The following is a 44,699-nucleotide window of genomic DNA, read 5'->3' as shown; positions in this document are numbered from 1 at the left end:
ACCGGACTGAGCACGACCAACAGCAACGTCAGCAGCTTGTCGACGTCTACCTCGAGCGGTCTGAGCACAGCGACCAGCGGTATCTCCAGCCTGTCCACGGGCCTGAGCACGACGAACAGCAACGTCAGCAGCCTGTCGACCTCGACGTCGAGCGGTCTCAGCACGGCTACCAGTGGTATCTCCAGTCTGTCCACGGGTCTCAGCACCGCGACCAGCGGCATCTCCAGCCTGTCCACGGGCTTGAGCACCACGAACAGCAACGTGAGCAGCCTGTCGACTTCGACGTCGAGCGGTCTGAGCACCGCCACGAGCGGCATCGACAGTCTGTCGACGGGTCTCAGCACCGCGACCAGTGGCATCTCCAGCCTGTCCACGGGCCTGAGCACTACAAACAGCAACGTGAGCAGCTTGTCGACTTCGACGTCGTCGGGTCTGAGCACGGCGACCAGCGGCATCTCCAGCCTGTCCACGGGCTTGAGCACCACGAACAGCAACGTGAGTAGCCTGTCGACTTCGACGTCGAGCGGTCTGAGCACGGCGACGAGCAGCATCGACAGCCTGTCGACGGGTCTCAGCACCGCGACCAGTGGCATCTCCAGCCTGTCTACCGGCTTGAGCACCACGAACAGCAACGTGAGCAGCCTGTCGACTTCGACGTCGAGCGGTCTGAGCACGGCGACGAGCAGCATCGACAGTCTGTCGACGGGTCTCAGCACCGCGACCAGCGGAATCTCCAGCCTGTCCACGGGCCTGAGCACGACGAACAGCAATGTGAGCAGCCTGTCGACGTCCACGTCGTCCGGCCTGAGCACCGCCACGAGCGGAATCTCCAGCCTGTCCACGGGCTTGAGCACCACGAACAGCAACGTCAGCAGCCTGTCGACCTCGACGTCGTCGGGTCTGAGCACCGCCACGAGCGGCATCGACAGCCTGTCGACGGGTCTCAGCACCGCGACCAGTGGCATCTCCAGCCTGTCTACGGGCTTGAGCACCACGAACAGCAACGTCAGCAGCCTGTCGACCTCGACGTCGTCGGGTCTGAGCACGGCGACGAGCAGCATCGACAGTCTGTCGACGGGTCTCAGCACCGCGAGCAGTGGCATCTCCAGCCTGTCCACGGGCTTGAGCACCACGAACAGCAACGTGAGCAGCTTGTCGACTTCGACGTCGTCGGGTCTGAGCACGGCGACCAGCGGTATCTCCAGCCTGTCCACGGGTCTGAGCACGACGAACAGCAACCTGGACAGCCTGTCGACATCCACGTCGAGCGGCTTGAGCACTGCAACCAGCGGCATCTCCAGCCTGTCTACCGGACTGAGCACGACCAACAGCAACGTCAGCAGCCTGTCGACGTCTACCTCGAGCGGTCTGAGCACAGCGACCAGTGGTATCTCCAGCCTGTCCACGGGTCTGAGCACGACGAATAGCAACCTGGACAGCCTGTCGACATCCACGTCGAGCGGCTTGAGCACTGCAACCAGCGGCATCTCCAGCCTGTCCACGGGCTTGAGCACCACGAACAGCAACGTGAGCAGCCTGTCGACCTCGACGTCGTCGGGTCTGAGCACCGCCACGAGCGGCATCGACAGCCTGTCGACGGGTCTCAGCACCGCGACCAGTGGCATCTCCAGCCTGTCTACGGGCTTGAGCACCACGAACAGCAACGTGAGTAGCCTGTCGACTTCGACGTCGAGCGGTCTGAGCACCGCCGCGAGCAGCATCGACAGCCTGTCGACGGGTCTCAGTACGGCGACCAGCGGCATCTCCAGCCTGTCCACCGGCTTGAGCACCACGAACAGCAACGTGAGCAGCCTGTCGACGTCGGCGTCGAGCGGCCTGAGCACCGCGACCAGCGGCATCTCGAGCCTCTCGACCGGCCTGAGCACGACCAACAGCACCGTCGGCAGCCTCTCGACCTCCACGTCGTCGGGCCTGAGCACCGCCACGAGCAACATCGACAGCCTCTCGACCGGCCTGAGCACCACGAACAGCAACGTCGACAGCCTCTCGACCTCGACCTCGTCGGGCCTGAGCACCGCCACCAGCAGCATCGACAGCCTGTCCACCGGCCTGAGCACGACGAACAGCAACGTGAGCAGCCTGTCCACCTCGTTCTCGTCCGGCCTGAGCACCGCCACCAGCGGCATCTTCAGCCTGTCGACGGGTCTGAGCACGACGAACAGCAACCTGGGCAGCCTGTCGTCCTCGACCTCGACCGGCCTGAGCACCGCCAACAGCGGCATCGGCAGCCTGTCGAGCGGCCTGAGCACCGCCACCAGCGGTATCTCCAGCCTCTCGACCGGCCTGAGCACGACCAACAGCAATGTCGGCAGCCTGTCGTCGGGCCTGAGCACGGTGGCCAGCAGCGTGGGCAGCCTGTCCACCGGCCTGAGCACGACGAACAGCAACGTCGGCAGCCTGTCGACCGGTCTGAGCACGACGAACAGCAACGTGAGCAGCCTGTCCACGGGCCTGAGCACGACGAACAGCAACGTCGACAGCCTGTCGACCGGCCTGAGCTCGACGAACAGCAACGTGAGCAGCCTGTCCTCGGGCCTGAGCACGACGAACAGCAACGTCGGCAGCCTGTCGACCGGCCTGAGCACGACGAACAGCAACGTGAGCAGCCTGTCTACCGGCCTGAGCACGACCAACAGCAACGTCAGCAGCCTGTCGACCGGCCTGAGCACCACCAACAGCAACCTGGACAGCCTGTCCACCAGCGTGGGCGGCGCGGCCAGCGGCATCGCCAGCCTGTCGACCTCGACGTCGACCGGCCTGAGCACGGCCACCAGCAGCATCAGCAGCCTGAGCACGACGGTCAGCTCGATCTACAACGGGGGCACGAAGTACTTCCACGCCAACTCGACCAACACCGACTCCAAGGCCACCGGTGCGGAAGCGGTGGCGATCGGGCCGCGTTCAGAAGCCAGCGGTGCCAACTCCTTCGCCGCCGGCAACGGCGCGAAGGCCACGGCCGACGGCGCGGTGGCGGTGGGCTTCGGGGCGCAGGCCACGGGCACCAACGCCATCGCCATCGGCACCGGGGCGCTGGCCACGGGCTCGCAGGCGATCGGCGCGAACTCCCGTGCCGGCGGCGGCGGCGTGGCCCTGGGTGACGGTGCGGACGCCGGCGGCACGCCGCTGAGCAAGGCGCAGAACATCGCGCAGGGCACGGCCATCGGCTTCGGCGCGGTGGTCCAGCAGACCGGCGGCGTGGCACTGGGTGCGAACTCGGTGGCCTCGCGGGCGGCGGGCGTGGCTGGCTACGTGCCGGGCAGCGCGAATGCGCAGCAGGAAGCGGCCATCAAGGCCACGACCAGCACGCAGGCGGCGGTGTCGGTGGGCGATGCGGCCAACAACCAGTTCCGCCAGATCACGGGCGTGGCAGCCGGCTCGGCCGACAGCGACGCGACCAACGTGGCGCAGCTGAAGGCGGTCTCGGCGGCTGCGAAGGCCAGCAGCGTGCAGTACGCCACCAACCCCGACGGATCGGTGAACTACAACCAGATCACGCTGGGCACCGAGACTTCGGGTCCCACGCGCATCAGCAACGTGGCACCGGGCATCCTGCCGACCGACGCGGTCAACCTGGGCCAGCTGCAGCAGGTGCAAAAGCAGGTGGGCGACGTGGCGCGCATCGCCTACTCGGGCACGGCGATGGCCTTCGCGATGTCGGGCACCTACCTGCCCACGCTGTACCCGGGCGAGAAGACGGTCGGCGTCGGCCTGGGTTCGTACCAGGGCTACAGCGCCGTGGCGCTGACCTTCAAGGCCTTGTCGGACGACGGCAAGATGTCCTGGGGCGCGGGCCTGACGACCACCGGCAAGGAGTGGGGCGTGAACGCCGGCATCGGCTGGAAGTGGAAGTAAACCGCTGAGCGAGCAAGCGCCCGGCTGACGCCCGGCCCCGGTGGCTCCCGCGCCCTGCGCGCGGGAGCCATTGTTTTTTGGTACACACTTCGCCCATGCGCATCGGTATTTCAGTCCTCTCCCACGCGGGGCAGAACATCTGGGAAAACGGAATGGGACAGAACGTCCTGTTCCTGGCCCGGCTGCTGCAACGCATCGAATTCGTCGAGTCCGTCACGCTCATCGATGCGGGCGACCAGCAGGCCATGCCGCCGCAGGTCGACCTGTCGGCGATGGGCCTCACGCTGGGCCGCGCCCGCGAGCTGACCGACGCGCTCGACGTGGTCATCGAAATGGCGGGCGCCCTCGACCTGCAGTGGCTGGCGTACTTCCGCGCCTGCGGCGGTCGCGTGGCCTTCCATGGCGTGGGGCAGCCCTTCGTGGCGCTGGCCGAGCCGATCATCTTTGCCGACCAGGGGCACTTCGGCGCCACCGACCGTTGCGACGAGATCTGGCTGCTGCCCAAGGACGCGGGCTTTGCGCCCATGATGCGCACGCTGCACCGCTGCCCGGTGCACGAGGTGCCGTACCTCTGGTCGCCGCAGTTCCTGGCGCAGCGCGTGGACGAGGTGCAGGCGCAGGGCTACCGCTTCGGCTACCAGCCGCGCACGGCGGAGCAACCGGGCTTTCGGGTGGCGATCTTCGAGCCGAACATCTCGGTGGTGAAGTCGTGCAGCATCCCGATGCTGATCACCGACGAGGCCTACCGCGCCAACCCGGAGCACGTCGCGGCGATGCACGTGCTCAACACGCTGCACCTGAAAGACCATCCGACGATGCTCTACCTGGCGAACTCGCTGGACATCGTGCGCCAGCACAAGGCCACCTTCCACGGGCGGCATGACTTCGCCGGCTTCATGGTGCAGCATACCGACGCGGTGGTGTCGCACCAGTGGCAGAACGACCAGAACTACAGCTACCTCGACGCGCTGTACGGCAACTACCCGCTGGTGCACAACTCGCCCTGGCTGCGCGACGCCGGCTACTACTACCCCGACTTCGACATCGCCGTCGGCGCCGAGCAGCTGGCCGCGGCCGTGCGCGGCCATGATGCACAGCTCGACGACTACCGCGCGCGCAGCCAGCGCGTGTTCGACGCGATCGATCCGATGAACACGGCCAACATCGACGGCTACGCACAGCGGCTGCTGCACCTGGTCGGTGGCGACCCGGCGTTCCGTGCCGGCAACGCGAAGGTGGCCGCATGAGCGACGTGCAGAACCCCACCGCAGGCCCGCGCGCGGCCGCCACGCCGACCCGCCTGAAGGTCGGTGTCTCCATCTTCATCCGCAAGGGCGAGCAGAGCCTGTGGGAGAACGGCGTCTACCAGAACTGCCTGTTCCTCGTGATGCTGTTGCTGCGCTCGCCCTGCGTCGAGCGCACGGTGCTGGTGGCCGGCGGCGGCGACGGCGGCCCGGCCGACGCCACCAACTTCCTGGCCGATTCGCCGGTGCCGATCATCGACATGGCCACCGCCGCGCAGGAGCTCGACCTCATGATCGAGATGAGCGCGCAGCTCGGCCGCGAGTGGTCGGTGGCGTTCCGTGAGCGCGGCGGCAAGATCGTCTCGATGCGCGTGGGCAACGACTACGTGATCGACATCGAACGCATGACCTTCAACAAGCCGCACGGCATGCTGGTCAGCGGCGCGCCGTACGACGAGGTGTGGACGCTGCCCGAGTACGAAATCTCCTGCAAGCCGTACTTCGCGAGCACCTTCCGCGCGCCCACCAAGCTCATGCCGCACCTGTGGAGCCCGATGGTGGTCGAGAAGGCGATGGCGCGCGGCGCCGAGGGCAAGCGCTTTGCCTACGAGCCGGGGCGCAAGCAGTGGCGCGTGGCCATCTTCGAGCCCAACATCTGCATGGTGAAGACCAGCTTCATCCCGATGCTGGGTTGCGAGTCGGCGCACCGTGCGCAGCCGCGCCTCATCGAGAAGATGTGGGTCTACAACAGCTTCCACCTGAAGGACAAGCCGAACTTCGTCGCCTTTGCGCAGAGCCTCGATCTCGTGCGGCACGGCCTGGCGACTTTTGAAGGGCGCTTTCCGCTGTACCAGGTGCTGCCCGGCGCCATCGATGCGGTCTTTGCGCACCACTGGGAGAACGCTCAGAACTACCTCTACTACGAGGCGCTGTACGGCGGCTGGCCGCTGATCCACAACTCGCACCTGATCGGCGACTGCGGCTACCGCTACCACGGCTTCGACTGCGAGGAGGGCGGGCAGGCGCTGCGGCGCGCGTTCGCCGAGCACGACGCCAACCTGCCGGCCTACCGCGAGCGCGCCCGTGACCTCATCGCCAGGCTCGACCCGGAAGGCGAGGAGAACGTGCGCCTCTACTCGGCGGCCATCGAGAGCCTCTACGCGTGAAGGCGACACCGATGACCGCCTTGGCCCGATTCACCGCTGCCGCCTGTGTGCTCGCGATGGCCGGCAGCGCGCTGGCCCAAGGCGTGCTGGCCCCGCCCGCGCCGCCGCAGGACACGCTCACGCGCGCCGCCGCCAGCGTCGGCGTGCAGCGCTGCCTGCCCGCCATCACGCGGCTGGCGACGCTCACCGTGCAGGGCAGCCGCGCGCACGACGTGCTGCTCGACTGGGACCGCAAGCGCCCCGACGCCGGCCCGGTGTTCTCGCTGATCGGCATCCAGTTCCCGAACGCGGGCGTGGCCGCGTCGATCACCGCCATTCCCGACGACAGCGGTGCCTGCACCGTGTCGGCCGAGCGCATCTCGGTCGCGCCCTACACCTGCGCCAGCGTGGCCGAGCAGGAACTGAAGAACTACAAGCGCACGGCGCTGCTGCCGATCTACACGGTCTACACCGACGACAAGGAGCCGACCTCGTCGGTCTCGCTGATCGATTCGCCGCCGGGCTGCCTCGTGATCCGCCGCTATGTCGAGTACGGCTGGCGCGACCCGACTGCGCCGATGCCTGCCGCCGCGCCAGCGGGGCAGGCGCCCAAGCGCCGCTGATCCAGGCCGATTCAAGGGCGCGCGCGAGCCCGTCTCCGACACGCGCGAACGCCCTTGACCGGCCCCGGCGTGGGCCGGTGCCGTCCAAGAATGGACGCATGCCGCGCGCTCCGGTGCGGCGCAAGGAGATCCCATGCCACTGGCGACCCTGATCGGCCGATGGGCGATGCAGCCTTTCTCCAAGGCCCTGCCGCCGCTGGGCGACACCGAGCGTGCCGCGCTCGAGGCCGGCACGGTCGGGTTCGAGGGCCAGCTCTTTGCCGGGCGCCCCGATTTCGACGCGCTGGCGGCCGCCGGCCCCAACCAGCTCAGCGCGCGCGAAGAAGCCTTCCTGGCGAACGAGGTGCCTGCGCTGTGCCGCATGCTCGACGACCACGCCATCGACCAGGCGCACGACCTGCCGCCCGAGGTGTGGCGCTTCCTGCGCGAGAAGCGCTTCTTCGGAATGATCATTCCCGAGGCCTTCGGCGGCCTGGGTTTCGGCCATTACGCGCATGCCACCGTGGTGGCGCGCATCGCGAGCGTCAACGTGGCAACGGCCGTCACGGTGATGGTGCCCAACTCGCTCGGGCCGGCGGAGCTGCTGCTGCGTTACGGCACCGACGCGCAGAAAGACCACTACCTGCCGCGCCTGGCCGACGGCCGCGAGCTGCCGTGCTTCGGCCTGACCTCGCCCTACGCGGGCTCCGACGCCGCCGCCATTCCTGACCGCGGCGTGCTCGTCGAGCGCGAGTTCCAGGGCCGGCGCACGCGCGGCTTCCTGGTCGATTTCGACAAGCGCTACATCACGCTGGCGCCAGTCGCCACCGTGGTCGGCCTCGCGTTCCATGCCGTCGACGAGAGCCGGCCCGAAGGCCAGCGCGAGCAGGGCATCACCTGCGCGCTGATTCCCGTGCCGCACGAGGGCATGGAGATCGGCCGGCGCCACCGACCGATGGACAGTGCCTTCATGAACGGCCCGATCCACGGCCGGCAGGTGTTCGTGCCGATGGACTGGGTCATCGGCGGCGAGCCGCAGGTGGGGCAGGGCTGGCGCATGCTGATGGAATGCCTGGCCGCGGGCCGCGCCATCTCGCTGCCCGCGCTGGGCTCGGCCCTGCAGCAGACGGCGCTGTACGTGAGCAACGCCTACGGCCAGATCCGCGAGCAGTTCGGCCTGCCGGTGGGCAAGTTCCATGCGGTGGCGGGGCTGGTCGCGCAGATGTCGGCCGAGCTGTACGCGACCGATGCGGCGCGCCGCTTCACCGCCGCCGCGCTCGACGCGGGCGAGCGACCCAGCGTGGCCAGCGCGATCCTCAAGGTGCAGCTCACCGAGGCTGGCCGGCGCGCGGTGAACCGGGGCATGGACATCCTCGGCGGCAAGGGGATCATCTCGGGCCCGTCGAACCTGCTCGGCGTGGCCTACCGGCAGGCGCCGATCGCGATCACGGTGGAGGGCGCGAACATCCTCACGCGCGCGCTCATCGTGTTCGGGCAGGGCGCGGTGCGCTGCCACCCGCACGTGCTCGACGAGATGGCGGCGGTGCAGGCGAAAGATGAAGCCGCGCTCGGCCGGGCGCTCATCGCGCACGGCAGGCATGTGGCGCGCAACCTGTGGCACAGCCTGTTCGGCGCGCCGGTGCGCGGCGATCCGCCCGCGGCGCTGGCGGCCGAAGCGCGCCTCATCGCACGCATGAGCGCCAAGTACGCGCTCACCGCCGACCTGGCCATGGGGCTGCTCGGCGGCAAGCTCAAGCGCATGGAGCTGCTGTCGGCGCGGCTGGGCGACGTGCTGGCCCACCTGTACCTGGCGAGCGCCTGCGTGTGGCGCTACCGCGTCGATGCGGCGCCCGAACTGCTGCCCTTTGCGCAGGCGGCGATCCGGCTGCAGCTGGACGAGGCCGGCAAGATCCTGCGCGACCTGTACGCCAACCTGCCGACACCGGGGCGGCGCCTGCTCGGTGCGCTGGTGCTGCGCCGCACCGCGCACCTGGCGCCGCTGCGCGACGTGCAGCTGATGGCATTGGCCGAGCTGCTGCGCACGCGCCCGGACGTGGTCGCGCGGCTCGTGCCCGATCTGTCGGAACCCGGCCCGGGCGGCCTGCGCGACCTGATGCAGGCGATGGCGCTCGGCGCGCGCCTGGGCGACGAGACGGCCGCGCTCAACAAGGTGCTGCGCCGCACGCGCTCGCTCGACGAGGCCGCGCGCTCGGCCAGCGACCCCGCGCTGGCGCTGGCCTACCTGCAGGCGGCCGACAAGGTCATCCAGGTCGACGACTTCGAAGGGCCGGCGCGCAACGCGGACGGCAGCGCCGGCCTCAGCGCGCCTGCTGCGCCGCCAGTGCCGTCAGCGCCGCCGCCGTCTGCTCGTCCGCCGGAAAGAACGACTCCACCGCGAGTTCCTGCAGCGTGACGTCCACCGGCGTGCCGAAGATCGTGATGGTGCTGATGAAGCTCAGCACGCCGCTGGGCATGACCACCTGGAACGGCACGGCCACCGCCGACAGCGCGGTGTCGAGCAGCGGCGCGTCGTGGCTCACGGCCGGCGGCGGATAGCCCTCCAGCTCGTCGTGCAGCGCCTGCAGCACGGTGTCGCCGGTGGCGGCGATCTGCTGCTGCAGCCGCTCCAGCAGGTGCGTGCGCCACTGTGCGAGGTTTGCGATGCGCGGCGCCACGCCTTCGGGGTGCAGGCTCAGGCGCAGCACGTTGATGGGCGGCTTCAGCAATTCGGCCGAGCAGCCTTCCATGAGCAGTGGCACCAGCGCGTTGTGCGCGACCAGGTTCCAGTGGCGGTCCACGGCCAGCGCGGGGAAGGGCTCGTGGCCCTTCAGCACGAGGTCGATGGCGCGGCGCGCCGAGGCCATGGCCGGATCGTCGAGCGAGCGCTGGCGGTACATGGGCGCGAAGCCGGCGGCCACCAGCAGCGCATTGCGCTCGCGCAGCGGCACATCGAGCCGTTCGGCCAGCCGCAGCACCATTTCGCGGCTGGGCGCGGCGCGGCCGGTTTCTACGTAGCTCAGGTGGCGGGTCGAGACCTCGGCCTCCTGCGCCAGGTCGAGCTGGCTCAGGCGGCGGTGGGTGCGCCAGTGCCGCAGGTGGGCGCCGAACGGATCGCGCGCGCCGGGCAGGCCGGCGGCGGCGGCCTTGGACGAATGGGTGCGGGGGGTGTTCATGGAGCCGCATTCTGGCGCGACGGCGCCGCCGCGCCATGACCTCCCAGGTCATCGACGCGATCCACGCCCGGCGGAATCATCGACCCCAACGCAGCAGGACTGGCCTGCAGCGTACCCACCCAGGAGATTCACATGTCTGTTTTCGCTTCCCCCCGCTTCCTGTCGAACGTGATGTGGGCCGATGCCGCTTCGTGCGCCGCGACCGGCGCGCTGCAGGTGGCGTTCACCGACGTTCTTGCGGCCCTGACCGGCCTGCCGGCCTGGCTGCTCATGGGCACCGGCGTGTTCCTGCTGGCCTATGCGGCCGCCGCCGCCTTCATGGCCAGCCGCGCCACGCCGCCGCGCACGCTGATCGGCCTCGTGATCGTCGGCAACTTCGCCTGGGCGGTGGCCTGCGTGGCCCTCCTGGTGAGCGGCGTGTTCGCGGTCACCGCGCTCGGCATGGCCTGGGTGCTGGCGCAGGCGCTGTGCGTGGTCGTGCTGGCCGAGCTGCAATGGACCGGGCTGCGCCGCACCCGGGGTGCTACCGATATGGCGATGGCCTGAGCGTCTGACCGTCCGCCCCGCGCCCGCCGCACCCCGTGCGGCGGGCGTTTTTGCTATGAGAACGATAGTTCCGGGAGAGCCCGACAAGGAAGACCGACTACAGCCACTGACATTGAACCTCGCTATCCTTGAGGAGCTTCCACGAACACACAGGAGTCTTCTCATGGCCAAAGCCCCGGCGCACGCGTTTGCGTCCACCCTCAAGACCTTCAAGACCGCGTCGGGCAAGTCCGGCAAGTACTGGTCGCTGAAGGAACTGGCCAAGCAGTACCCGACCGTGGAACGCCTGCCGGTGTCGATCCGCATCGTGCTGGAGTCGGTGCTGCGCAACTGCGACGGCCAGAAGGTGTCGGCCAAGCACGTCGAGGAGCTGGCCCACTGGGCGCCCAACGCCGAGCGCACCGACGAAATTCCCTTTGTCGTCACCCGCGTGGTGCTGCAGGACTTCACCGGCGTGCCGCTCTTGGCCGACCTGGCCGCCATGCGCAGCGTGGCCGCCAAGCTGAACAAGTCGCCCAAGACCATCGAGCCGCTGGTGCCCGTCGACCTGGTGGTCGACCACTCGGTGATGGTCGACTACTACGGCACGCCCAAGGCGCTCGACCTGAACATGAAGCTGGAGTTCCAGCGCAACAACGAGCGCTACCAGTTCATGAAGTGGGGCATGCAGGCCTTCGACACCTTCGGCGTCGTGCCGCCGGGCTTCGGCATCGTGCACCAGGTCAACCTCGAGTACTTTGCGCGCGGCGTCTACAAGAGCCCGGCCGACAAGAGCGACACGCCGGTGTACTACCCCGACTCGCTGGTGGGCACCGACAGCCACACCACCATGATCAACGGCATCGGCGTGGTCGGCTGGGGCGTGGGCGGCATCGAGGCCGAGGCCGCCATGCTGGGCCAGCCGGTCTACATGCTCACGCCCGACGTGGTGGGCTTCGAGCTCACCGGCAAGCTGCGCGAAGGCGTCACGGCCACCGACCTGGTGCTGTACGTCACCGCCATCCTGCGCGGTGAAAAGGTGGTGGGCAAGTTCGTCGAGTTCTTCGGCCCCGGTGCCGCGTCCATCGCCGTGCCCGACCGCGCCACCATCGGCAACATGGCGCCCGAGTACGGCGCCACCATGGGCTTCTTCCCGGTCGACGAGATGACCGTGGCCTACTTCGAAGGCACCGGCCGCACCAAGGAAGAAGTGGAGCGCTTCGCCGCCTACTACAAGGCGCAGGGCCTGTTCGGCATGCCCGCGCCGGGCGACATCGACTACACCAAGGTCGTCAAGCTCGACCTGGGCACCGTCTCGCCCAGCCTGGCCGGCCCCAAGCGCCCGCAGGACCGCATCGACCTGGGCCACCTGTCGACCAAGTTCGCCGAGCTGTACAGCAAGCCCAACGACGCCAACGGCTTCAACCAGCCGGCCGAGAAGCTCAAGCAGCGCTACCCACTGGTCAGCGCCGGCCAGGGCGGCGACGAAGAGGCGGCGGCGCCGCCCGCCGGTTCGCCGCGCGAACTGGTCGAGATGGTCGCCAACCGTTCCACCAAAGCCGCGGCCCACACCAGTGCCACGGCACCGCCCGCGCCCAAGGGCCAGATCACGATCGGCAACGGCGACGTGCTGATCGCGGCCATCACCTCGTGCACCAACACCTCCAACCCGAGCGTGATGCTCGCGGCCGGCATCCTGGCCAAGAAGGCGGTGGAAGCGGGCCTGAAGGTGCAGCCGCACATCAAGACCTCGCTGGCCCCGGGCTCGCGCATCGTCACCGAATACCTGGAGAAGGCGGGCCTGCTGCCGTACCTGGAGAAGCTGGGCTTCTACCTCGCGGGCTACGGCTGCACCACCTGCATCGGCAATGCCGGCGACCTCACGCCCGAGATCAACGAAGCCATCACGAAGAACGACCTCATCGGCGCGGCCGTGCTCTCGGGCAACCGCAACTTCGAGGCGCGCATCCACCCGAACCTGAAGGCCAACTTCCTGGCCTCGCCGCCGCTGGTGGTGGCTTTTGCCATCGCGGGCAACGTGATGACCGACCTCATGACCCAGCCCGTGGGCAAGGGCAAGGGCGGCAAGGACGTGTACCTGGGCGACATCTGGCCCACGCCGAAGGAGATCGACGACAACCTGCGCTTCGCGATGAACGCCAAGTCGTTCCGCGCGAACTACGAGAAGGTCAAGAGCGATCCGGGCAAGTTCTGGACGAGCATCAAGGGCACGACCGGCCAGGTCTACGACTGGCCGAAATCGACCTACATCGCCGAGCCGCCGTTCTTCGAAGGCTTCCAGATGCAGCCGCACGCGTCGGACGCGGGCATCCAGGGCGCGCGCATCATGGCGCTGTTCGGCGACTCGATCACCACCGACCACATCTCGCCGGCCGGCTCCATCAAGGAAAGCTCGCCCGCGGGCATCTGGCTCAAGGCGCACGGCGTGCCCAAGGCCGACTTCAACAGCTACGGCTCGCGCCGCGGCAACCACGACGTGATGGTGCGCGGCACCTTCGCCAACGTGCGCATCAAGAACCTGATGATTCCGCCGGACGCCAATGGCACGCAGGAAGAGGGCGGCGTCACGCTGTTCCAGCCCGGCAACCAGAAGATGTTCATCTACGACGCCGCCATGAAATACATGGAAGCGGGCACGCCGACCATCGTGTTCGGCGGCGAGGAGTACGGCACGGGCTCGTCGCGCGACTGGGCCGCCAAGGGCACGCAGCTCCTGGGCATCAAGGCCGTGGTGGCGCGCAGCTTCGAGCGCATCCACCGCGCCAACCTGGTCGGCATGGGCGTGCTGCCGCTGCAGTTCCGCGGCGCCGACTCGTGGCAGACGCTGGGCCTCACGGGCGAGGAAAAGATCGACGTCGTGATCGGCGGCGAACTCAAGCCGCAGATGGACGTGAAGCTGGTCGTGCACCGCGCCGACGGCACGCACCAGGAGGTGACGGTGCGCCTGCGCATCGACACGCCGATCGAGGTCGACTACTACAAGCACGGCGGCATCCTGCCGTTCGTGCTGCGGCAGTTGCTGGCGGCCTGATCGCTTGATCCGCGTCGGGCTCATCTCCGACACCCACGGCCTGCTGCGCCCGCAGGCCGTGGCGGCCTTGCAGGGCAGCGACTTCATCGTGCACGGCGGGGACATCGGCGACGCCGGCATCCTCGACGCACTCGCCGCGATCGCGCCGCTGACGGTGGTGCGCGGCAACAACGACCGCGAGGCGTGGGCCGGGGCCGTTCCAGAGACGGCATTCCTGAAGGTCGGCGACGTGCATGTCTACGCGATCCACGACCTTTCTCAGATCGACATCGACCCCGCCGGTGCCGGCGTGCGTGTCGTGGTCTCCGGCCACTCGCACCAACCCAAGGTGGAAGAACGCGGCGGCGTGCTTTACGTGAATCCGGGCAGCGCCGGCCCGCGCCGATTCAAGCTGCCTATCGCCGTGGCCGAACTGATCGTCGACGGCGACGCCGTCAGCGCGCGCATCGTCGAACTGCCCCTGTGAGCGGGGCGGGGTCGAATACCCCTAATTGAGAATAAATCTTATTTGATGGGGTATCCTCGGGCCGTTCCTTGAGAAATGCACCACATCGGGGCATTTTCAAAGAACGTCCTTCCGTTCCGAGATGCTCATTCCCTTTCTCATCATGCTGCGCGAAGGCATCGAAGCCGCGCTGATCGTCGGCATCGTTGCCAGTTACCTGAAACAAAGCGGTCGCGGCAGGCTGATGCCCGCGGTGTGGGTCGGCGTGCTGTTGGCCACCGCGCTGTCGCTGTTCGCCGGCGCCGGCCTGCAACTGTTGGCGGCGGAGTTTCCGCAGAAGCAGCAGGAGCTGTTCGAAGGCGTGGTGGGGCTCATCGCCGTGGTCATGCTGACCTCGATGGTGTTCTGGATGCGCAAGGCGGCCCGCTCCATCAAGGGCGAGCTGCACGCATCCATCGACAAGGCGCTGGCGCAGCATGCCGACGGGCAGGGCTGGGCGCTGATCGGCATGGTGTTCCTGGCGGTCGCGCGCGAGGGGCTGGAGTCGGTCTTCTTCCTGCTGGCCGTGTTCCAGCAGAGCACCGGCTGGGAGGCGCCGGTGGGCGCGCTCGCGGGCATCGCCGTGTCGGTGGTGGTCGGCTGGGGCATCTATTCGGGCGGCGTGCGGCTCGACCTGCGCCGCTTCTTCCGCTTCACGGGCCTGTTCATCCTGCTGGTCGCGGCCGGGCTGCTGGCGGGCGTGCTGCGCAAGCTGCACGAGGCCGGCGTGTGGAACCAGCTGCAGACCGTGGTGTTCGACATGAGCGAAACCCTGCCGATGGACAGCCCCGTGGGCGCCGTGCTGTCGGGCCTGCTGGGCTACCAGGCCGCGCCCGTGGTGGGCGAGGTGATCGTCTACCTGGCCTTCCTGGCCGTGGCCCTGTTCTTCTTCCTGCGCCCGGCGGCTGCTGCGGCGCCGCGCACGGCGACTGCCGGCTGATCTTTTTCCCCGATGTCTTCTTCCTCTTCTTCGTCATCGACGCTCATGCGCGTCGCCGTGGGCGCCTCGGCGCTGCTGGTCGTCGCCGGCCTGGCGGCCTTCTGGTACGCCTCGAACGAGGCGCGCAAGGCGCCGCCCAAGGCGGTCGACCATGCCGTCACCGTCACGATCCGCGGCAACGCCTGCGATCCGAACGAGATCACCGTGCCCGCGGGGCGCACGACCTTCACCATCGTGAACCAGTCGAACCGCGCGCTCGAGTGGGAAATTCTCGACGGCGTGATGGTGGTGGAAGAGCGCGAGAACATCGCGCCCGGCTTCTCGCAGACCATGACGGTCAAGCTCTCGCCCGGCGACTTCGCCATCACCTGCGGGCTGCTGAGCAACCCGCGCGGCAAGCTGCATGTCACCCCGTCGGCGGCCTCGCTGGCCGAAGAGGCGCGGCCGTCGCTCGTCAACTACGTGGGCGCGCTGGCCGAGTACCAGGTGTTCTTGCGGCTGGAGGCCGCCACGCTCGACGACGCAGTGCGCGCGCTGGCCGACGCCGTCAAGGCCGGCGACCTGGCGCAGGCGCGCGCGCTCTACGCGCCGGCCCACCAGGCCTACAAGCGCATCGAGCCGATGGCCGAGCTGTTCGCCGACCTCGACGCGCGCATCAACGCCCGCGCCGACTACTTCGAGAAGCGCGAGGCCGACCCGGGCTTCAGCGGCTTCCACCGCATCGAGTACGCGCTGTACGGCCAGGGCGACGCGAAGGCGCTGGCCCCGGTTCTCGACCAGCTGCTGGCCGACACCGAGACGCTGCAGGCGCGCCTGCGCGAACTGAGCGTGCCGCCCGAACGGCTCGCCAGCGCCGCCTCGAAGCTGCTGCGCCGCGTGGCCGACAACCTGCCCGCCGGCGGCGAGGACCACTACGGCCATGCCGAGCTGGTGAACCTGCAGGGCAGCTACGAAGGCACGAAGAAGATCGCCGACCTGCTGCAGCCGCTGCTGGTGAAGGCCGCGCCCGCGCAGCAGAAGGCCGTGGACGAACGCTTTGCCGCCTTCGACGCCGCGCTGGCGCCGTACCGCGCCGGCGAAGGCTTCCAGCCCGCGCCGCTGGACGACGCGCAGCGCCAGGCGCTGGCCGTGCCCGTGCGCGCGCTGGCCGAGGAACTGGGCAAGGTGAACGCCGCGCTCGGTCTGGAATGAGTTGAGAGAGAACGACGACCCCATGGAACCGACGAAGAAGAACGACACCGCTCCGGCCTCGCCGCACCGCCGCCGCATGCTCGGCGCCGCAGGCGTGGCCTTTGCCGGGCTCGCCGCCAGCGCGCGCGCCGGCGCGGCCATTCCGGGCCCGCCCGACACCGGCGCGCAGGTCACCGACGCGCCGCAGAGCACCCACACGCAAGACCGCGTGCCCTTCCGCGGCAAGCACCAGGCGGGCGTGGTCACGCCGCGCCCGACGGCCGGCATGATCGCCTCGTTCTACGTGCTGGCCGAGAACCGCGCCGACCTGGCGCGGCTGATGCGCACGCTCACCGAGCGCATCGCCTTCCTCACGCAGGGCGGCCCGCAGACCGACCCCGACCCCAAGTTGCCGCCCGCGGGCTCCGGCATCCTCGGCCCGGTGGTGCAGCCCGACGGGCTCACCGTGACGGTGTCGGTCGGTGCCTCGCTGTTCGACGAGCGCTTCGGCCTCGACAAGAAGAAGCCGCTGCGCCTGAAGCCGATGCAGCGCCATCCGAACGACGCGCTCGACGCCGCGCTGTGCCACGGCGACCTGTCGATCCAGTTCTGCGCCAACACGCCCGACACCAACATCCACGCGCTGCGCGACATCATCAAGAACACGCCCGACCTGCTGGTGCTGCACTGGAAGCAGGAGGGCTCCGTGCCGCCGATCCCGGCCGTGGCGGGCCAGCCCGCGGAGAGCGCGCGCAACTTCCTCGGTTTTCGCGACGGCTCGGCCAACCCCGACTCGGCGGACGACACGCTCATGAACAAGCACGTCTGGGTGCAGCCGAATGGCGACGAGCCCGCCTGGGCCGTGGGCGGCAGCTACCAGGCGGTGCGCATCATCCGCAACTTCGTGGAGCGCTGGGACCGCACGCCGCTGCAGGAGCAGGAGGCCATCATGGGCCGCCTCAAGCCCAGCGGCGCGCCGCTGGACGGCGGCAAGACCGAGCACGACGTGCCCGACTACACGAAGGACCCCGAAGGCAAGGCGACGCCGATGGACGCGCACATCCGCCTGGCGAACCCGCGCACCAAGGCCTCGGACGCCAACCTGATGCTGCGCCGGCCCTTCAACTACTCGAACGGCGTCACCAAGTCGGGCCAGCTCGAGATGGGCCTGCTGTTCATCTGCTACCAGGCCGACCTCGAGAAGGGCTTTGTCGCCGTGCAGACCCGCCTGGACGGTGAGCCGCTCGAGGAATACATCAAGCCCATCGGCGGCGGCTTCTTCTTCACGCTGCCGGGCGTGCAGGGCGCCGACGACTGGCTCGGGCGCAGCCTGCTGGCCGCCTGAGCGCTCCCTTTTTCATCACCACCGCACCGCATCCAAGGAGATCCATGACCGTGCAGTTCCGCCGCCGCTTCCTCGCCGCTTTCGTCGCAGGCTTTGCCGGCCTTTATGCCGTGGGCGCGCAGGCCGCCGTGTCGCCACTCGAGCTGGTCGGTCCGATCTCGGACTACAAGATCTACGTGACGCAGAACGTGCGCAAGCTGGCCGCCGACGTGCGCGTGTTCACCGCCGCCGTGAAGGCCGGCGACATCGAGAAGGCCAAGAAGCTCTACGCGCCCACGCGCACCAGCTACGAACGCGTGGAGCCCGTGGCCGAGCTGTTCACCGACCTCGACCAGTCGATCGACTCGCGCGCGGACGACCACGAGAAGGCCGAGAAAGACCCGGCCTTCATCGGCTTCCACCGCATCGAGTACAGCCTGTGGACGCTCAAGAGCACCAAGGACCTGAACCCCGTGGCCGACAAGCTGCTGGCCGACGTGCTCGAGCTGCAAAAGCGCCTGGGCGCGCTGACCTTCCCGCCCGAGAAGGTCGTGGGCGGCGCCGCCGTGCTGATGGAAGAGGTGGCCGCCACCAAGATCTCCGGCGAGGAAAACCGCTACAGCCACACCGACCTGTGGGACTTCCAGTCGAACTTCGAAGGCGCCTACAAGATCGTCGAGCTGCTGCGCCCGCTGGTCGTGAAGCAGGACAAGCCGTTTGCCGAGAAGGCCGACGCCAACTTCAAGGTGGTGTTCGACACGCTGGCCAAGTACCGCACGGCCGACGGCGGCTTCGAAACCTACTCGAAGCTCACCGAGCGCGACCGCAAGATGCTGGCCGGCCGGGTGAATACGCTGGCCGAAGACCTCTCCAAGCTGCGCGGGATACTCGGATTGAACTGAATCCGGCCCTGGGGGCGCCGTTTCCTGGCCGACACCCGGTACTTTTTGGGGTTGGTCAGGTTTTCGCGAGTGAGAATTGCTAGCATCTGGCTTTTGCTTACTGGCGTGCCCCGGGGTTTCCGGGGGGCGCACCTCCACCGTGCGAAACAACGACCTCGGCGCAGCGCCGACCACCACCGCGCTGAGCCTCGACCAGCTTCCGTCCCATCAGTGGGCCACCGTGCTCGACGTGGCCCGCCCCGACAGCGCGGACGACCGCGAGCTGGTGCTGCGCCTGACCGAAATCGGCTTCGTGCCGGGCGAGGCCGTGCGCATCGTCGCCACCGGCACCCCGGGCCGCGAGCCGCTGGCCGTGCGCCTGGGCCACACCACCTTCGCGCTGCGCCGCCACGAGGCCGCGCTGATCCACGTCACGCCGGGGGCCGCCAACCATGGTTGAAGCCGTCATCCAGGGGCCGGGCCGTCTCGGCGCCACCGCACAGCCCGGGCGCATCGCGCTGCTGGGCAACCCGAACTGCGGCAAGACCGCGCTCTTCAACCTCCTGACCGGCAGCCGCCAGAAGGTGGCCAACTACGCCGGCGTGACCGTCGAGCGCAAGGAAGGCACGCTGCGCACGCCGACCGGCCGCCGCGTCTTCGTGCTCGACCTGCCGGGCGCCTACAGCCTGAACGCGCTGAGTGCCGACGAAGCCGTCACGCGCGACATCGTCACCGGCCAGAGCAACGAGGCACTGCCCGACCTGCTCGTGTGCGTGACCGACGCCACCAACCTGCGCCTGAACCTGCGCCTGGTGCTCGAAGCGCGCCAGCTGGGCCTGCCGATGGTGGTGGCGCTCAACATGACCGACATGGCCAAGAAGCAGGGCATCACGGTCGACACGGCCGTGCTCTCGCGCGAACTCGGCGTGCCGGTGATCGAGACCGTGGGTGTCCACACCGGCGGCGCGAAGAACTTGCTCCAGGCGCTCGACGCACCGGTCGCCGCCGCCGCGCCGCAGCCGTGGCGGGCGCCCGGCCTGGACGACGTGCTCGCCACGCAGCGCGAGGTGCGCCGCATCCTCGGCCTGGCGGTGAAGGAGCCCGTGGGCAGCCTGGACACCAGCGACCGCATCGACCGCGTCGTGATGCACCCGGTGTGGGGCATGCTGGTGCTGGCCGTGACCATGTTCCTGATGTTCCAGGCCGTGTTCAGCTGGGCCAACGTGCCGATGGACGCCATCAAGGCCGGCACCGAAGGGCTGGGCAACCTGATCAAGGCGCACATGCCCGAAGGCATGCTGCAGAGCCTGCTGGTCGACGGCGTCATTGCCGGCGTGGGCGGCGTGATCGTGTTCCTGCCGCAGATCCTGATCCTGTTCCTGTTCATCCTCGCGCTCGAAGACTCCGGCTACCTGCCGCGCGCGGCCTTCCTGCTCGACCGCCTGATGGGCACCGTGGGCCTGTCGGGCCGCTCGTTCATTCCGCTGCTGTCGAGCTTTGCCTGCGCCATTCCGGGCGTGATGGCCACGCGCACCATCAGCAACTGGCGCGACCGCATCACGACCATCATGATCGCGCCGCTCATGACCTGCTCGGCGCGGCTGCCGGTGTATGCGCTGCTCATCGCGGCCTTCATTCCGGCGCGCACCGTCGGCGGCGTGTTCAACCTGCAGGGCGTGGTGCTGTTCGCGCTGTATGTGTTCGGCATCGTCTCGGCGATGGCCGTGGCCTGGGTCATGAAGCGCTTCCGCGACAGCACGAGGCATTCGCCGCTCTTGATGGAGCTGCCGGCCTACCGCTGGCCGAATCCGCGCAACCTGCTGCTCGGTTTGTACGAACGGGCGTGGATCTTCATCCAGCGCGTGGGCACGATCATCCTCACGCTCACGATCCTGCTGTGGTTCCTGTCGACCTTCCCGTCGCCGCCCGAGGGCGCGACCGGCCCCGCCATCCAGTACAGCTTGGCCGGCATGATCGGCCGCGGGCTGGAGCACATCTTCGCGCCCATCGGCTTCAACTGGCAGATCTCCATCGCGCTGGTGCCGGGCATGGCCGCACGCGAAGTCGCGGTGGGCGCGCTGGGCACGGTGTACGCGCTCTCGGCCACCGGCGACGACGTGGCCAGCGCGCTGGAGCCGCTCATCGCCGGCAGCTGGTCGCTGGCGACGGCGCTGTCGCTGCTGGTCTGGTACGTGTTCGCGCCGCAGTGCATCTCGACGCTGGCGGCCGTCAAGCGCGAAACCGGCTCCTGGAAATACGTGTGGATCATGGCGGGCTACTTGTTCGCCCTGGCATACGTGGCATGCTTCTTGACCTATCGCATTGCACTCGCTTTCGGCGCGGGGTAAAACCACAGGGAAAGGGTTGAAGAAGACATGACACAGCAACTGATCGTCGGATTGATCGTCGCGGCCGCCGCGCTCTACGCGGTCTGGCGCTGGATGCCTGCCGGCTGGCGCCGTGGTGCCGCGCGCAAGTTCGCGGCCGGCACGCAGCGCGCGGGCCTCATCGATCAGGCCCGTGCCGATCAGCTCGCCGCCTCGCTGGCCAAGACCTCGGGCTGCGGCTCGTGCGACAGCTGCGGCAGCTGTGCCCCCAAGAAACCCGCTGGCGCCGACCCGGCCGACAGCCACAGCAGCCCCGCGCTGACTTCCACCACGCCCAGCACCGGACGCTGAGTCCGATGCCCGCGCACATCCTCGTCGCCGGGGGCGGGATCGGAGGGCTGGCCACGGCGCTGGCGTTGTCCCGTGCCCACCACCGCGCCGACGTCTTCGAACAGGCCGCCGACTTCGGCGAGATCGGCGCCGGCGTGCAGCTCGGCCCCAACGCCACCCGCCGCCTTCACCAACTCGACCTCGGCCGCGGCCTCGCAGCCATTGCGGCGCGCCCCGAGGCGCTGGTGGTCCACAGCGCCGGCAGCGGCGCCGAACTGGCCCGCATGCCGCTGGGCGAGGCCATGCAGCAGCGCTACGGCGCGCCGTACTGCTGCGTGCACCGCGCCGACCTGCACACGCTGCTGCTCGATGCCGTGCGCGCGCAGGGCACGGGCTCGCTGGTCACGGCCGCGCGCATCCGGCAGGTCGAGACCAGCGACGACTTGGTCTGCGTCTCGAGCACCGACGCGCGTGCGTGGGAGGGTGAGGCGCTGGTGGGCGCCGATGGCCTGTGGAGCCTGGTGCGCGCGCAGCTCGAATCCGAATCCGCCGAAGTGCCGCCGCGCGTGACCGGGCACACGGCCTGGCGTGCGTTGGTGCGTCAGGCCGATCTGCCTGCGGCGCTGCGTCGTTCGCGCGTCGATGTGTGGCTCGGGCCGCGTTTGCATGCGGTCGCGTACCCGGTGCGCGCGGGGGATGCGCTCAACGTCGTCGTGATTGCCGAATCTGCACCCGCTGGCGATGCGCGCGATTGGGATCAGGCCAGCAGCCTTGTCGCGCTGAAGCAGGCGATGGGTCGCAGCTGTGCGAGCCTTCAGTCATTGCTCGACGCGATGCCGAGTTGGCGCGCGTGGACGCTGAGCGATCGGGCGCCTGTGGCCGGACCTGGCGACATGGCGCATGAGCGCGTGGCGCTGGTGGGCGATGCCGCGCATCCGATGGTGCCGTACCTTGCGCAAGGGGCGGGCATGGCGATCGAGGATGCGATCGCCTTGGCGGATGCCTTGGGCGATGCCTCGGCGTTGGGTGTGCCGGCCGCGTTTGCACGCTATGCCGAGGCGCGCTGGGAACGCAATGCGCAGGTGCAGGCGAGGGCGCGTCGCAACGGCGAGATCTTTCATGCCACGGGGGCGGTGCGCTTTGGGCGCGACGTGGCGATGCGGGTGTTGGGTTCGCGGCTGCTGGATCAGCCTTGGTTGTACGGGGGCTGATCCAGGGCGCGTGCCCAGGCCACCGGGTACTTCCCTCCGCGAATGTCCCCCGTCGGCGTGAGCGTCGCCCTGAAAAAAATCAAAGCCGGAACGTCTGCAAGTGCTCGATGCGTTCGGCCAAGCCTTCCTGCCCCAGGTAATGCCCCTGCGTCCCATCGCGCATCTGCGCGAGCGTGGTCTCCAGCTCGACCAGCATCGCGTCGCGATCCGCCACGAAGGCCGGCGGTACGTCGATGCCGATCTGCGTGCAGGCGTCGGCGATCAGGTGCGCGCTGGCGGGCGCGCCGCAGGCCGCGCACTTCACGATGGCCGCTACGGTCGGCTCGGCGCCGTTGTCCAGCAGGGCGCGCGTGAGTTCGGGCGAGATCTGGCCGTCGATGTTGCGCAGCACGTCGGATGCCACCGGCGCGCCTGCGCGCACCAGCGCTGCCGCGGCGGCGAAGGCGCTGTGTCCCACCGCGACGTCGGTGGCGAGCGCGCTGCCTTGCTGCGGGCCTTCGAAGTTCAGGCCCGCGGCGGCGAGTTCAGCGACCAGCGCGGCGTCGTCGGTGGCGATCGCGTGGCGCAGCGCCGCGCGTGCGAGCGCCGGGTGATGGCGCAGCGTGCCGTCGGCCAGCGGCGTGCGCCAGTCGACGATGGCGCGGCAATAGAAGGTGACCAGCTTGTCCATCAGGTCGAGGTCCAGCCCGTAGCCTTCGTGGCGGTCGTCGAGGTAGGCGAGCAGCGCCTGCCCCGAGAAGTAGTCGGCCGTCGGCGCCAGCGGGTCTTCGTCGAGATGCAGCGCCGCGAAGGCGCCGTACAGGTCGGCCGCGACGGGGCTCAGGCCGTCTTCGTGCAGCGCGTGGGTCCAGGCCGGCGGCAGGCCCTGCTTCCACGCGATGACCTGGCCGTGCGTGGCGCCGGGCTCGACCACCGCATAGACGCGGTCGCAGTACTCGAAGCCGCCGAAGGGCAGGTGCGTGAGCTTGCCGCTCCAGGGCGTGCCGCCGTCTTCGGCCGCTTCCTCGGCGAGTTCCTGCTCATGCTCGATCCAGCCTTGCAGGTCGCGGTAGCCGTCGCTGCCGTCCCAGAACAGTTCCGACCAGCTGACGCTCTCGACATTGCCGTTCATCGGCAGCGCCAGGTCGTAGTCGAGGCGCCCGCCCGCCGTGTGCTGCCACAGCGCGACCAGCGCTTCGGGCAGCGGGCCGGCGCACAGGGCTTGCACCGCGTCGATCTGCTGCTGCGGCATCGGCGGCTGCGCGTCGAAGATCACGCGATCGGCGAACAGCACGACGCCATGTTCGCGCAGGGTGGAGAGCTCGTCGGGTGTGAACCGGATGTCGTTCATGGCAGTGGTCTCCGTTGTTTCCAAAATGTAGCGCTTTGCGCAGAGGGAACAACCCATGCCACCCCTATTTCATGAGGGCGGTTGTGCGGCAAGGCTGAAGCGTGGATGCTGGGCGGCTCGCAGGAGCGCGCGTATTTGAGGGAAAAGTACGGCCCGCGGCCAACTGGCGTTGGCCGCCCGATTTCAATACCTTCAATAATCCATCGCAGCGCTGCGGCGTTGCTTGCGCAGCCTCTCTCCGAAACAGAACCCGGTGTTCATGAACAGTCCAAGACCTTCGTCGCTCACGGATGTGCCCGTCGGCTATGCCGAATGGCTCGCCGACCTGAAATCGCGCGTCCACAGTGCCCAGCAGCGCGCGGCCACTGCTGTCAACCGCGAGCTGGTCAACCTGTACTGGCAGATAGGGCGAGACATCCTGGCGCGGCAGGCCACGCAAGGGTGGGGCGCCAAGGTGATCGAGCGACTGGCCCATGATCTGCGCACGGCCTTTCCCGAGATGAAAGGTTTTTCTCGCGCCAACCTCATGTACATGCGTGCATTCGCCGAGGCATGGCCCGACGAGGAAATTGTCCAACAGGCTGTTGGACATTTGCCCTGGGGTCACAACCTGGTCTTGCTGAGCAAGCTCAAGACGACACAGCTGCGCCTGGCCTATGCACAGAGAGCGATCGAGCTGGGCTGGTCGCGCAATGTGCTCACTGTCCATATCGAAACCCGTCTCCTGGAGCGAGAGGGAAAGGCCGTGACCAACTTCTCGGCCCGCCTTCCCGCAGTGCGCTCGGACCTCGCCTTGCAAGCGCTCAAGGACCCCTACGTGTTTGATTTTCTGGGTATCGGCCAGGAAGCTGGGGAACGTGAAATCGAAGCCGCGTTGGTCGAACACATTTCCCGCTTCCTGCTGGAACTCGGGGCCGGCTTTGCCTACGTCGGGCGACAGGTTCCTATCGAAGTCGGTGGAGACGATTTTTTCATCGACCTTCTTTTCTATCACCTGAAGCTGCACTGCTACGTGGTCATCGAACTGAAGGCCGGTGCTTTCAAGCCAGAGCATGCTGGCCAACTGAGCTTCTACCTGACGGCGGTCGATGCGCAGCTCAAGTCAGATCAGGATGCTTCGACCATCGGCTTGTTGCTGTGCAAGACGAAGAACCGTGTGGTTGCCGAATACGCGCTGCGCGACTCCAACAAGCCCATCGGCATTGCCGAATACCAGTTGGTCGAATCCCTCCCGAAGGAGCTGCAGACGAACCTGCCGACCATCGAGCAGATCGAGCAGGAACTGGAGCGATATCGGGAGAAGGAAGAAGGCGCATGAGCCTCGGCGACGACGCGCACGCTGTCTGCGCCTTCGTCGGTCACAAGTCGGTGCGCAACTTCCAGATCTCGGGGAACAACACCACGTCGAGCATCTTGCGCAGATAGCTCACGCCGCCCGTGCCACCGGTGCCGCGCTTGAAGCCGATCACGCGCTCCACGGTGGTCACGTGGCGGAAGCGCCAGAGGCGGAAGGCGTCTTCGAGGTCGGTGAGTTTTTCGCCGAGCTGGTACAGGTCCCAGTGGTCGTGCGGGTTGCGGTAGACCGCGAGCCAGGCGGCCTCGACGCCGTCGCTCGATTCGTAGGGCTGGGTCCAGTCGCGCTCCAGGCGGTCGGCGGGCACGGGCAGGCCGTGGCGTGCGAGCAGGCGCAGCGACTCGTCGTACAGCGAGGGCGCGCGGTAGGCCGCGTCCACCTGCGCGAGCAGGTCGGCGCGGTGCGCGTGGGGCTTGAGCATGGCGGCGTTCTTGTTGCCGAGCAGGAACTCGATGCAGCGGTACTGCGCGCTCTGGAAGCCGCTGGAGTTGGCGAGGTAGGGGCGCATGGCCGTGTACTCGGGCGGCGTCATGGTCGAGAGCACGGTCCATGCGCTCACCAGCTGTTCCATGATGCGGCTCACGCGCGCGAGCATCTTGAAGGCGTCGGGCAGTTGCTCCTGCGCGATGCAGCGCACGGCGGCGTGCAGCTCGTGCAGCATGAGCTTCATCCAGAGTTCGCTGGTCTGGTGCTGCACGATGAACAGCATCTCGTCGTGCGCGGGCGACAGCGGATGCTGCGCGTTCAGGATCTCGTCGAGGTGCAGGTAGTCGCCGTAGCTCATGGACTTGCTGAAGTCCAGCTGCGCCTTCTCTTCGTGGACGATGGACTCGGGGGTCTTGTTGTTGTCGTTGTCGGTGCTCATGTCACTGCGTTCTTGCGGTTGAATTCGGCGCGTCGCCACTCGCCGGTCTCGAGCACCTGCACGAGGTGTTCGACCGAGTGCCACACGTCCTCGAAGCCGACATACAGCGGCGTGAAGCCGAAGCGCAGGATGTCGGGCATCTGCGAATCGCCGGCGCGGTAGTCGCCGATCACGCCGCGTGCGATCAGCGCCTGCACGATGGCGTAGGCGCCTTCCTCGCGGCTGAGGCACACCTGCGAGCCGCGCAGCGCGTGGTCGCGCGGGGTGACGAGCGACAGGCCCTGGCCGGCGCAGCGTTCTTCGACCAGGCGGATGAACAGGTCGGTGAGCGCGAGCGACTTGGTGCGCAGCGCGGCCATTGCACCGCCGGTGCCGTTGAAGGCTTCGGCGGCGAGCACGGTGTCGAGACCGCATTCGAGGCCGGCCAGCGCGATGACCGGTTGCGTGCCGCACAGGTAGCGGCCGACGCCCGGGGCAGGGCGGTAGTGCGGCGTGAACTCGAAGGGCGCCGCGTGGCCCCACCAGCCCGACAGCGGCTGCTCGAACTGGCCCGCGTGCTTGGTGTTCACCCACGCGAAGGCCGGCGCGCCGGGGCCGCCGTTGAGGTACTTGTAGCCGCAGCCGATGGCGTAGTCGGCGTTGCTGTCGTTCAGTGCCACGGGCACGGCGCCCGCGCTGTGCGCCAGGTCCCACACGGTGAGCGCGCCGGCGGCGTGCGCGGCGGCGGTGATGGCCTTCATGTCGTGCATGGCGCCGGTGCGGTAGTTGACGTGCGTGAGCATCAGCACGGCGACTTCGTCGGTCAGTGCCGTGGCCAGCTCACTCGCGTCGATCAGCTTCAGCGTGAAGCCGCGTTCGCGGCACAGCGATTCGGCGATGTACAGGTCGGTGGGGAAGTTGCTGCGCTCGCTGATCACCAGCTTGCGGCCGCTTGCCTTCTGCTGCGAGAGCGCGGCGAACAGCACCTTGTAGAGATTGACCGACGTGCTGTCGGTGCACACCACCTCGCCGGGCGCCGCACCGATCAGGCGGGCCACCTTGTCGCCCAGGCGCTGCGGCAGGTCGAACCAGCTCGCGGTGTTCCACGAGCGGATCAGGCCTTCGCCCCATTCCTTGGCGACCACTTCGGCGATGCGCGCGGGCGCGGCCTTGGGCAGCACGCCGAGCGAGTTGCCGTCGAGGTAGAGCACGCCCTCGGGCAGGGTGAATTGGTCGCGCAGGGCGTGCAGCGGGTCTTGCGCGTCGAGGGCGCGGCAGTCGGCGAGGGTCGTCGTCATGGAAGGGAGGGTTTCAGCGGGGAAGTTCGCGCAGCACGGCGCGCACGGGGGAGGCATCGGCGCTTGTCAGCTTGAGCGGCAGCGCGATGAGTTCGTAGTCGCCCTCGGGCACGTCGTCGAGCACGAGGTTCTCGAGCACGCGCAGGTCGAGGTGGCGGATGCGCTGGTGGCTGTCGAGCGTCTTGCTGTCGGCCGGGTCGATGCTGGCGGTGTCGATGCCGATGAGCTTCACGCCCATGGCCGCCAGGCGCTCGACGGTGGCGGGCGCATAGGCCGCGAGCTGCGGGTCCCAGCGGTCGACGGGCATGGCCGGGTAGGTGCGCACGAGCACGCGCGGGGGCAGCGTGTCGTTCACGGCGTGCGCGATGTGCTCCCAGGTGACCAGCGGGCCGCGGCCGATCGCATGGATCACGCGGCACGGGCCGAGGAAGGGCGTGAGGTCGACCTGGCCGATGGTCTGGCCCTCGGGGGCGTAGTGCAGCGGCGCGTCGGCATGGGTGCCCACGTGCGGCGACAGCGTGATCGCGCTCACGTTGACCGGGCAGCCGGGGCCGATGGTGGCGCACCACTGCTGCGAATACGGCGTGTCGCCCGGGAACACCGGGCTGCCGGCGTGCACGGGGGCGGAGATGTCCCAGAGTCGGAGCGGGGCGGTCATGGCGGGCGGCAGAACAGAGAAGAAAAAGGGCAGTGTGGGCCGGTTGGAGTCGGTCCACAAGGGGCCAGCGGGTGCCGAATGCTATGCGCAGTGACTGCCATGAGTCGAGAAGTTATCCATCAATCATCGAAATATTGAATAATCTATTCAATCAACGGGAATTGGAGAACAGATCATGCAAGCCGACCTCGACCGAACCGACCTCCAGCTGCTGCGCGCGCTGCAGGACAACGCCCGCCTGACCTCGGGCGAGCTGGCGCAGATGGCGCATCTGTCGCAGTCGCCGTGCTGGCGCCGGGTGAAGAAGCTGGAGGACGACGGCGTGATCGGCGGCTACCACGCGGGCCTGAACCGGCGCGCGCTGGGCTTCGGCGTGCTGGCCTTCGTGATGGTCGGCATCGACCACCAGACCGAGATCTCGTCGCGCGCCTTCGAGGACGCGGTGTGCGCGATTCCCGAGGTGGTGATGTTCCACGGCATCTCGGGGCCGGCGGATTTCATCCTCGTGGTGGTCGCGAAGGACCTCGATGCGTATTCCGACCTGCTGCAGCGCAAGCTGCACCGCCTGCCGGGCGTGCGCCACGTGCAGACGCATTTCTCGCTGCAGGAGTTCAAGGGGCAGCTCGGCGGATTGCCAGTGCCCGTGGCCTGAGCGGTCAGTGCAGTTCGTCGGACAGCATGGCGAGCCCATGCCGCAGGCGCGCGCGCTGGCAGGCGTCGCTGCCGGCCTGCAGCTCGTGGCAGGGGTTCGGCCGCCATTCGTAGATGCCGCAGGCCACCGACTGGCCGATCTTGCCGGTGAGCGCGGCGCAGCGCGGCGGCGTGTGGTCGGTGCCGCGCATGCGGCACAGGGCGTCGTTCACGTCGACCGCCAGACCCGAAGGCACGCGGCCGCCGTTGTCGTCGAGCTCGTGGACGCTGAAGTCGACGCGGTAGCTGGCGCAGCAGGCGCCGCAGGTCTGGCAGGGATTCATGAAGCGAGCAGCGCGGCGTCACGCACGCGCTGCAGCATGCGGCGGCGGATCAGCCCGCTTGCGGGGCGGATCAGCAGCCAGTAGGCGGTGAAGCGGCGTTGCGCAGCGGCATCGCCGCACCAGACCCGGGTGCGCGTGGTGAGTCGCGTGCCCGTGCCTTCGGGCTCGGCCGTGAAGTGAAGCACCAGCTTGGCCAGGCCCGTGGCATCGAGCGCGGCGAAGGCCGGGCCGTCGGCCAGCGGGACCAGCCCGTAGTCGAAGCGCCAGAAGCGGCCGGCCAGGCCGAAGGCCAGTTCGCGCTCGCCGTCGCGTCCCAGCGGCGTGAAGTCGGAAAAACCGAAGGCCTCGCGCTGGCGCAGCGTGGGGGCGGCCAGCCCGAGCCGGCTGGCCAGCCGGTTCGGCAGTTCGCGCAGCGCGATCAGGCTGCGCGCCACGGGATCGTCGGTGATCTCGGGGCGGGCCGCCACGTCGAGCACGCGCGCGGGCGACGCGGGCACATGGAGGCTGTGCGTCTCCGCGAACTGGTAGCGCGGCAGGTAGCGGTTCATCAGCTCCATGCGGCGCCTCGTGGGTTCAGTGGATCGATGTCAGAGCCTGCCGAGCAGCAGGAACTCCATCAGCGCCTTCTGTGCGTGTAGGCGGTTCTCGGCCTCGTCCCACACCACCGACTGCGGGCCGTCGATGACTTCGGCCTGCACTTCCTCGCCGCGGTGCGCGGGCAGGCAGTGCATGAAGAGGGCGTCGGTCTGGGCGATGCGCATCATGTCCTCGTCGACGCACCAGTCGGCAAAGGCCTTGCGGCGCGCCTCGTTCTCGGCCTCGTAGCCCATGCTGGTCCACACGTCGGTGGTGACGAGGTCGGCGCCGCGGCAGGCTTCCATCGGGTCCTTGAAGACCTTGTAGCTGTCGCCCGAGCGGATGCCGGCGATCGACTGGTCGACCTCGTAGCCGCTGGGCGTGCTCACGTGCACGGTGAAGCCGAGGATTTCGGCGGCCTGCAGCCAGGTGTTGGCCATGTTGTTGCCGTCGCCGACCCACGCCACCGTCTTGCCCTGGATGGAGCCGCGGTGCTCGATGTAGGTGAAGATGTCCGCCAGGATCTGGCAGGGGTGGAACTCGTTGGTCAGGCCGTTGATGACGGGCACGCGCGAGTGCGCGGCGAAGGCGTCGATCTTGGTCTGCTCGTAGGTGCGGATCATCACCAGGTCGACCATGCGGCTGATGACCTTGGCGCTGTCCTCGATGGGCTCGGCGCGGCCCAGCTGGCTGTCGCCCGTGGTCAGGTGCACCACGCTGCCGCCGAGCTGGTACATGCCGGCCTCGAAGCTCACGCGGGTGCGCGTGCTGGCCTTCTCGAAGATCATGGCCAGCGTGCGGTCGACCAGGGGCTGGTGCTTTTCATACGTCTTGAACTTCTTCTTGATGATCGCCATGCGATCGAAGAGGTAGACGTACTCGTCGGCCGTGAGGTCCGAGAACTGCAGGTAGTGGCGCAGGGCGTTCGGTGCGGCGGCGGTCGTCATTGCGCAACGGGCTCCGAGAGGAAGGTCTTGACGATCGGCGCGAGGATCGCAACGATCTCGTCGGCTTCGGCAATGCTCAGGATGAGCGGCGGCACGAGGCGGATCACCTTGTCGGCCGTGACGCTCAGCAGCAGGCCGGCGTCGCAGGCGCGGTTCAGGATCGCGCCGCAGGGGCGGTCGAGCTCGATGCCCAGCATCAGGCCCTGGCCGCGGATTTCCTTCACGCCCGGCAGGCTGCCGATTTCGCGCTCCAGCGCGGCCTTCAGGTGCGCGCCGACGGTGGCTGCGTTCTCGAGCAGCTTGTGCTCTTCCATGATGCGGATGGTTTCCACACCGGCGCGCATCGCCAGCGGGTTGCCGCCGAAGGTGGTGCCGTGGTTGCCCGGTCCGAAGATGTTGGCGGCCTTGGGGCCGGCCACGACGGCGCCGATCGGCACGCCCGAGCCCAGGCCCTTGGCCAGCGGCATCACGTCAGGCTTGATGCCCGCCCACTGGTGCGCGAACCACTTGCCGGTGCGGCCCATGCCGCACTGCACTTCGTCGATCATCATGAGCCAGTCGCGCTCGTCGCACAGCTGGCGCACCTGCTTGAGGTAGTCGACGCGCATCGGGTTGATGCCGCCTTCGCCCTGGATGGTTTCGAAGAACACGGCGACCACGTTGGGGTTGCCTTCGGTGGCCTTCTTCAGGGCCTCGATGTCGTTCAGCGGCACGCGGATGAAGCCTTCGACCAGCGGGCCGAAGCCGGCCTGCACCTTGGGGTTGCCGGTGGCCGACAGCGTGGCGATGCTGCGGCCGTGGAAGGCGGCTTCGTAGACGACGATCTCGGGGCGCTCGATGCCCTTGTCGTGGCCGAACTTGCGGGCCAGCTTCAAGGCCGCTTCGTTGGCTTCCAGGCCGGTGCAGCAGAAGAAGGCGTTGGTCAGGCCCGACAGCTCGGTGAGCTTGGCGGCGAGCTGTTCCTGGCCGGTCACGTGGTAGTAGTTGGAGCTGTGGATCAGCTTGGTCAGCTGGTCCTGCAGCGCGGGCACCAGCTCGGGGTGGTTGTGGCCCAGCGTATTGACGGCGATGCCGCCCAGGCCGTCGAGGTAGACCTTGCCCGTGGTGTCCCAGACTCGGCAGCCCTGGCCGTGCGACAGCGCGATCGGCAGGCGACCGTAGGTGTTCATGACGTGGGGCGAGGTGGGTTGCTGGGCGGTGGCGCTCATTCGGTACTCCAGATAGGGAACACGAATTCTAGGCGTGCGATTTGACGGCTTCGTTGAGGATTCCGCATCACAGCAATGCCCTCTATTCAGGATGCAAAAAGGGCCCCGGATACAATCGCTTGCTGCACCGCAGCACCTGTTCCGGTCGCCTCACTTCACGATGATTTCCCCCAACGCCAAAGAAATCTTCATCCAGGGCATCACCCACGATGGCCGCACTTTTCGCCCCAGCGACTGGGCCGAACGCCTCGCCGGCGTCATGTGCTCCTTCCGCCCCGGCGGCGCCTACCCGGGCAGCCACCTGAGCTATTCGCCCTGGTGCATTCCCACGACCATCAACGGCGTGAAATGCGTGGTGGTGAACCGTGCCCTGCGCGACGCCGAGCCCATGGCCTGGGACTTCTGCGTGAACTTCGCCAAAGACAACAACCTCCAGGTGGCCGAGGCCTGCCTGGTGCCCGACCCGGCGGACACGCCGCCCCCTCCCACAAAGGCCTGACTTCCAGGTCTTTTTTTTGGCCTGCGCGGGTTGCTCGCGCCTGGAGGCTTTTCGAGCGCCCATGAAAAAACCGCCCGAAGGCGGTTTTTCACTTTTGCTTGCTGCAGCGCACCCCGATCAAACGGCGGACCGGAGGATTCCGATCCGGGCTTGCCTGACAGGTGTCAGGCGGCGGCCTTTTCAGGCGCGAGGGCGAGGGCCTTGACCTTGGCCGACAGGCGGCTCTTGTCGCGGGCTGCCTTGTTCTTGTGGAAGATGCCCTTGTCGGCGACGGTGTCGACGATGCTCTGGGCCTTCGCGAACAGTTCGCTTGCCTTGGTCTTGTCGCCAGCCAGAACAGCCTTTTCGACGTTCTTGACAGCGGTACGGTATTTGGAGCGCAGCGAGGTGTTCGCAGCGTTGAGCTTGACGTCCTGGCGGACGCGCTTGCGGCCCGACGCGAGGCGCGGGTTCTTCTTCTTGGGCTTGGCGGATGCCATATTTAGTGTTCCTTAGGTGTCTGAGGATGATGCAGCAAAGCCCTCCATTATAGGCCGGGTTCCGGTTTTTGCCGAATTGCCTGCTTTTGCCACCTTTCGCAGCCCTACACTCGCCCCCGTGTCCCTGTTCAAATCCGCCTCCACCGTCTCCCTGCTGACCCTCGCTTCGCGGATCACGGGCCTCGTGCGCGACGTGCTGTTTGCCTCGGTGTTCGGCGTCAGCGCGCTCACCGACGCCTTCAACGTCGCCTTTCGCATCCCCAACCTGTTTCGCCGCGTGTTCGGCGAGGGCGCCTTCAGCCAGGCCTTCGTGCCGGTGCTGGCCGCGCGCAAGACCGAGGCGGGGCAGGAGGGCGCCCGGGAGCTGGTCGACCACGTCGCCACGCTGCTGACCTGGGCCCTGGTGGTGCTGTGCGTGGCCGGCGTGGCCGGCGCGCCGCTGCTGGTCTGGGCCATGGCCAGCGGCCTGCAGGGCTTCGACGCCGCCGTGGTCATGACGCGCTGGATGTTCCCCTACATCGGCTTCATGTCGCTGGTGGCGCTGGCGGGCGGCATTCTCAACACCTGGCGCAAGTTCGCGGTGCCGGCGGCGTCGCCGGTGCTGCTCAACATCGCGCTGATCCTGTCGATCTCGATCGGCGCGCCGCTGTTCCGCCGCTACGGCATCGAGCCGATCTATGCCCAGTGCGTGGGCGTGATGGTCGGCGGTGTGCTGCAGCTGGCCCTGCAGATCCCGGCGTTGCGCGCGCTGGGGCTCATGCCGCGCATCGGCGCCAGCTTCAAGGCGCTGCGCGCCGCGTGGACCGATCCGACCACCCGCAAGGTCATGAAACTCATGCTGCCGGCGCTGCTGGGCGTGAGCGTGGCGCAGATCTCGCTGCTCATCAACACGCAGATCGCCTCGCACCTGGCCACCGGCAGCGTGACCTGGGTCACCAACGCCGACCGGCTGATGGAATTCCCCACCGCCATGCTCGGCGTGGCGCTGGGCGTGGTGCTGATGCCGCAACTCGCGGGCGCCCGCGCCGCCAAGGACGACGCGCGCTACTCCTCGCTGCTCGACTGGGGCCTGCGCCTCGTGGTGCTGCTGGCGGCGCCGTGCGCCGTGGCGCTGCTGCTGTTCGCCAAGCCGCTGGTGGCCGTGCTGTTCCACAACGGCGCCTACACCGGCGAGGACGTGGGCCGCACCACCGTGGCGCTCATGGGCTACGGCGTCGGGCTGGTCGGCCTCGTGGCGGTGAAGGTGCTCGCGCCCGGCTACTACGCCAAGCACGACACGCGCACCCCCATGCTGATCGCCGTGACGGTGCTGGTGCTCACGCAGGTGCTCAACTTCTTCCTGGTGCCGCTGCTGCAGCACGCGGCGCTGACGCTGACCATCGGCATCGGCGCGCTGGTCAACGCGCTGTGGCTGCTGATCGGCCTGATCCGCCGCGGCAGCTACACCCCCGAGCCCGGCTGGGGCAAGTTCGCGCTGCAGGTGCTGCTGGGCACCGTGGTGCTGGCGGTCTTGCTGGCCTGGGGCGCGCACTATTTCGACTGGGTCGGCCTGCGCGCGCAGCGCCTGCACCGCATCGGCCTGCTGGCCGCGCTCATCGCCGGCGCCGCGCTGCTCTATTTCGCCGTGCTCACCGCCGCGGGCGTGCGCCTGCGCAGTTTCATGCGCCGCTGAAGCGCCGTTGGCGAGCCGGAAAACACTGCCTTGACGCTCCCCGCGGGCTCCTCTACAAAGCCATATGACGTTCAGCTACCAGGTTCCCACGGCACTGGAATATTTCGAGTCGCTGGTCGGCAGCGATGACCACTTTCCGCTGCTCGAAGCGGCGGCCAGCATCGCGCAGGACGAATACCCCGAACTCGACGTGCAGCAGGTGCTGGGCGACGTCGACCAGCTGCTCGCGCGCCTCAAGCGCCGCCTGCCGGCCGACGCCGCGCCGCTGGCCCGGCTGCGCGCGCTGAACCAGTTCTTCTTCAGCGACCTGAATTTCGGCGGCAACGTCAACGACTACTACGACCCGGACAACAGTTACCTGAACGCCGTGCTGCGCACCCGCCGCGGCATTCCGATCTCGCTGGCCGTGCTGTGGATGGAGCTGGCGCAGGGCCTGGGCCTGCAGACGCGCGGCATTGGTTTCCCGGGGCATTTCATGATCAAGGTGACGCTGCCCAAGGGGCAGGTCGTGATCGACCCGTTCACCGGCAAGTCGCTCTCGCGCGAGGATCTGAGCGAGCGGCTCGAGCCCTACAAGCGCGGCAACGGGCTGGTCGGCGACTTCGACGTGCCGCTGGGCCTGTACCTGGAGCCCGCGAGCCCGCGCGAGATCATTGCGCGCATGCTGCGCAACCTGAAGGAAGTGCACCACGCGCAGGAAGACTGGCCGCGCTACATCGCGGTGCAGAACCGTCTCATTGCGCTGCTGCCCAGTGCCTGGGGCGAGCACCGCGACCGCGGCGTGGCGCATGCCGAGCAGGGCCATGCGGCGCTGGCGGTGCTCGACCTCGAAACCTACCTCGCCAACGCCGAAGACGCGCTCGACATCGACGCGATCGCCGAGCGCGTGGCGCTGCTGCGGCGCCTGGCCAACTGACCAGCCACAACAGCCACAACGCCCATGACCGACGCCCGCACCGGTGTGAGCGCGGCGCCCGACCTGGGCACGCTGCATGAATTCCACGGCGTGCAGCCGGTGTTGCCGGTGTCCGACGTCTCGCGCGCCGCGCGCTGGTTTTCCGAAGTGCTGGGTTTCGAGATCGACTTCATCGCCGGCGAACCGCCCAGCTATGCGCGCGTGAAGAAGGGCGACCGCAGCTACGGCGACCCGGTGTACCTGCGCCTGTGGCAATGCGGCAGCCGCGAGGCCCGACCCTGGCGTGGCGAAATCGTGATCCACGTCGGCAAGGACATCGACGGCCTGCATGCCGCCTATGTGAAGCGCGGCGTGACGGTGATCGAACCGCCCGTCTCCCAGCCCTGGGGACTGCGCGAATTCGCGATCCGCGAACCGGATGGGCACGTGCTCCGGTTCTGCGGCTATCTCTGAAACACAAAATTACAAGCAGATCGATGCGGTCGTGTCGATCCGTTGTCCGCTCGCGCGACGTGTGAACAGGAGCGCGCAGATTCCGGCGCCTCCCGACCCTCATCAACCCACAGGAGAAACGACATGCGATTCATGATTCTGGTCAAGGCCAATGCTGATTCCGAAGCCGGCGTGATGCCGAGCACCGAGATACTGACCGAGATGGGCCGGTTCAACGAAGAACTGGTCAAGGCCGGCGTGCTGCTGGCGGGCGAGGGGCTCCACCCGTCGGCCAAGGGCGCCCGCGTGCGCTGCGAAGGCAAGAAGCGCACCGTCATCGACGGCCCCTTCACCGAGACCAAGGAACTGCTCGCGGGCTTCTGGCTGCTGCAGGTCAAGTCGAAGGAAGAGGCCATCGAGTGGATCAAGCGCAGCCCGTTCCAGGAAGGCGAGATCGAGATCCGCCAGGTCTTCGAGGCCACCGATTTCGGCGAGGCCATGACGCCCGAGCTGCTGGCCCAGGAAGACCGCCTGCGCGCCGAGTCGGCTGCCAAGGCCGGCCGCTGAACCCCGTCCATTCTTCGAAGGAGAAACGATCATGCGATTCATGCTGCTGATGATTCCCCACGGCTACGAAAGCGCGGCGCCCGGCACCGTGCCCGACGACGTCGAACGCGTGGGGTCGATGATGGCCTTCAACGAGTCCCTGCAGAAGGCCGGCGTGCTGATCGGCTGCGAGGGCCTGCACCCGCCGTCGATGGGCGCGCGCGTGAGCTTTCCGGGCGGCAAGCCGAAGGTGGTCGACGGCCCCTTTGCCGAGGCCAAGGAAGTGCTGGGCGGCTACTGGCTGATCGATGTCGCCTCGCGCGCCGCAGCCATCGAATGGGCGAGCCGCTGCCCGGGCAGCGAGAACGAGGTCATCGAGATCCGCCAGGTGCAGGAGATGGAGGACTTCTCGCCCGAGGTGCAGGACGTGGCGAGCGAATTCACGTCGATGCAGCAGACCCTGAAGAAGTGAAAGCGAGCGGGGCCTAGTCGTCCCGCACCAGCCGGATGCCCAGCAGCGTGTAGCGGGTGCCCGGCGCATTCCAGTTGCGGTAGGACGAGCGGGCATAGAAAGCCCAGGTGTGCCAGGAGCCGCCGCGGCGCACCCGCACGGTGCCCGTGGCGGGGCCCTGGGGGTCGTCGGCCGGTGCGCGCGCGTAGTATTCGTCGCCATGCCAGTCGGCCACCCACTCCCACGCATTGCCGTGCATGTCGTAGAGACCCCAGGCGTTCGGCGCGAAGCTGCCGACCGGGGCGGTGAAGGCAAAACCGTCGTCGCCCGCGAGCGCCATCGCGCGCCAGCGCGGCCAATGCGCGGCGCTGCGCGTGTCGAACACGTTGGCCCCGCGCAGCAGCGTGGCCGGATCGTCCCCCGTGCTGTAGCGCGTGCGCGTGCCGGCGCGGCAGGCGTACTCCCACTCGGCCTCGGTCGGCAGGCGGTAGCGCCGGCCCTCCGTCTTGCTCAGCCAGGCGGCCAGCGCCTGCGCGTCGTTCCAGCTCACGTTGACGACGGGGTGGCTGTCGTCCTGCGCGAAGCCCGGGTTGCGCCACGAGTAGCGCGGGTCGCGGCCTTCGAAGGCGTCGCCGCGCCGCGTGGTGGCGGGGTCGTAGTCGGCGCGCCAGCCGTAGCCGCCGGTGCCGTCGGCCACCGATTCGGGTACATGGCCCGAGGCCTCGAGGAAGCGCCGGAACTGGCCCACCGTCACCTCGTGCTGGCCCATCCAGAACGCCCGCGTGATGCGCACCCGGTGCACCGGCCCTTCGTCGGCCAGCTGGGTGAAGCGTTCCTTCGGCAACTCGGGGTAGTCGCGTGCCAGCGCCTCGGGCGCCTCGTCGCTGCCCATGAGGAATTCGCCTGCCGGCAATCGCACGAAGGCCATGCCGAGGCTGTTGCGTTCCACGGCGAGGTTGTCCGCCCGGACGCCGCCGGACGCGAGGCCAAATGCAATGCCCAGGCTCAACAAGACGAGGCGTGGTGTCATGGCTGCATGCTATCCGGCGCATCGACCGTAGGGGTCGCATGAGCGACGGCCAGAACGCCGCCGCCATCCACCGCGCCATCGAGGCGGTCTGGCGCATCGAGTCCGCGAAGATCATCGCCGCGCTCGCGCGCAAGGTGCGCGACGTGGGCCTGGCCGAAGAACTGGCGCAGGACGCGCTGGTGGCCGCGCTCGAGCAGTGGCCCGTCGATGGCGTGCCCGACAACCCCGCCGCCTGGCTCACGCAGGTGGCCAAGCACCGCGCCCTCGACCGCCTGCGCCACGTGCAGCTGGCCGAGCGCAAGGCGCCCGAGATCGGCCGCGAACTCGACGCGCTGCACGCCATGGCGCAGGCCGATTTCGCGCAGGCGGTGGATGCGGCGCTCGACGACGACATCGGCGACGACCTGCTGCGCCTCGTGTTCACCGCCTGCCACCCGGTGCTCTCGACCGAGGCGCGCGTGGCGCTCACCCTGCGGCTGATGGGCGGCCTCACGACCGACGAGATCGCCCGGGCCTTTCTCGTGCCCGAGGCCACCGTGGCGCAGCGCATCGTGCGTGCCAAGCGCACGCTGGCCGAGGCGCGCGTGCCCTTCGAGGTGCCGCGCCGCCACGAGCTCGAAGCCCGGCTGGCCTCGGTGCTCGAGGTGCTCTACCTGATCTTCAACGAAGGCTACTCGGCCACCGCCGGCGACGACTGGATGCGCCCCGCGCTGTGCGACGAGGCGCTGCGCCTGGGCCGCATCGTGGCCGAGCTGGTGCCCGGCGAATCCGAGGTGCACGGGCTGGTCGCGCTGATGGAAATCCAGGCCTCGCGCACCGCCGCGCGCGTGGGCGCCTCGGGTGAGCCGGTGCTGCTGCTCGACCAGAACCGCGCGCGCTGGGACCCGATGCTGATCCGCCGCGGCCTGGCGGCGCTGGCGCGCGCCGAAGCGTTGGGCGGTGCGCTCGGCCCCTACGCGCTGCAGGCCGCCATCGCCGCCTGCCACGCCCGCGCGCGCACCGCGGGCGAGACCGACTGGGCCCGCATCGCGGCGCTGTACGACGCGCTGGCCGCGCTGTCGCCGTCGCCCATCGTCGAGCTGAACCGCGCGGTCGCGCTGTCGATGGCCTTCGGGCCGGCGGCCGGGCTGGAGGTGGTCGATGCGCTACAGGACGAGCCCGCGCTGAAGGGCTACCACCTGCTGCCGACCGTGCGCGGCGACCTGCTCTTCAAGCTGGGCCGCCACGACGAGGCGCGCCGGGAGTTCCAGCGCGCCGCCTCGCTCACGCGCAACACGCGCGAGCAGGCGCTGCTGCGCGCGCGCGCCGAGGCCTGCCGGGCCGAGGGCTGAATCGGTGCTGAAGGCGGCGCCGCTGCGCGCAAGGAGAATGCGCGCCATGCCTCGTCTTCCCTTGTTCCATTCCTCGTGCGCCCTCGGCCTGGCCCTGCTGGCCGCAGGGCCGGCCCAGGCCCAGTTCGATCCCGCCAAGGCGTGGGTCGAGCCGCCCGCCATCGCGGCGCGCTTTCCCGACCCCGGCGTGAGCTACGCCACGCCGGGCTTGCGCGCCGGCCGCACCGACTTTCCTTCGCACGCCGAAGTGCTCGCCTTCCTGGACGACCTCGCGCGCCAGTCGCCGCATGTGCGCGTGGAGCGGCTGGGCGTGTCGCAGCAGGGGCGCGAGATGCCGCTGGTGTTGCTCGCCGACCAGGGCCGCTTCGATCCGTCGCGGCCCACGGTGATGGTGATCGGCCAGCAGCACGGCAACGAGCCCGCGGGCGGCGAGGCCGTGCTGGCGCTCGCGCAGAAATTCGCCAGCGGACCCGACGCCGCGCTGCTGCAGAAAGTGAATCTCGTGCTGCTGCCGCGCGGCAACCCCGACGGCGCCGAGCACTTCACGCGCGTCACGGCCAACGGCATCGACGTGAACCGCGACCACCTGCTGCTGCGCACGCCCGAGGCGCGCCTGCTCGCGGGCGCCATGCTGCGCTACGCACCGCAGGTGGTGCTCGACCTGCACGAGTTCACGGTCGGTGGCCGGTGGATCGACAAGTTCGGCGCCGTCATGCGCTACGACGGCCTGCTGCAGCCCGCGACCGTGGGCAACCTCGACGCCGCCATCGCCGGGAGCGCGCAGCGCGACTACGTCGATGCGATCCAGGCCGCCTTCGCACGCGAGGGCCTGCAGGGCTTCAAGTACCACACGACCGCCGCGGGCAAGGCCAGCGATCTCTCGGTGTCGATGGGCGGCGTGCAGCCCGACACCGGCCGCAATGTGAGCGGGCTGCGCCAGGCCGTGAGCCTGCTGCTCGAGGTGCGCGGCGTGGGGCTCGGCCGCGCGCATTTCGCGCGCCGCGTGCACACCCAGGTGCTGGCGGCCGCCACGGTCATCGAGACGGCGGCGCGCCAGGGGCCAGCGCTGAAGCAGCTCACCGCACAGGCTGGCCAGCGTGCCGCGGCCGAGGCTTGCCGCGGCGACGTGGTGGTCGAGGCGTGGCAGACGACGACGCGGCAGCGCCTCGACTTTCTCGACGCGAAGAGCGCCGAAGACAAGGCCGTCGAGGTCGAATGGCGCGCGGCCGATCCGCTGAAGGTCGTCAATGCCCGTCCGCGTCCGTGCGGCTACCTGTTGGCGTCCAGCGAGGCGACGACCGTGCAGCGTTTGCAGATGCTGGGCGTGCATGTGGCGCGCATCGACAACGCGGCGCCCTGGCAGGTGGAGCGCTATGAAATCCTGTCGCAGACCGACGGCCAACGCCAGGATGCGCGCGGCGCCATCGAGGACGGCGAGGCGATCCGCACCTTCCGCGTGCGTCTGCGCACCGGCCGCGCGGTGGTGCCGCCGGGCAGCTTCTACGTGTCGCTGGCGCAGCCGCTGTCGCCGCTGGTCAGTGCGGCGCTGGAGCCCGATTCGCAGAACAGCTACGCGGCGAACCGGTTGCTCGAGATAGCGAACGACAGGCTGCTGCGCGTGCCGGGGCCGGCGCCCGCGGGCGTGCTTCACTGAGCGCGCTGCAGCGACGTTCCTTCGGAAGGCGAGCCCGGCAGCCCGAACTGGTGCCATGCGCGGCGCAGCTGCGTGTCCGAGCCGAAGCCCGACAGCTCGGCCGCCCGCGTCACGCTGGCGCCCGAGGCCAGCGCCAGTTGCGCGGCGGCCAGCCGCAGCCGGCGCAGGTAGGCCAGCGGCGCCACGCCCGCGTGTTCGACGAACAGCCGCGTCAGGTGCCGCGCCGAGGTGTGGGCGACCTCGGCCATGCGTGGCACGCTCCAGTCGGCCTGCGGTTGTTCGCTGACCGCGTCCTGCACCCGGTGCAGCGCCGCGTGCAGGTGGTTGCGGTAGGCGAGAAAGGGCGACAGCTCCGGGTCGTGCGGGCCGCGCCGCAGCGCCACCACCATCGTCTGCGCCACCTGGGCCGCCAGCGCCTCGCCGCAGGTGTCGGCGATGCGGTGCAGCATCAGGTCGATGCCCGTCGTGACGCCCGCGCTGCTGTAGACCGGCGGGTCGATCACGAACACGCGGTTGCTCACCACCTCACAGCGCGGCTCCACGGCGCGCAGCTCGTCCAGGTGATGGTGGTGCGTGGTGACGCGCCGGCCCGCGAGCGCGCCCGCGTGCGCCGCGAGCAGGGCGCCCGCGCAGACCGTGACCAGCTCGACGCCGCCGCGCGTGAAGCGCTGGCCGCGCAGCCAGTGCAGCAGGTCCTGCGCCTCGGGCGTGTCGGTCGCGATGGTGTCGCCCGGCAGGCCGACCAGCACCACCCAGCCGGGGCCGTCCCACTGCGTCGGCAGCGGCGACAGCCCCGACAGCGCGACGCCGACCGAGCCCCTCATGGTGGGCCGCGGTCCCGCGAATTCGATGACGAAGCGCTCGGGCTGGCCCGCCGCGCGCAGCCGCTGGTTGGCGATGCGCAGCGCCTCGGCCGGCCCGGCCCAGTCGAGCACCAGGCTGTCGGGCAGGAGCACGAAGACTACGCGGAGGGGGGCTCGTTGCGGGTCCATGTGTAGTCCATCTGGCGCGCCGTGCGCTCGGCCAGTTCGCGCCCGGCCAGGCGTTCGACCAGGTGCAGGCTCATGTCGATGCCTGCGCTGATGCCGGCCGAGCTGACGATGCGGCCGGTGTCGACCCAGCGCACGCCCTCGCGCACGTCGAGCTGCGGGAATTGGGCGCGCAGGTCGGCGAGGTCTTCCCAGTGCGTGGTGACCGCCTCGCGCGTCACGACGCCGCTTTGCGCGAGCAGGAAGACGCCGGTGCAGACCGAGGCGACGAGTTGTGCGCCGGTCGCGCACTGCGCGATCCATCGCAGGGTGTCGGGGCTCGCCATCGGCGCGTCGACCACGCCGCCGGGGACGACCAGCACGTCGGCGGTGGCGGCGGCATCGGCCAGCGCGTGGTCGGCGAGCAGCCGCAGGCCGGCGCGCGCCTGCACGGCTTCCCCTGCGCGGGTGTGGGCGACCGAGGCCACCTCGAACGGCGCGGGCGCCCCCGGCTGCAGGCGCTGGTGGACGCGCGCGGCGGTGGTGAAGACCTCGAAGGGGCCGGCGAAATCGAGCGCCTCGACACCGTCGTAGGCCAGGATGCGCACGCGCAGCGGGGTCATGTCGTCGCGCCTTCCGTGGCGCGCTCAAGTGCCTGCGCCACGCTGCAGACCGTGGCGAAGCGCCCGTCCAGCACGGTCGCCGTGCGCGCCTTGATGTCGGCGGCCGACAGCGGCCGGCCGTCGGGCTGCACCATGTCGAAGGTGAGGGTGGCGTCGGTCACGTAGTCGACCTCCCAGCCCAGGTCCGAGGCGTGGCGCGTGGTGGTTTCGCAGCATTGCTCGGTGCGGATGCCGCTCACGATCAGGCGGCGGATGCCGTGCTGCGTGAGCCACACATCGAGGCCGCTGTTGACCAGCGCGCTGTGGCGGTGCTTGGTGAAGGTGGCGGCCGCCTCGAAGGGCGCGAGGCCGTCGATCGGGCGCACATGGCCCGATTCGACCGCGAAGGGGTTGGACGCGGCCTGCGGCGCGTCGACGTGGAAGACGCGCACGACGGGCAGTCCGGCCGCCACGGCGCCGGCGATCAGCGCGTTCTGGGCCTCGAGGTAGGGTGCGAGCAGGGCGGCGCTCCAGTACGGGCGGTGGCGGAACGACTCCTGGGCGTCGATCACAATCAGACAGGTGGTCATGGCGGGGGCGGGCAAGGCAAAGTGGATGATGCCGCCTATTCTTGGTCGCCGCCAGAGCTTCGTCCGCGCCGAAGCGGACCGGAACCGATCAGATCAGGACATCGCCCGGCCGTTAGACCAGGCCGCCTGCGTGCAGTTCTTTTTTCAGGTACGCGTAGTACAGCGGCGCTGCCACCAGCCCGGCCGGGCCGAACACCGCCTCGGCCACGAACATCACCGACAGCAGCTCCCACACGCGCATCTGCGTGCGCGCGCCGACCACCTTGGCGTTGATGACGTACTCGGCCTTGTGGATCAGGATCAGGAAGCCCAGGCAGGCCGCGGCCGTGACCGGCGATACCGACAACGCCACCAGCGTGATCACCGAGTTGCAGACCAGGTTGCCCACGATCGGTACCAGCCCGGCCACGAAGGTCAGGGTGATGAGGGCGGGCGTGTAGGGCAGCTCGAGGCCCCACAGCGGCATCAGGAACAGCAGGAAGATCGCGGTCAGCAGCGTGTTGAAGGCGGCGATCCAGAACTGCGCTGCGACGATCTGGCCGAAGGCCTCGCCGAAGGTGGTGATGCGCTGGAACATCTGCTGCGCGAGCGGTCGGCGCTGGGCCGGCGCCGGCGCCACGGCGGCCAGCGCGCCGATGATCAACCCCACGTAGGCGAACAGCAGTCCGCCCAGCCAGGCGCGCCCGGCCATGGCGAGCGAGCCGGCCTGCGTGCGCAGGTAGTTGGCGACGATGCGTTGCACCTCGGCCGCGCCCTCGGGCAGGTAGACGGCGATGTCGGCCGGCAGCTTGGAGCGCAGTTCGAGCACCGTGCGGGCCGTGTAGTCGAGCAGTTCGCGGTACTGGTCGGGCGCATCGAGCACGTATTCACGCGCCTGCGAGAACCCCAGCGTGACCAGGCCGATCGGGCCCAGCAGCACCAGCGTGACCGCCACCACCCGGGCCAGCCCGTCGGCGCCGGAACGCAGGGGCTTCAGGCGCGACAGCCAGCCGCCCAGCAGCCGGGCGAACCAGCGCGCGACGAGGAAGCCGATGCACACGCACAGCAGCCCCGGCAGCAGGTGCTGCCACATCACGAGCATCAGCCCCGCGAGCATCAGCAGGTAGCTGGCCAGTGTCACGTGGCGGGAGGTTGCGGCCTGGGGCGGGGCGGCGAGGGTGGCGTCGGGCAGCGGCTTGGCCATCCGGGGAGCGGGGCGTGCGGTGAGGAAAGAAAAAAGAAAGGGCGTGCGATCAGGCGACGACCACGGCCGCGCCGTCGCCGCGCTCGGCGATCACGCCGATCTCGTGCACCGACTCACCGGCGGCGCGCAGCGTGGCGGCGCATGCGGCGGCTTCGGCCGCGTCGATCACCACGACCATGCCGATGCCGTTGTTGAAGGTGCGGTTCATCTCGATGTCGTCGATGCCGGCCACCTTCTGCAGCCAGGCGAACAGCTCGGTCTGCGGCCAGCTGCCCTTCTTCAGGTGGGCGGCGGTGCCTTCGGGCAGCACGCGCGGGATGTTCTCGAGCAGGCCGCCGCCGGTGATGTGGGCCAGCGCCTTGATCGGGTGCTTGCCCAGCGCTTCGAGCACGGGCTTCACGTACAGGTGGGTGGGTTCCATCACGGCTTCGCGGAAGGGCTTGCCGTCGAGGGTGGCGGGCAGGTCGGCGCCGGCGCGTTCGATCACCTTGCGCACGAGGCTGAAACCGTTGGAATGCACGCCGGCCGAGGCCAGGCCCAGCACCACGTCGCCGGGCTTGACGTTCTGGCCGGTGAGGATCTTCGACTTTTCGACCGCGCCGACCGCAAAGCCGGCCAGGTCGTATTCGCCGGCCGGGTACATGCCGGGCATTTCGGCGGTTTCGCCGCCGATGAGGGCGCAACCGGAGATTTCGCAGCCGCGGGCGATGCCGCCGACCACGGCCGCGGCCGTGTCCACGTCGAGCTTGCCGCAGGCGAAGTAGTCCAGGAAGAACAGGGGCTCGGCGCCCTGCACCAGCACGTCGTTGACGCTCATGGCCACGAGGTCGATGCCGACCGTGTCGTGCATGTTCCATTCGAAGGCCAGCTTGAGCT

42 protein-coding genes (1 of these 42 running past the window's edge) are annotated in these 44,699 nt (G+C 68.9%); 26 read left to right on the top strand and 16 right to left on the bottom strand.

What is annotated here, in order from left to right:
- The 5 genes from AC07Q9_RS30535 to AC07Q9_RS30515 all read left to right on the top strand — a co-directional run.
- Nucleotides 1-3,873 (top strand): YadA-like family protein (locus AC07Q9_RS30535; protein ID WP_495312843.1); only part of this gene is annotated, 3,873 nt, incomplete at its 5' end.
- Between the two features lie 95 nt (nucleotides 3,874-3,968).
- Nucleotides 3,969-5,120 carry a DUF2827 domain-containing protein gene (locus AC07Q9_RS30530; RefSeq protein WP_495312842.1) on the top strand — a complete coding sequence of 384 codons (1,152 nt, stop codon included), beginning with the start codon at nucleotides 3,969-3,971 and terminating at the stop codon, nucleotides 5,118-5,120.
- The gene (locus tag AC07Q9_RS30525) at nucleotides 5,117-6,283 is read left to right on the top strand and encodes a DUF2827 domain-containing protein (RefSeq protein WP_492680927.1); all 1,167 of its coding nucleotides are present in this window, start codon (nucleotides 5,117-5,119) and stop codon (nucleotides 6,281-6,283) included. The genes AC07Q9_RS30530 and AC07Q9_RS30525 overlap by 4 nt, the downstream gene beginning before the upstream one ends.
- Nucleotides 6,284-6,294: 11 nt before the next feature.
- Nucleotides 6,295-6,885 (top strand): hypothetical protein, encoded by a 591-nt coding sequence (locus AC07Q9_RS30520; protein WP_495302662.1) that lies wholly within the window; start codon nucleotides 6,295-6,297, stop codon nucleotides 6,883-6,885.
- Between the two features lie 133 nt (nucleotides 6,886-7,018).
- Nucleotides 7,019-9,277: an acyl-CoA dehydrogenase gene (locus AC07Q9_RS30515; protein WP_495312841.1), complete on the top strand. Its 2,259-nt coding sequence runs from the start codon at nucleotides 7,019-7,021 to the stop codon at nucleotides 9,275-9,277.
- Here AC07Q9_RS30515 and AC07Q9_RS30510 read toward each other — a convergent pair.
- The gene (locus AC07Q9_RS30510) at nucleotides 9,183-10,037 is read right to left on the bottom strand and encodes a helix-turn-helix domain-containing protein (RefSeq protein ID WP_062477152.1); all 855 of its coding nucleotides are present in this window, start codon (nucleotides 10,035-10,037) and stop codon (nucleotides 9,183-9,185) included. The two genes, AC07Q9_RS30515 and AC07Q9_RS30510, sit on opposite strands and share 95 nt — an antisense overlap.
- 132 nt (nucleotides 10,038-10,169) lie before the next feature.
- Here AC07Q9_RS30510 and AC07Q9_RS30505 point away from each other — a divergent pair, with 132 nt between their 5' ends.
- The 11 genes from AC07Q9_RS30505 (at nucleotide 10,170) to AC07Q9_RS30455 (ending at nucleotide 22,281) form a co-directional block, all read left to right on the top strand.
- The gene (locus AC07Q9_RS30505) at nucleotides 10,170-10,583 is read left to right on the top strand and encodes a hypothetical protein (RefSeq protein ID WP_495312840.1); all 414 of its coding nucleotides are present in this window, start codon (nucleotides 10,170-10,172) and stop codon (nucleotides 10,581-10,583) included.
- 163 nt (nucleotides 10,584-10,746) lie between these two features.
- Entirely contained in the window at nucleotides 10,747-13,614 is a 2,868-nt protein-coding gene (locus AC07Q9_RS30500) for an aconitate hydratase (protein WP_495312839.1), read from the top strand.
- 4 nt (nucleotides 13,615-13,618) lie between these two features.
- Nucleotides 13,619-14,080 (top strand): metallophosphoesterase family protein, encoded by a 462-nt coding sequence (locus AC07Q9_RS30495; protein ID WP_495312838.1) that lies wholly within the window; start codon nucleotides 13,619-13,621, stop codon nucleotides 14,078-14,080.
- 121 nt (nucleotides 14,081-14,201) lie between these two features.
- Entirely contained in the window at nucleotides 14,202-15,038 is an 837-nt protein-coding gene (efeU, locus tag AC07Q9_RS30490) for an iron uptake transporter permease EfeU (protein ID WP_489057999.1), read from the top strand.
- Between the two features lie 12 nt (nucleotides 15,039-15,050).
- On the top strand, nucleotides 15,051-16,229 hold the full coding sequence (efeO, locus tag AC07Q9_RS30485) for an iron uptake system protein EfeO (RefSeq protein ID WP_095950575.1): 1,179 nt from the start codon (nucleotides 15,051-15,053) through the stop codon (nucleotides 16,227-16,229).
- Nucleotides 16,230-16,251: 22 nt separating this feature from the next.
- Nucleotides 16,252-17,553 carry an iron uptake transporter deferrochelatase/peroxidase subunit gene (gene efeB / locus AC07Q9_RS30480; protein WP_495312837.1) on the top strand — a complete coding sequence of 434 codons (1,302 nt, stop codon included), beginning with the start codon at nucleotides 16,252-16,254 and terminating at the stop codon, nucleotides 17,551-17,553.
- 44 nt (nucleotides 17,554-17,597) lie between these two features.
- Nucleotides 17,598-18,434 (top strand): iron uptake system protein EfeO, encoded by an 837-nt coding sequence (efeO, locus tag AC07Q9_RS30475; protein ID WP_495312836.1) that lies wholly within the window; start codon nucleotides 17,598-17,600, stop codon nucleotides 18,432-18,434.
- Between the two features lie 139 nt (nucleotides 18,435-18,573).
- On the top strand, nucleotides 18,574-18,873 hold the full coding sequence (locus AC07Q9_RS30470; RefSeq protein ID WP_070062301.1) for a FeoA family protein: 300 nt from the start codon (nucleotides 18,574-18,576) through the stop codon (nucleotides 18,871-18,873).
- Entirely contained in the window at nucleotides 18,866-20,761 is a 1,896-nt protein-coding gene (gene feoB, locus AC07Q9_RS30465; RefSeq protein WP_495312835.1) for a ferrous iron transporter B, read from the top strand. Before AC07Q9_RS30470 ends, feoB begins: the two co-directional genes overlap by 8 nt.
- 27 nt (nucleotides 20,762-20,788) lie before the next feature.
- Nucleotides 20,789-21,091 carry a DUF6587 family protein gene (locus AC07Q9_RS30460; RefSeq protein WP_062477175.1) on the top strand — a complete coding sequence of 101 codons (303 nt, stop codon included), beginning with the start codon at nucleotides 20,789-20,791 and terminating at the stop codon, nucleotides 21,089-21,091.
- Between the two features lie 5 nt (nucleotides 21,092-21,096).
- Nucleotides 21,097-22,281 carry an FAD-dependent monooxygenase gene (locus AC07Q9_RS30455; protein WP_489058003.1) on the top strand — a complete coding sequence of 395 codons (1,185 nt, stop codon included), beginning with the start codon at nucleotides 21,097-21,099 and terminating at the stop codon, nucleotides 22,279-22,281.
- A 79-nt stretch (nucleotides 22,282-22,360) separates the two neighbouring features.
- Here AC07Q9_RS30455 and AC07Q9_RS30450 read toward each other — a convergent pair whose 3' ends face one another.
- Nucleotides 22,361-23,611, bottom strand: a complete 1,251-nt coding sequence (locus AC07Q9_RS30450; protein WP_489058004.1) for an SMI1/KNR4 family protein — start codon at nucleotides 23,609-23,611, stop codon at nucleotides 22,361-22,363.
- A 259-nt stretch (nucleotides 23,612-23,870) separates the two neighbouring features.
- On the opposite strand from AC07Q9_RS30450, the gene AC07Q9_RS30445 reads away from it, so the two are divergent.
- The gene (locus AC07Q9_RS30445) at nucleotides 23,871-24,929 is read left to right on the top strand and encodes a PDDEXK nuclease domain-containing protein (protein WP_489058005.1); all 1,059 of its coding nucleotides are present in this window, start codon (nucleotides 23,871-23,873) and stop codon (nucleotides 24,927-24,929) included.
- Nucleotides 24,930-24,969: 40 nt separating this feature from the next.
- On the opposite strand, the gene kynA is transcribed toward AC07Q9_RS30445, so the two are convergent.
- Genes kynA through kynB form a run of 3 tightly spaced genes read right to left on the bottom strand, consistent with a single transcriptional unit; the run spans nucleotide 24,970 to nucleotide 27,765 of the window.
- A complete protein-coding gene (gene kynA, locus AC07Q9_RS30440; protein ID WP_495312834.1) occupies nucleotides 24,970-25,830 on the bottom strand; it encodes a tryptophan 2,3-dioxygenase in 861 nt (286 codons plus the stop codon).
- Nucleotides 25,827-27,107: a kynureninase gene (kynU, locus tag AC07Q9_RS30435; RefSeq protein ID WP_495312833.1), complete on the bottom strand. Its 1,281-nt coding sequence runs from the start codon at nucleotides 27,105-27,107 to the stop codon at nucleotides 25,827-25,829. The genes kynA and kynU overlap by 4 nt, the downstream gene beginning before the upstream one ends.
- A gap of 13 nt (nucleotides 27,108-27,120) precedes the next feature.
- On the bottom strand, nucleotides 27,121-27,765 hold the full coding sequence (kynB, locus tag AC07Q9_RS30430) for an arylformamidase (RefSeq protein ID WP_159273237.1): 645 nt from the start codon (nucleotides 27,763-27,765) through the stop codon (nucleotides 27,121-27,123).
- A gap of 175 nt (nucleotides 27,766-27,940) precedes the next feature.
- Between kynB and AC07Q9_RS30425 the strand changes: the two genes are divergently transcribed.
- Nucleotides 27,941-28,417, top strand: coding sequence for an Lrp/AsnC family transcriptional regulator (locus AC07Q9_RS30425; RefSeq protein ID WP_062477192.1), 477 nt, complete (start codon nucleotides 27,941-27,943; stop codon nucleotides 28,415-28,417).
- Between the two features lie 4 nt (nucleotides 28,418-28,421).
- Here the strand turns inward: AC07Q9_RS30425 and AC07Q9_RS30420 are convergent, their stop codons facing one another.
- The 4 genes from AC07Q9_RS30420 to AC07Q9_RS30405 are packed head-to-tail and all read right to left on the bottom strand — an operon-like array spanning nucleotide 28,422 to nucleotide 31,470.
- A complete protein-coding gene (locus AC07Q9_RS30420) occupies nucleotides 28,422-28,739 on the bottom strand; it encodes a YkgJ family cysteine cluster protein (RefSeq protein ID WP_489058008.1) in 318 nt (105 codons plus the stop codon).
- Nucleotides 28,736-29,296 carry a hypothetical protein gene (locus AC07Q9_RS30415; protein WP_495312832.1) on the bottom strand — a complete coding sequence of 187 codons (561 nt, stop codon included), beginning with the start codon at nucleotides 29,294-29,296 and terminating at the stop codon, nucleotides 28,736-28,738. The genes AC07Q9_RS30420 and AC07Q9_RS30415 overlap by 4 nt, the downstream gene beginning before the upstream one ends.
- A gap of 30 nt (nucleotides 29,297-29,326) precedes the next feature.
- On the bottom strand, nucleotides 29,327-30,262 hold the full coding sequence (argF, locus tag AC07Q9_RS30410) for an ornithine carbamoyltransferase (RefSeq protein WP_095746427.1): 936 nt from the start codon (nucleotides 30,260-30,262) through the stop codon (nucleotides 29,327-29,329).
- Complete coding sequence (locus AC07Q9_RS30405) at nucleotides 30,259-31,470, bottom strand: aspartate aminotransferase family protein (protein WP_495312831.1); 1,212 nt, start codon at nucleotides 31,468-31,470, stop codon at nucleotides 30,259-30,261. The genes argF and AC07Q9_RS30405 overlap by 4 nt, the downstream gene beginning before the upstream one ends.
- Before the next feature lie 160 nt (nucleotides 31,471-31,630).
- On the opposite strand from AC07Q9_RS30405, the gene AC07Q9_RS30400 reads away from it, so the two are divergent.
- On the top strand, nucleotides 31,631-31,969 hold the full coding sequence (locus tag AC07Q9_RS30400; protein ID WP_495312830.1) for a DUF3579 domain-containing protein: 339 nt from the start codon (nucleotides 31,631-31,633) through the stop codon (nucleotides 31,967-31,969).
- 164 nt (nucleotides 31,970-32,133) lie between these two features.
- Here the strand turns inward: AC07Q9_RS30400 and rpsT are convergent, their stop codons facing one another.
- Nucleotides 32,134-32,448, bottom strand: coding sequence for a 30S ribosomal protein S20 (rpsT, locus tag AC07Q9_RS30395; RefSeq protein ID WP_056571937.1), 315 nt, complete (start codon nucleotides 32,446-32,448; stop codon nucleotides 32,134-32,136).
- A 118-nt stretch (nucleotides 32,449-32,566) separates the two neighbouring features.
- Between rpsT and murJ the strand changes: the two genes are divergently transcribed.
- The 5 genes from murJ (at nucleotide 32,567) to AC07Q9_RS30370 (ending at nucleotide 36,486) form a co-directional block, all read left to right on the top strand.
- Nucleotides 32,567-34,120, top strand: a complete 1,554-nt coding sequence (gene murJ / locus AC07Q9_RS30390; protein ID WP_095950565.1) for a murein biosynthesis integral membrane protein MurJ — start codon at nucleotides 32,567-32,569, stop codon at nucleotides 34,118-34,120.
- Nucleotides 34,121-34,184: 64 nt separating this feature from the next.
- Nucleotides 34,185-35,036, top strand: a complete 852-nt coding sequence (locus tag AC07Q9_RS30385; protein ID WP_489058011.1) for a SirB1 family protein — start codon at nucleotides 34,185-34,187, stop codon at nucleotides 35,034-35,036.
- Nucleotides 35,037-35,060: 24 nt separating this feature from the next.
- Nucleotides 35,061-35,489: a bleomycin resistance protein gene (locus AC07Q9_RS30380; RefSeq protein WP_495312829.1), complete on the top strand. Its 429-nt coding sequence runs from the start codon at nucleotides 35,061-35,063 to the stop codon at nucleotides 35,487-35,489.
- Nucleotides 35,490-35,612: 123 nt separating this feature from the next.
- Nucleotides 35,613-36,035: a YciI family protein gene (locus AC07Q9_RS30375; RefSeq protein ID WP_495312828.1), complete on the top strand. Its 423-nt coding sequence runs from the start codon at nucleotides 35,613-35,615 to the stop codon at nucleotides 36,033-36,035.
- A 31-nt stretch (nucleotides 36,036-36,066) separates the two neighbouring features.
- A complete protein-coding gene (locus AC07Q9_RS30370; RefSeq protein ID WP_495312827.1) occupies nucleotides 36,067-36,486 on the top strand; it encodes a YciI family protein in 420 nt (139 codons plus the stop codon).
- 13 nt (nucleotides 36,487-36,499) lie between these two features.
- Here the strand turns inward: AC07Q9_RS30370 and AC07Q9_RS30365 are convergent, their stop codons facing one another.
- Entirely contained in the window at nucleotides 36,500-37,495 is a 996-nt protein-coding gene (locus AC07Q9_RS30365; protein ID WP_495312826.1) for a formylglycine-generating enzyme family protein, read from the bottom strand.
- Between the two features lie 38 nt (nucleotides 37,496-37,533).
- Between AC07Q9_RS30365 and AC07Q9_RS30360 the strand changes: the two genes are divergently transcribed.
- Entirely contained in the window at nucleotides 37,534-38,826 is a 1,293-nt protein-coding gene (locus tag AC07Q9_RS30360; RefSeq protein ID WP_495312825.1) for an RNA polymerase sigma factor, read from the top strand.
- A 46-nt stretch (nucleotides 38,827-38,872) separates the two neighbouring features.
- Complete coding sequence (locus AC07Q9_RS30355) at nucleotides 38,873-40,480, top strand: M14 family metallopeptidase (protein ID WP_495312824.1); 1,608 nt, start codon at nucleotides 38,873-38,875, stop codon at nucleotides 40,478-40,480.
- On the opposite strand, the gene AC07Q9_RS30350 is transcribed toward AC07Q9_RS30355, so the two are convergent.
- The 5 genes from AC07Q9_RS30350 to purM all read right to left on the bottom strand — a co-directional run.
- Complete coding sequence (locus tag AC07Q9_RS30350) at nucleotides 40,474-41,472, bottom strand: GlxA family transcriptional regulator (RefSeq protein WP_495312823.1); 999 nt, start codon at nucleotides 41,470-41,472, stop codon at nucleotides 40,474-40,476. The genes AC07Q9_RS30355 and AC07Q9_RS30350 overlap by 7 nt on opposite strands.
- Nucleotides 41,442-42,071 carry a DJ-1/PfpI family protein gene (locus tag AC07Q9_RS30345; RefSeq protein WP_495312822.1) on the bottom strand — a complete coding sequence of 210 codons (630 nt, stop codon included), beginning with the start codon at nucleotides 42,069-42,071 and terminating at the stop codon, nucleotides 41,442-41,444. Before AC07Q9_RS30345 ends, AC07Q9_RS30350 begins: the two co-directional genes overlap by 31 nt.
- On the bottom strand, nucleotides 42,068-42,640 hold the full coding sequence (locus AC07Q9_RS30340) for a cysteine hydrolase family protein (protein WP_495312821.1): 573 nt from the start codon (nucleotides 42,638-42,640) through the stop codon (nucleotides 42,068-42,070). Before AC07Q9_RS30340 ends, AC07Q9_RS30345 begins: the two co-directional genes overlap by 4 nt.
- Before the next feature lie 112 nt (nucleotides 42,641-42,752).
- Nucleotides 42,753-43,823 (bottom strand): AI-2E family transporter, encoded by a 1,071-nt coding sequence (locus AC07Q9_RS30335; RefSeq protein ID WP_489058021.1) that lies wholly within the window; start codon nucleotides 43,821-43,823, stop codon nucleotides 42,753-42,755.
- Nucleotides 43,824-43,872: 49 nt separating this feature from the next.
- A protein-coding gene (gene purM, locus AC07Q9_RS30330) for a phosphoribosylformylglycinamidine cyclo-ligase (RefSeq protein ID WP_062475090.1) crosses the window boundary here: on the bottom strand, nucleotides 43,873-44,699 show its 3' portion. It continues 214 nt past the right edge of the window; the window shows 827 of its 1,041 coding nt (coding positions 215-1,041); its start codon lies beyond the right edge, outside the window; its stop codon occupies nucleotides 43,873-43,875.

This window comes from Variovorax sp. GW821-FHT09A10 (genome assembly GCF_059418385.1).
This window is presented reverse-complemented; position numbering and strand designations above follow the sequence as displayed.

Excerpts from the sequence above, each read along its gene's own strand:
- argF (WP_095746427.1), bottom strand. The coding sequence starts at position 30,262 with ATGACGACCGCCGCCGCACCGAACGCCCTGCGCCACTACCTGCAGTTC.
- AC07Q9_RS30360 (WP_495312825.1), top strand. The coding sequence starts at position 37,534 with ATGAGCGACGGCCAGAACGCCGCCGCCATCCACCGCGCCATCGAGGCG.
- AC07Q9_RS30370 (WP_495312827.1), top strand. The coding sequence starts at position 36,067 with ATGCGATTCATGCTGCTGATGATTCCCCACGGCTACGAAAGCGCGGCG.
- AC07Q9_RS30505 (WP_495312840.1), top strand. The coding sequence starts at position 10,170 with ATGTCTGTTTTCGCTTCCCCCCGCTTCCTGTCGAACGTGATGTGGGCC.
- AC07Q9_RS30415 (WP_495312832.1), bottom strand. The coding sequence starts at position 29,296 with ATGGAGCTGATGAACCGCTACCTGCCGCGCTACCAGTTCGCGGAGACG.
- AC07Q9_RS30520 (WP_495302662.1), top strand. The coding sequence starts at position 6,295 with ATGACCGCCTTGGCCCGATTCACCGCTGCCGCCTGTGTGCTCGCGATG.
- AC07Q9_RS30515 (WP_495312841.1), top strand. The coding sequence starts at position 7,019 with ATGCCACTGGCGACCCTGATCGGCCGATGGGCGATGCAGCCTTTCTCC.
- AC07Q9_RS30400 (WP_495312830.1), top strand. The coding sequence starts at position 31,631 with ATGATTTCCCCCAACGCCAAAGAAATCTTCATCCAGGGCATCACCCAC.
- kynB (WP_159273237.1), bottom strand. The coding sequence starts at position 27,765 with ATGACCGCCCCGCTCCGACTCTGGGACATCTCCGCCCCCGTGCACGCC.
- AC07Q9_RS30375 (WP_495312828.1), top strand. The coding sequence starts at position 35,613 with ATGCGATTCATGATTCTGGTCAAGGCCAATGCTGATTCCGAAGCCGGC.
- AC07Q9_RS30425 (WP_062477192.1), top strand. The coding sequence starts at position 27,941 with ATGCAAGCCGACCTCGACCGAACCGACCTCCAGCTGCTGCGCGCGCTG.
- efeU (WP_489057999.1), top strand. The coding sequence starts at position 14,202 with ATGCTCATTCCCTTTCTCATCATGCTGCGCGAAGGCATCGAAGCCGCG.
- AC07Q9_RS30455 (WP_489058003.1), top strand. The coding sequence starts at position 21,097 with ATGCCCGCGCACATCCTCGTCGCCGGGGGCGGGATCGGAGGGCTGGCC.
- AC07Q9_RS30340 (WP_495312821.1), bottom strand. The coding sequence starts at position 42,640 with ATGACCACCTGTCTGATTGTGATCGACGCCCAGGAGTCGTTCCGCCAC.
- AC07Q9_RS30345 (WP_495312822.1), bottom strand. The coding sequence starts at position 42,071 with ATGACCCCGCTGCGCGTGCGCATCCTGGCCTACGACGGTGTCGAGGCG.
- rpsT (WP_056571937.1), bottom strand. The coding sequence starts at position 32,448 with ATGGCATCCGCCAAGCCCAAGAAGAAGAACCCGCGCCTCGCGTCGGGC.
- efeO (WP_495312836.1), top strand. The coding sequence starts at position 17,598 with ATGACCGTGCAGTTCCGCCGCCGCTTCCTCGCCGCTTTCGTCGCAGGC.
- AC07Q9_RS30350 (WP_495312823.1), bottom strand. The coding sequence starts at position 41,472 with ATGGACCCGCAACGAGCCCCCCTCCGCGTAGTCTTCGTGCTCCTGCCC.
- AC07Q9_RS30510 (WP_062477152.1), bottom strand. The coding sequence starts at position 10,037 with ATGAACACCCCCCGCACCCATTCGTCCAAGGCCGCCGCCGCCGGCCTG.
- feoB (WP_495312835.1), top strand. The coding sequence starts at position 18,866 with ATGGTTGAAGCCGTCATCCAGGGGCCGGGCCGTCTCGGCGCCACCGCA.
- AC07Q9_RS30460 (WP_062477175.1), top strand. The coding sequence starts at position 20,789 with ATGACACAGCAACTGATCGTCGGATTGATCGTCGCGGCCGCCGCGCTC.
- AC07Q9_RS30355 (WP_495312824.1), top strand. The coding sequence starts at position 38,873 with ATGCCTCGTCTTCCCTTGTTCCATTCCTCGTGCGCCCTCGGCCTGGCC.
- AC07Q9_RS30420 (WP_489058008.1), bottom strand. The coding sequence starts at position 28,739 with ATGAATCCCTGCCAGACCTGCGGCGCCTGCTGCGCCAGCTACCGCGTC.
- AC07Q9_RS30450 (WP_489058004.1), bottom strand. The coding sequence starts at position 23,611 with ATGAACGACATCCGGTTCACACCCGACGAGCTCTCCACCCTGCGCGAA.
- AC07Q9_RS30500 (WP_495312839.1), top strand. The coding sequence starts at position 10,747 with ATGGCCAAAGCCCCGGCGCACGCGTTTGCGTCCACCCTCAAGACCTTC.
- AC07Q9_RS30525 (WP_492680927.1), top strand. The coding sequence starts at position 5,117 with ATGAGCGACGTGCAGAACCCCACCGCAGGCCCGCGCGCGGCCGCCACG.
- AC07Q9_RS30385 (WP_489058011.1), top strand. The coding sequence starts at position 34,185 with ATGACGTTCAGCTACCAGGTTCCCACGGCACTGGAATATTTCGAGTCG.
- AC07Q9_RS30335 (WP_489058021.1), bottom strand. The coding sequence starts at position 43,823 with ATGGCCAAGCCGCTGCCCGACGCCACCCTCGCCGCCCCGCCCCAGGCC.
- kynU (WP_495312833.1), bottom strand. The coding sequence starts at position 27,107 with ATGACGACGACCCTCGCCGACTGCCGCGCCCTCGACGCGCAAGACCCG.
- AC07Q9_RS30405 (WP_495312831.1), bottom strand. The coding sequence starts at position 31,470 with ATGAGCGCCACCGCCCAGCAACCCACCTCGCCCCACGTCATGAACACC.
- kynA (WP_495312834.1), bottom strand. The coding sequence starts at position 25,830 with ATGAGCACCGACAACGACAACAACAAGACCCCCGAGTCCATCGTCCAC.
- AC07Q9_RS30380 (WP_495312829.1), top strand. The coding sequence starts at position 35,061 with ATGACCGACGCCCGCACCGGTGTGAGCGCGGCGCCCGACCTGGGCACG.
- AC07Q9_RS30365 (WP_495312826.1), bottom strand. The coding sequence starts at position 37,495 with ATGACACCACGCCTCGTCTTGTTGAGCCTGGGCATTGCATTTGGCCTC.
- efeO (WP_095950575.1), top strand. The coding sequence starts at position 15,051 with ATGTCTTCTTCCTCTTCTTCGTCATCGACGCTCATGCGCGTCGCCGTG.
- efeB (WP_495312837.1), top strand. The coding sequence starts at position 16,252 with ATGGAACCGACGAAGAAGAACGACACCGCTCCGGCCTCGCCGCACCGC.
- AC07Q9_RS30445 (WP_489058005.1), top strand. The coding sequence starts at position 23,871 with ATGAACAGTCCAAGACCTTCGTCGCTCACGGATGTGCCCGTCGGCTAT.
- AC07Q9_RS30530 (WP_495312842.1), top strand. The coding sequence starts at position 3,969 with ATGCGCATCGGTATTTCAGTCCTCTCCCACGCGGGGCAGAACATCTGG.